Raw genomic sequence first — 57103 nt, 5'->3', positions numbered from 1 at the left:
ATCTTATGGGCAGGTTACCTACGTGTTACTCACCCGTCCGCCGCTAAGTCTCAGAGAAGCAAGCTTCTCATTGACTCCGCTCGACTTGCATGTATTAGGCACGCCGCCAGCGTTCGTCCTGAGCCAGGATCAAACTCTCCGAAAGAGAGCGATTAAGCTCATTTAGAAAAACTGACGAGAACGTAATGTTCTCTTTATTTTGCTCGGTTATCATACAGTCTGACGACTTGTACCATAACCTCGCGTTTAGAATTTCGAAGAATCGAAATTCTTTGCTCACTCGTTGTTCAGTTTTCAAAGATCAACTTCGTTGCGTTTCAACTCTCGTCTTCAGCAACTTTTATATCATATCATTTCCGGTTTAGAAATGCAAGCTTTTTTCAAAAGTTTTTTTCAACTTCTCATCGAAGCTTACTTGCCTTGTTCTTGTTTGAAACGGCTTATTTCTTGGCCGGAATTAGAATATACCATGTACATAAAATTTATGCAACACTTTTTTTGAGAAAAATTTGTTTACTATTCTCTCTTCTATTAAACTCATACCTCGACGAATACTCACTATAAACAAAAAACCTGTCTATATGACAGGCAAGCTTGTTTGTAATCTATATAGATATAGATGAATTCATCATCCTCATATACTCATCCAGATGATCTGCCGCGCTAAAGACAGGTTTGCCGTGACATACCTCCACTCGGTGCGGCTTCAACTCTTTGACTATACGGCTGCTTCGCACAGCTTCCTGCATATCCGCTGTAAACATCGGCATCGGACGGTTCAACCTGCCTTTCTTAGATGTAAATAGATCACCTGCGAGCAGAACGCCATCCTTCTCATGATAATAAACGACATGTCCTGGAGAATGTCCAGGTGTATGGTAACCTTTTAATGTGCCCACACTCTCAATCCTGCCCTCCTGATCCACTGAAAGAGGAGTTGCGAGCTGCTTAGGCAGTGAGGCGGCAGCTTTTTTTCGACGAGGGTAGGCTATATCTCCTTCCATATAGGGGATCTCAACAGGATGCACATAAACAGGGACCTGATGATGTTCTCTTATTGAAGTCACGGAGCCGACATGATCGGAATGTCCATGAGTAAGTACAATCTGCCGAATCTGTCCTGCTCCCAGCTGCTCAACGAACTTCAGTATTCCTTTGGCCATGGAACCCACTCCGGCATCCACGAGAGTCACTCCATCCTCTTCTGCTACAATCCATACGCGCACCGGAAACAGCATCCACGTCTTCAATGCCCAAATATGCTCGGAGACTCGCTCTATTTTCATTGTCTTACCTCCTTGATTTTAGCTTCTCGGTAAAACCCAGTAATATGATCTCAAATGATTCTTTAAATGTAGGCAAGAGTCTCGCTGATAATTCCTCAGCTGTCTCGCTTGATTGATGATAGGTTCCAACGATCCCATGCAGCATATAAAAATATATTCGGGAGTAGGACAACAATGTATCACTTTCTTCTTCAAGCTCATAGATGTCTCCAAGACCTCTCTTAAACAGATTGAACAGTTCATTGCGCAGTTTATTAAGCGGAAGCTCTGGCTCGATATCCACCCGCTCTGTATTGGTTCCGAAAAATATCGTATGCATGTTGCGATGACGCAAGCAGAATTCAATAAATCGCCAGCTCACCTCTATAAGCCTCTCTTTAGAACTCATATTCGTATCTTCAAGCGCCAGAAGCATATTCGACTTTAAACGTTCCAGCGGTGGTACGGATAATTCGTGAAGCAGTGCTTGTTTATCTTTGAAGTAGATGTAAATCGTTGTATGTGAGCAGCCCGCTGCTCTTGCAATCTCTCTCATAGACACCGTATCAAAGCCACGTTTCGAGAAAAGCTCAGCTGCCATGGCCAAAATGACCCGCTTGGTTTCTTCAGAACGAATCTCTTGTCTGTTTCCTGCCACTAAAACACCTCCTTTAGATAACCACTGGTTTGTAACCTCTGGTTATAATATAACCAATGGTTATCTAACAGTCAACCATTAATTTCCAAACAAAGAAAATGGAGTTTTTTTGCATCTATATAGCTAAATCAACTTCCGACTTGCAACATCAAGGTTTGTCTACCGCACTTCAAATAAAAAAAACCGAGTCAGGCTCGGCCTGCTCGGAATTCATTAAAATGCTGATATTACGCATCTATATTTCCACGTACGGTCATAGTACCTAATATAGTGTACGTCGATTTAATCGGTTCTTGGCCTTGGATAGTAACTCCTACCCTTCGGGCTTCATCTTCATATCCCCTGCTGCGCAAATATTGCTGTGCTACTACTCTTGTCTCGTACATCGCACTTAATTCTACATTTCGAATGATTGCAAGTGCTGCGGGAAGACTGCACTGGTCAAGTGAGGTTCGTACCTCTTCTTCACTCTCTGGATCTACTTGCTGTATAAGTCGCAGCTCCTCCTCAGCTAGTTCCGCCTTCTCTAATGGATTCGTTACGATATGAAGAGTGTCTTGTGTGAGGACGACAGCACTAGCAGCACGTTCAGCCTGTATTTCTTTAATATAAGCATAAGGATTCTCGATCACAGGCAGATCAAAGTCCTTCCGAAGCCTCTCATGCAGCTCCTTCCTTAGCTTCTCTTCTTCCGGTGTACAGCCATACGGTGAAGCCAAAGCTTCTTCTTCCCAAATCTTAACCTGCGTTCTGTATGCATCCTCACTCTCAAAACGATTATAGAACAGAGCACTATCCGTAAGAGCAATACTTAGAAAATCTCTGAAACTGCCAGCGATCAGTTTGTTTGTTTCTCCAAAATCCATAGGGCTGATGCAGACGATCGGTGCCTGATCCAAGCTCTCCACCTCACCGAAATCAGTCAGATAGCCGTAATGAATACCATCACAGCCATTGGAGCCAAAAACAATAACATCTGAGGGTGTACATAAGTAACGAAAGCTGCCTAGTTCAGGGATGAGCCCCATACCAAAATCCAAGCCCTGCGGATGAACCGCACGGAATTCTTCTTCTATAGAAAGAAGCAGCTGTAGATCAGCCGGGATCTCGTATTTTCCAAAGTTAAGGCGGACGGATTCAGACGAAAGATCATGCATCGTGATAATCCCCTTTTCAAATGATGTATTTTAAACTATAAATACGAGATCCCTTATGGTATTCCTCTATCCTCTCTGCAAGCTCAGCTCTTCTTCTCCTTTAAGACAACAGCCGTCAGCGGCTCCAAAATCATCGTATCTGCCGTGAGCTTCACTCCTGTCGGCTGATCCAGCCGACTGACTCCTGCACGAGTTTGGTCTACAATGACCTCACATGAAGTATAGTCCTGTTGTAGTCTGAGCTTCCTTGCCTTCTTATCCGCATTTACAAACACATGATAGCACTCACGCTCATCACTTGAGAGACAGCTGTATGCGATAACGAGATCTGTTTTTTGAATATCCGGTGTATTAATTCGTGTTACATTGCGATTAATGAGCTCCATGCTGTCTAACCGGAAGGCGTCCGAAGCTTTTCTGAGCTGTATAAGCCCTTGAAGATGCTTGCGGGTCTCGATATTTACTGGATATTGCCCTTCGTCTGTAGCTTTTGCCCACTCGAACATGTTGACGACATCCGTTGAGTCGTGAGAATCATTAATATAATAGTGGATCTTATCCCCGGTTGATGCAAACTCATGGAACTTATGCTCTGGTATACCCTCGGCCTTCCACTGCTTCGTTCTTCCATACTCCTGTCCTGCATGCAGGAACACCGTCCCCTGAGAGGTCAGCACGAGAACATGACCCAGGCGAATCCGCTGATGAATCTCCAGATCGTCCTCCGGAATCTCTGGATCTTTATCGGTTGAGATCGCAATCACATCATAGAGCGTTAAATTGTCATGCGCTTCAATATATTGGACCACATCCCCCGGACTATCTGCCGGGATATTGGAGGGCTGTGCCTTTATGTTGTTGAAAATGAGTTCAATGTCTCTTGGCCCGTCCGTTAGAAAACGGGGTTCTCCTTCATTGCCAAAACCCGACTTCAGCTCATTTCGGATCTCATCTGAGAAGACACCGACATCGTCTGTCTTATCCATCCAGTCCTGATCTGCAGCAAGCCCCTTCAAGGCCGCATCGGATTCATCTCCTGCAAAGGTACGCCATCCTTCGCCGATAAATAGGGCTTGAGGATTGATTTTAGCGGCTTCATCATATGCCTTCTGAACGGCGGGATACGTTGCATCCCCCATCATGTCCCAGCGCAGACCGTCGATTTTATACTCACTAAACCAATATTTGACCGAATCCACCATCAGCTTCTCTGCCATCTTCCGATCTGTCGCCAGATTGTTGCCGAAGCCGCCGATAAATTCTCCCTCCGCATTCTGCCAAGCATAATAACCCGGTACAATATCATTAAGGAATTCCGGGAGTGCCATGTGCGTGTATACGACATCGAGAATAACACCCATTCCGGCCTCGTGAATGGCATGGATGAGTGACTTCAGCTCCTTGATACGAAGCTCGGGGTCAGCAGGATTCTCGGAATACGCCCCGTCCGGTGAGAAATAATTGTGCGGGTCATAGCCCCAGTTATATTCATTGTCGAGGGCAGAATAGTGAAGCTCTCTCTCTCCCATCTTCAGTTCATTCCCTAAATACCAAGCCATAACAGGCAGCAGCTGAACGTGGGTTACTCCCAGCGATTGAATGTAAGCTAATTTGTCCTCAAAAGCTCTATAAGTCCCCCATCTTGCAGACAATTCCCCTTCAATCTGCGGATCAGAAGTAAAATCACGGACGTGGATTTCCCATATGATCGCGTCTTCTCTTTTGTTGTAATCTTTAATAGAAGCAAAGCTCAGATCAGCGACACGGGTACGTTCCAAATCTACGATGGCCGCCTTACCAATAAGTTCGCCGTCCTCACCCGGATCTCCCTTGGTATCCACTCGTGACGGAGCCATGGATTTAGCATAGGGATCAAGCACCTTTTTGGTGACGCCCTGATTTGTAACTTCATATTGATAGAAATAACCGTGAAGGTCATCTACAGATAGCTCATCCGGTGATAGAACCAAACTCCAAATACCGCGTTCTCCTTGAACGAGCGGGAATTGGCCAGCCAGCTTCGTATCGTCATTCGGATGGTATAGACTCACTTTAACTTTAGAGGCAAGTGGAGCCCATAGTTTCAGTGTTACAGAACCGTGATGGTAATGGGCGCCTAAGTCATCACCGCTGTATGCATACTGCTCATCGAATTGCTTCCAATCGACTGGATTGTGTGAAGCTGTGGAATGCGTAGTTTTATGTACGTTCAACTGATTTTGTTCGATCATACCTTGAGCCTCCGGTTCGTTATATAATCTTGCTGCTAAGCTGGAATTCACCAATCAACGTCCTATCTAATTACACGGGCTGCAACTGACTCCATTTTCATAACTCATTTCAACTAATAGGTATTTCCCAAACCCATTCAAAATGAAACATCTTCAATATAAATTTAATTCATCGTAAATGCAACCGTTTGCATAACTTTGCACTAACTTTTTATTTTCTTACCACTTTCAGCATTCTTCTTATTCACTTCAGGATTCTTCTTATTTATAGAAAGAAAAAACCCAGTCTTTTAAATAAAGACCAGGTTTCTCTACTGAATGTATTACATTAAGACTGACTCAATACGAGCTCCAGACGCACATTCACATCATTTTCTGTCTCCACAACGACGTTATGCGGGTTCTCCATCCCAAAATCATCGAATGTCACTTCCGTTTGTCCGGACAATAGGAGGTTTCCTTCCTGATAGCTGACTTCAGAGAAGAAGGTCACATCCTTTTCCATCCCTCTTACCGTCATGGTGCCTTCAATCGTTACTGGCACAACCTCACCTTCTGTCCACTCCTCAGGAAGTCCTGTAAAGGTGTCTGCAGTAAAAGTAGCCTCAGGGTATGCTGCTACATCAAAAAAGTCGCTCTCCTGTAAATGATCATCACGCTGAGCATTACCTGAATCGAGGGCCGACATATCCATGATGCCTTCAGCCGACATCGACTCCGGTGCTGTAAAATCAATACTCCATGCTCCCGTCACCGCATCATTCACAAAGTTTACGGTTTCTTGAGAAGTCGTAATAGACCAGTACACTTTGGATTCATCCTGCAGCGCCCAGGCTCCAGTCAACTCTTCACTGCTTACGGTCTGTGCTTCACCCGAAGGCTCTGTATTGCCAGACATAACCGATTCAATCTCTACATTGTTGCCAAGAAAATTGTTGATTCCTCCATAAGCGGCTGTGCCGCCAACAATAAGGGCCGCGGCTGCTCCTGCAATAATCCAATTTCTCTTTTTCTTATTCATTATTATTCCTCCCAGCATCTCTCATGTTTTTGATCTAATCTATGGTTTCTCTCTTGTGTTCTGGCTGCGGCATGAAAGAATCATAGCAAAGGAATGTGTCAGGAGAATGTCAAAAGAAATAGAGAAGTGTTTATGATAAAATTCATGCATATCCTTGCACAAGGACAGCCATCGAGCTACGTTCATATGAAAAGAAATCAACCTGTAAATGATTAGAGAATAAAGCTTGTACCGTTTAACTGTAACGGATAAATAGAGAATGAGACCTGTGCTGTAATCCGGGAGGAGAAAGGAGAAGGTGTCTGTTGAAAAAAATAATGATCGTGGAAGATGAACGGGCTATTTCAAAAGTACTCAGCGCTTATCTGAAAAAAGCCGGATTTGAAGTGAACGCTGTATATGATGGAGAAGAAGCCGTAAGGCAGCTAACCATTCAGGTACCGGCGCTTGTCATATTGGATATTATGCTCCCTCGCAAAAACGGCTGGGAAGTGCTGCAGCACATCCGAAAAACGAGCAGCGTTCCTGTCATCATGCTTACCGCCAAGGACGGTATAGATGATAAGCTCATCGGATTGAACAATGGGGCCGACGACTATATGTCCAAGCCTTTCATCCCCGAGGAGGTCGTTGCCCGTGTGAATGCCGTACTGCGCAGACCGCTCGGCTGGACAGACAATGAGGAGCATAGACGCAGCTATGGCTGTCTCTCTCTCGATTTTCGCTCACAGAGAGTCATGTTAAACGGAGCCGACGTCCCGCTTACTCCGCGGGATACTTCTGTACTCTTCTTTCTCGCAGAGCATCCGAATCAAACCTTTACACGGGAGCAGCTGATCGAGAACATCTGGGGACTGGATTACGAAGGCAGTGATCGGGCTGTGGATCTATCGATTAAACGGATCCGGCATTCCCTCTCCCACTGGCCTAAAGAAGAAGGAGATATCAAAACATTACGAGGAACGGGGTATCAATTTTGGATAAACCGCTGAGATCGATAAAAGTATACTGGACAAGGCGCTATTTCCTCGCCCTCTTCGCCGGGCTGGCCATTCTGAGCCTGCTGTCCTTCTGGTGGGTCAAGCATGAATCCATGGATCGTCGGCTTGAGACCACCCGAATCCTTGCCCAAGAGATCGCTGACAAAATCGTTCAAGGAGCCGGCAGCGATGAGGTTGAGTACCACAGGCAGGATTTAAATGCGCTCATCGATAAACGTAAAAATATGATCGAAAAAAGCGCGGGCATGTGTGTCATTATTACGGATCAGGAGGGTAAACCTGTGTTCTCCAACCCTCCGATGCCAGAAGAGCAGTTGAAGCAACGGATTCTATCGCCGGAAGCATCTGGCTCGAAAAAGATTACCGCCCCTATTACGCAATCAGGGACAGAAATTGGCGAGGTTATCCTGCTCCTTCCAATAAAGTCGTTCACGATCATTACGGACCAAACCTGGCTTGTTGCCGGGGCCTTTGTCTTTCTTGCCGTCCTTGGGTGGGTCACAATCCACCTGCTCACAAGAAAATTGGTCAGCCCGATCCGTGATGTCGCCGAGGCAGCACGCGAAATACGCCAGGGTAATTACGATGTAACTCTAAGCACCGACGTGAAGGAACAGGAAATTTATGAGCTGACGACCTCGTTTAAGGAGATGTCCGAGCGTCTGAAGACGTTGGAGCACTCCAGATCATACATGCTTGCAGGACTGACACATGAACTGAAGACGCCTGTCACTTCCATCAAAGGATTGCTTCATGCCGTACAGCAAGGCGTCGTTGAACAAGAGGAAGCTGGCGAATTTATGGAAGCCGCACTCAAGGAAACGAATAGGTTAGAGCATATGGTTGCTGATCTGCTGGATTATAACGCCATTGCAGCCGGAGTCATTCCGCTCAGGCCTGAGTCAATATCAGCGGTTCCCTTCTTCAGAGAAATGATCTATCAATGGTCACTTCATCAGAGCTGTGACATGCAGACGCCTGAGCTGACGTGGGAAGAATCCGTAACAGAGACTACTCTATGGGGAGATCCGCTGCGTATCCAGCAGATCATGACGAACCTGCTCAACAATAGTGTGGAATCTGCAACAGAAGATCGACAGTTTCATTTAAGCGTCCATGTAGCTTCAGCGGGGAGTCAGGACTTGTCCATCGTCGTTAAGGATAATGGCAGGGGAATACCGGCAAACGAGCAGGAGCTCATCTTCGAACGCTTCTATCGCGGGAATGACAAACAGGAACGGGTTCGTGGATTGGGGCTGGGTCTCAGCTTCAGCAGGTTGCTAGCCGCGAACATGGGCGGTCATCTGCGGCTCATTGAAACTTCTACTGCAGGAAGTACGTTCGAGCTTCAAATTCCTTTGACCTCTGGAAAGAACTGAATAAACGAAAAACAGCCGCTTGTATGAATTGTGAACTTCGTCCTGTTTTTAGATGGCGTTCTAACTATGGAGGGATCACTTCATTCAAGCGGCCGATTCATGTTTAGGCGTTATTTTTAGATGAGATGCTTACTTTCTTTTCAGTTCCAAAATGCTGTTGCTTAAGGCACGGCGCTCATTGGGTATTTCTCGCTCACGGAATCGCTCATCCAACGTGTCCAGCCCTGCACGATAACCCAGAGCGATAACCGCTTGCAGCTCAATGTAATCCGGAATGTCTAGAATTTCACGCGCTTTGTTTCGGTCATAGCCTCCCATGGCCCGAGTAGCCAGCCCCAGCAGATGTGCCTGCAGTGCGATGGAGCCCCAGGCAGCACCTGCATCAAAAGCATGTGCTCCATTAACTCCACCGTTCTCGTCTCTGCGTGTATCTGTAGCAAGCAGAATCAGAACAGGCGCATGATCTGACCATATCCGGTTACCAGGAAGTATGAATTCCTTGAACAGCTCGCGCTCTTCTTCTGTCTGAGCGATATAAAAACGCCATGGCTGCAAATTGTTGGAGGACGGCGCCCAGCGTGCGGCCTCAAGCACCGTATACAGCACATCTTGTGGAACCGGTTGATCCGCGAAGGAACGGGAAGACCAGCGCTCCACAAACAATGGATTCACCGGATAGTCCGGTGTCCGATGAGCACTCACATCCTGCAAAGATACTTCCAGCACATTCTGACGCTTTGTCTCATTATTACTCATTCTCTATCACTCCTTGTTTGGTGTTATAAAAAACAGAGGCATCGTCCCTATGCAGTAGAGCAACACCTCTGTTTGTTCACAGTCAGCTATATTTATGTCATGTCTTAGATAACTTACAAATTCGATGAGATTGGTATAGATTGAAAATAGCACCAACGAATTGGTGTGTCAATCTATATTTAGGATTATACTTAGAAGCAGGATATCCAAAGGAGGCAGCAATTCATATGGCAATTTCATCAGAACAAACCGCTGTAGGATTCATTGGTACAGGCGTAATGGGCAAAAGCATGGCAGGACATATCCAGAAGGCAGGGTACAAGCTTCATGTATACACAAGAACTGCAGAGAAGGCAGCCGAGCTCGTAGAGCAAGGGGCCGTCTGGCATGAAACTCCTGCTAGTCTGGCTGAGGCCTGTCAGGTCATCATAACCATGGTCGGCTATCCGAAAGATGTGGAGGAGATTTACCTCGGTGAGAATGGACTTATCGCAAACAGCGCTCAAGGAACTTATCTGATTGATATGACGACGTCCAGTCCTCAATTGGCAGAACGCATCCATCAAGAAGCCGCTGCAAAAGGACTTCATGCCCTGGATGCTCCCGTATCAGGTGGTGATATCGGCGCGCGAGATGCGAAGCTGTCCATTATGATCGGCGGAGACGCTGCGGATTTTGAGGAGGTCACTCCTCTGTTTAAGCTGATGGGAACCAACATCGTTCACCAAGGCGCAGCCGGTGCGGGACAGCACACCAAAATGTGTAACCAGATCGCCATTGCCTCGAACATGATCGGGGTAGCGGAAGCACTGGCTTACGCCAAGACTTCAGGACTTGATCCGGAGACGGTACTGAAAAGCATCGCGACGGGCGCCGCTGGCAGCTGGTCGCTCAGCAACCTCGGCCCTCGCATGATTGGCGGCAACTTCGAGCCTGGATTCTATGTGAAGCATTTTATCAAGGACATGCGTATTGCGCTTGAGTCGGCGAAGGAGATGGGACTGGATACACCAGGCCTCGCGCTCTCTGAATCCATCTATGAGCAGTTGTCCAAGCTGGGTTACGATGAGAAGGGAACCCAGGTCATTTACAAACATTTTATTGAATAATAGCTTACCCGAATGCTTGAAGCTCCTCTTTCGATCCTTGAAGGAGGGGCTTCATTTCTTTTAGAAAAAAATAGGTCCATTTGCTCTCTTAAAATTAAATGAATAAGATTGAAGGACAGACAAAAAAAGGGGGTCTGCAGATGCCGCGTACTATATACGAGCTGGTTGAAATTGATGATAAACTGCCTTTTGACGTGTCGCTGCATCAGGTGAACTATGTACCAAGCCACTGGCATAACAGTGTGGAGATCATTTTTGTACTCAATGGCAAGCTGGAGGTTAGAGTTGGTACAGAGACGCAGACCATCACAGAGGGCGACATCTGTCTGATCAATCAGTCGCATGTCCATGAGGTTGTCGGTCTTACTTCCAACATCATTGCCACTTTCCTAGTTCCTGTGCCTTATCTCAAAGTACATGTACAAGGCATAGATCAAATGTATTTTGATGCTTTGGCAGGTAAACCCGATATGGAAGACAATGAATCCTACCGGCGCATTCGTCACCTGCTTGCAGAATTGGTTCTGCTGAAATATAAACGAGGCAAGGTTTACGAGCTGGACATGCAGACTCGCATGCTCTCTGTCTTTGCCATTCTAATCAAGCAGTTTCGAAACGACCCGGTGCAGGGAGCAGTCAACGAGAAATATAAAGAACGTATGCTGAGCATCATCAATTACATTGACGATCATTATAAGGAGCCCATTTCACTGCAGGCCTTGGCAGAACGCGAGTACTTGTCTGTACCCTATCTGTCCAAATTCTTCAGCGAAAATATTGGTCTCAACTTCCAATCCTATTTGACAAGCATCCGGCTAAAATATGCTGTGGAGGAGCTATTACGTAATGAAGGGACCTCCGTCGCTGACATTGGATCGAATCACGGCTTTCCTAACATGAAATCATTCTATACTGCTTTTAAAAATAAGTACCATAAGACGCCAAACGAATATCGCCAGCAGTATGAACGATCCATCAGCATACCGTCTCACGCACCGGACTTCTCGACGAGCTATGCAGAATTTAGCCAGACAAGGGCGCTGGATATCATTGAGCAGTTTTTGGAATATATGAAGCAGGAAGAGAACACAGACACTTCCGTACTTATCGGACGTACGTCTACTGCAAGACAAGTGAATGTTACTCATTCCAAAAGATCCATTCAGCATACGTGGAAGAACCTGATTACGATCGGAAAAGCCAAGGAAGGTCTGCATGCAGACGTTCAGGATCAGCTCAGATACTTGCAGGCGCGCTGCCCGTTCAACTATTTACGGTTCCACGGCATTTTTGACGATGAAATGATGGTCTATGATGAGGTAGATGGAGAGCCGCGGTATCATTTTCGTCTGACGGATCAATTGTTCGATTTTTTATTGTCTATTGGTATAAGGCCGTTCATTGAGCTTGGATTTATGCCTTCCAAATTAGCACAAGATCCGGAACAAACCGTGTTTCGCAATAAAAGCTGTGTCAGTCCTCCCATTTCCATTAGGATGTGGTGCGAATTGATCGATCATTTTGTCCGCCACTGCGTGAATCGTTATGGACTCAAGGAAGTCAGCAGCTGGAGATTTGAATTCTGGAATGAACCCGAGCTCGCCTACTTTTGGCCGGGATCGCAGGACGAATACAAAGAAATGTATTTGCAGACTTACCGTACGCTCAAAAGTATATCTACAGAGCTGCAGATCGGCGCACCAGGAAGAATATTAATGATTCCATATGATTGGTTTGCAGGTCCCTTCTATCAATTCTGCAGAGAGAACAATGCGATTCCAGATTTTATTCCGGTGCATTACTATCCGAATGAGCTTGTTCCTGAGACCGAAGAAACACACAGACAATCATACCCGGATCTCATTCATAAGAAGATGAATATATTCAGCGGTATTTCAAAAGACTCCGATCGACTGAACAAGATGCTGAACCAGGAACTAACGATAATGAAAAGAGAAGGTCTTGATCATCTTCCGATTCACATCACGGAGTTCAATTCGACGACCGACCACCGGGAATTAACCAATGACACGCTTTACAAAGCAGCATATATCGCCAAGAATATTGTTGAAAACTTGGACAAGGTTGAGAGCTTCGGCTATTGGGTCCTAAGCGATAACATTGAGGAATTTACTGCATCGTGCCATCTCTATCATGGAGGTATGGGGCTCATGACACAGTATGGTATTCCAAAAGCAGCCATGCTCAGTTATGAACTACTCTCAAAGCTGGGGGATCAGCTCCTTGATCAAGGTGAAGGATTTATTGTAACCCGTAATAAGGAGGCCTATCAGATTCTCGCCTATAATTACTGTCATTATGACGAGTTGTATTTGGCAGGAGATGTATCTCTGATCCATCAGACAAGCCGATATCATCGGTTTAAGGATGAGAAAATATTAAATCTGGAAATAGCGCTGCGTGGTCTTCCTGAGTGTAATTTTCGCATAACCAGACAGAAGCTGACTCGACAGCAAGGGAGCAGTTATGATGCCTGGGTTCGGATGGGAGCCCCGGAACAGTTAAGCTTGGAAGACATCCAGTACTTAAAATCAACTGCATTGCCGGAAAGGTTTACGGAAATCAGGACGCCGAATGAAGCACAATCTTTTGGTTTTTGAGCTGGAGCCGCACGCTGTTGAGTTAATCGAAATATCGCCTCTACTATAACAACGAACAGATAGGTCAATTTTTAATGTTGGACATCTTTATTTCAAAACATCATCTGTCCAGAGATTAAAAATTGATACTAAAACAGATAAAGAAGCCGCCTGCCGAAAAGCAGACGGCTTCTTTACAATATAAATGTAAGCGTTTTATGAAACCGCTTTAATAAGTTGTTTATTTCATTTGGGAGGTTATGAATATGGGGGAAAATAGAGTGAAAGGCCAACAGTACACCCCGCTCGGCAGACTGAAAGCATCCGTTATTTTTGGATATTTCTGTATGATGATTGCTTTGATGACACCGGCTACCCTGCTCTTAACGTTTAAAATTTTAGAGATCACACCTGACGCAAGTGCATCGAACGCTGCTTTTGGTGTTGTAACAGGCGTCGGTGCCTTCTTTGCCCTCATTGGCAACCCCGTTGGCGGTGCCCTTAGCGACCGTACGAACATCAGGTTAGGCCGCCGGCGCACTTGGATTATAATTGGTCCAGTGGTTGCGTGTTCCGCGCTTGTACTTATCGGATTTGCAACCGAAGTATGGCAAGTCGTCATCCTGTGGTCTATCGTGCAGCTGTTCTTCAATTTCGGTATGGCAGCTTATACAGCGCTTGTTCCGGATCAGGTTCCCGTTGAAAAACAAGGCTCGGTCTCGGGTCTGATCGGCATTGCTATTCCGGTAGCTATCGCGCTAGGTATGGTCCTGATGAACCTTATGCCAAATGCATCTACTCCTGCAAAATGGATTACACTTGCGATCATTGGTATTGCAGGTCCAATTATAAGCACCTTCTTCATCAAAGACGGCAAAGTTGAAATTGAACGAGAAGCAAGCTCCGTTCCGCTTGGCGAAAAGCTGCGTAATATTTACCCCAATCCCCGGAAGCATCCTGCCTTTACTTGGGCGATGGCAGGTAAATTCCTGCTTATGATGGGATATTGCAGCAGTGTTTATTTAACGATGATGCTTGTGCAGCGAATGGGACTCTCCGAAACGGCTGCAACAGGTGTTGTTACGACGATTAACATTGCTTCCATGGCAGCGGCGGCCGTTATGAGTGTGCTCGGCGGCACGCTGTCCGATAAATTCGGCAAGCAGAAGCCATTCCTGTACGTATCGGGAGCCATTATGGCGATTGGCGTATTCATCTTTGCCTTCTTCCCAAGTATTCCTGTATTCATTGCAGCTTCTGCCATCATCGGTCTCGGTTATGGATGCTTCTCTGCTGTAGATACCGCGCTGGTAGCACGTATTCTGCCGAACAAGGAAAATGCCGCAAAGGATCTTGGATTTATGAATGTAGCCAATGCCCTCCCTCAATCCATCGTTCCCGCTATCGCACCGTTTCTGCTGGCTGTCGGCGGATGGGAAGGCTTCTATATCGTGCTCGGCCTATGTGCCGTGCTGGGCGTTATTGTCGTTAAGCCGCTTCCAGAGCGAAGCAGAAAAGATACATCGTTGGGTTCTAAAGAAAGCAATGTAGATGATCACATCGGCCCGACGCATACCGTTTCCTAATAAAGAATACGAAGAAAAAAACAGCTTTATCGCTGGAGGAGAAACACATGACAAAACATACTGACGAAATTAAAACTCAAGAAATCAAATATATTAAAAATGAACGAGGTCCCCTGCTGGGATACACGAGTGGATCAGGTGTTCAAATCATAGAAAAAGACGGTCTGTTCTTCAAGGATCTAAGCAAGAACGGAGCTCTCGACAAATATGAGGACTGGCGGCTGACCCCTGAAGAAAGAGCAAAGGATCTGGCTTCCAAAATGTCTGTAGAGCAGATTGCCGGACTTATGCTCTACAGCAAACATCAATCCATTCCTGCTTCAAGCCATGCCTGGATCAAGAGCACATATAACGGCAAAGCCTATGAGGAGAGCGGAGCTCATCCGTGGGACCTGACCGATGAGCAAAAGGAGTTCCTGGCAAACGATCACTTAAGACACGTACTGGTCACTACGGTAGAAGGCCCGGAAATTGCTGCGAAGTGGAATAATAACGTTCAGGCTTACGCAGAAGGCACCGGACTTGGAATCCCGGCCAATAACAGCTCCGATCCCCGCCATGGCTCGGATTCAAGCTCCGAATTTAATGCAGGCTCCGGGGGACAGATCTCCATGTGGCCGGAATCGCTGGGACTCGCGGCAACCTTTGATCCGGATGTAACAAGACGTTTCGGGGAGATTGCTTCCAAGGAATACCGGGCGCTCGGACTTACGACGGCTCTGTCCCCACAGATTGATATTGCCACAGATCCGCGCTGGTTCCGTTATAACGGCACCTTCGGTGAAGACGCTAAGCTTGCTGCGGATATGGCGAGAGCCTATGTAGATGGTTTTCAAACCTCCGATGGGGACCTCGAAATTCACGAAGGCTGGGGCTATGACAGTGTAAACGCCATGGTAAAGCACTGGCCGGGCGGTGGATCGGGGGAAGCCGGACGGGACGCCCACTATTATTGCGGACAATATGCGGTTTATCCGGGGAACAACTTTGAAGAACACTTAATCCCTTTTGTCGATGGAGCATTCAAGCTGGATGGAAAAACCGGTGAAGCCTCTGCCGTTATGCCGTACTATACCATTTCCGCAAACCAGGATATGAAGAATGGTGAAAATGTGGGGAATTCCTATAATTCTTATCTTATTACAGACTTACTGCGCGAAAAATACGGTTATGACGGTGTCGTTTGTACAGATTGGGGGATTACCGGAGATATTTGGGGTGATAAGGATTCCTTTTTGTCTGGAAAACCATGGGGTGTCGAGCATCTGTCTATAGCAGAACGCCACTACAAGCTGCTCATGGCCGGTGTGGATCAGTTTGGAGGCAATAATGAAGTCGGCCCTGTTCTGGAAGCCTATGAAATGGGTGTTAAAGAGCATGGAGAAGCGTTTATGCGTAAACGCTTTGAGCAATCTGCCATTAGACTGCTGAAGAACCTATTCCGTCTGGGTCTATTCGAGAACCCATATCTAGATCCACAGGTAAGCTCCGAAATTGTAGGAAACGCTGAATATATGCGTGAAGGCTATGAAGCGCAGCTGAAGTCGATCGTTATGCTCAAAAATAAAAATAACGTGCTGCCGCTTAAAGTGAGAAGTAAAGTATACATTCCGCAGCGCTATCTTGCTGCCAGCAAGGATTGGTTCGGCAATCCCATCCCTGAGCGCACAGAATATCCCGTGAACCTGGAGGTGGTCTCGAAGTATTTTGAAGTGACGGATCAACCGGACGAAGCCGATGTTGGACTTGTATTTATCAGCACACCGAAATCAGGCACCGGCTACAGCAAGGAGGATGAACTACAGGGCGGCAATGGATACGTGCCGATCAGTCTACAGTATGGTACGTATACAGCGGAACACGCACGTGAGCTTAGTCTCGCAAGTCATCCATCCGATATCGATGGAAACCGGTCATATAAGGGTAAGCGCGTAACACCGCAAAACACGAAGGATTTAGATGCCGTACTTGATACTAAGGCCAAAATGAACGGTAAACCAGTAATTGTCTCTATGCTGCTATCCAATCCGACCGTGGTTGAAGAGTTTGAAGCGGAAGCGGATGCCATTCTTGCCAACTTCGGCGTACAGGATCAGGCCATTATGGAGATCCTGACCGGCGAAAGGGAGCCATCCGGCCTTCTTCCCATGCAAATGCCGGCCCATATGCGTACCGTAGAGGAGCAGCTGGAGGATGTAGCTCATGATATGGAGTGTCATGTAGACAACGAGGGCAACGTGTATGATTTTGGTTTTGGCTTGAATTTCACTGGCGTCATACAAGATGAACGCACCGAGAAATATGGCAGACTATCTACTCAAGTATAATTAGGGAATAGTGGGTTTAGCATAGTAACGCTGACGCAAGAGGAGTACTCTTGCATCAGCGTTATTTTTTTTCAAAGATTCAAATGGGAATTGATCGGTTTACGAATATTTATATGCATGAATCAAAAAACCAAGATACTCATATTTCAGTCCAATAATACAAAACCTAAGAAATACTTCCTTCCCGCCTTTTGCTCACAATTCTTCCCTTTTCCTATGTCATAGAAAAATCAATCCCGCTGTGCTAAAATACTAAGGTTGCTCCTGCAATTATTCTAGGGAGGTTTATATATTCGTCATGCTCATTATTGGTATTGCCGGAGGAACCGGCTCAGGTAAAACTACGGTAGCTCGCTCTGTTATTGAACGTTTGGGGTCGAGCAAAGTGACTTTTATATCTCAAGACAACTACTATAAAGATCAGGCTCATCTCAGTCTGTCCGAACGGGAGCTCACGAATTATGATCATCCCTTCGCCTTTGACAATGAGCTGCTGATCGAGCACCTCGCAGCACTTCGTGATGGACAAACGGTCCATGCGCCGGTCTACGATTTTACGATTCATGCCAGATCCTCTTCGGACACGGTAGAGCTGCATCCGAACAACATCGTGATGATCGAAGGACTCCATGTCCTATCGGATGAGAAGCTCCGCGAGATGCTGGACATTAAAGTATTCGTCGATTCCGATCCCGATGTGCGTATTCTGCGCCGTGTCGTTCGTGATATTGAGGAACGTGGACGTACGATCCAATCCATTAACCAGCAGTACCTCGCTACAGTGAAGCCCATGCACGAAGCATTTATTGAACCATCCAAGAGATACGCCGATATCATCATTCCGGAAGGCGGGCATAACGAAGTCGGAATTCAGCTGTTGTCCATCCTCACCGAGAAGTATTTATCCGGCGACAAAAAGTGGTCCGGTACAAGATTATAATCCATATAAAAAGGAGACCCTGCAAAGCGAGCGCTGCGTGAGGATCTCCTTTTTTATTTGCCACGTAACCTTTATCCCTCCATAGGTGTCTATATGTATAAGAACGGATACAAGGGAGTGAGCCATATTCGTACAGCAGAAAAATGGGCAATGTACCCTATGCATCTGCTCATCATGTTTATGATTAACCTGTTCTTCGGTTCCATGAACTTGTTCTGGGCCGTGTATGAAAATCACAGCATTTTGTCTACAGCTATCTCCCTGCTCTACCTGGCCACCTGGATGCTCTATGCTCTATTCATGAGACGCCGCAGCGGGGATTTCATGATTCTAACCTCTATTTTTTGGCTAGGCGGTTTGGCATTGCTCGCCTTGCTTTATACGGTAGAGTGGGCAAGCATTATCCTTTTATTGTTATTCTTTAGCTCGATTCACGGTTTCACTTTTAATCTGGAAATGACAGACTTCTGGCTTGTCCTTGAGTATTGTCTCATTTCCCTAACCTGTTATATTGTCGTCATAGTGTTCAATTGGATTAGTGCCAGACGCTACAAACAAAACAAGCCTGAAGTTCCTTTTAACTAAAGGTCCTTCAGGCTTTGCACTACGATTAGGCTGTACGTTTGTATGCTTTGAACGGAACGTCCTTTTCCTTAGTTCCCGCGAACGGCGGTTTGATCGTCAGCGCTATAAGCACTGCAACAATACAAAGCACACCGATGACGATAAAGGTTGGCTTGAAGCCGCCAAGCATGGCAGCAATGAAGGAGCCGGACAGTGCCCCGATACCAAAGCCTTGGTAGACGATGCCGTAATTCTTCGTATGATTCTTCAGACCGAAGAAGTCACTCACAATGGCTGGAAATACCGTAATGTTGCCTCCGAAGCAGAAAGCAATGGCTGCCACACAGACGAAGAACAAACCGTAACTCAGCGGTACAGAACTTAGCACGAGCGCAGCGGCTGCTGTAACGGCCAGCGTACACCCTACCAGCTTGATCCGGCTCACTTTATCCGACAACGCACCTAGAATCAGTCGTCCTGCGGTGTTAAAAATAGCGATCATGGCCACCGCATTGGCTGCCGTTGCGGCATCCAAATGCGCCAGCTGCATACCGATATCCTTGACGATCCCGATCAGATAGAGTCCGCTCATACACGCTGTGAAGAACACGATAAACAATAGGTATGCTTGTTTGGTCCGCAGCATTTCACCTGTTGTATAGTCTTTCGCTCCTTGAAGCGGTCCTGCCACCTGCTTCGCTTCTCTCCCGCCACTCTCGGAGACAGGAGCAACGCTTGCTTCTCTAACAAGCAGTGAACCAGTAATGATCATCGCCATGACGATCAATCCCCAGTAGAGAAACGCCTGAGACACACCAACGGATTCAATCAAACCGCCGTTAATGTATTTAAAGACAAGGCTTCCTGTTCCGTAGGCTCCGACGGAAATACCGGAGATGAGACCTTTTCGGTTCGGGAACCATTTAATTAGGTTAGATAAAGACGTAATGTAAGCCGTTCCGTCGGCAAAGCCAACAATAACGCCTGCCAGCACATATAAGGCTGCAAGCGAGCTTGCCTGCGAGCTGAGCATAAGCCCAATACCGAGTAATATACCGGACGCGGCTGTCAGCTTTCGAAGTCCTATTTTTTCTTGAATCTTACCCGCAAACAGTGTGGCGAAGGCAAGTGCAAAGCTAGTAATGGAAAAGGTAATGGATACGGAGCTGAGCTCCCATCCGAATTTACTCACAAGCGGAGCGTTAAACAAGCTCCATGTATAGATGGTCCCAAGACCCATTTGCATAATAATGGTGCCGAGCACAATAAGAAAGCGGTTGCTATTCTTTGAGTTCATATCTCGTTCCTTCTTTCTCTCGCTGTTTAAGCGTACGATGCAGTGCCCCTTACGCTACTTCATTGTAACGCTTTCACAGAGAGTTCTAACGTGTTCAGGAACGAGATAGCACAAATTAAGAATGAACTGCATTTATATGCGCATGAGCTGCTTGAACTCCTTCGCTTTGCTGCGGCTGACGGGAATCTCCACATCCAGATCCGTTAATTTCAGCAGGTACGTATTGTTGAACCAAGGGATGATTTCACGTATTTTGGACAGATTGACCAGATATGAGCGGTGACAGCGATAGAAAGACTCCCCAGGCAGGCGGGAATGAAATTCGCTAATGCTGACATTCATTGTGTATGTCTCTGCTCTAGTAATCACTTCTGTTGTCTTCTCCTGGGCAGAGGCATAATAAATATCGTCACTATCTACCACGATAATCTTGTCATTCTTCCATAGATTAACCTTACGAATAGCCGGCTTCAACTCTTCTTGTACAGGCTGATGCCGCTGCCCATAGGCAGCTTCCAGCTTCGCCAGCATGGAGGATATCCGGGATTCGCTGTAGGGCTTCAGAATATAATCAAAGGCTTCGATTTCAAAAGCCTCGGCCGCATGCTCTTTATACGCTGTAGTGAACACGATATAGGGCTTCACCTGGAACTTGCTAATATTCTGGGCAAGCAGCACACCGTCAATCGAAGGCACGTTAATATCCAGGAACAGAACATCCACCTCATGGCTCTGTAAATATTTAAGTGCATCCAGCCCATCCTCGAATTCCTCTTCAATCTCAATGCTGCTGTGCGTTCGAATTAGATAGGCCAGCTCCTGACGGGCGAGAACCTCGTCTTCTACAATGATTGCTTTCATGCCTGCTTCTCCTTTTTTACATCAAAAAATATTTCGGTGCCTTGAGCCAACCGCCGGATATGCAAACCCTCTCCGTAAATGAGCTGAACACGCTGGTGCACGTTATACAGTCCGATGTGATGCTCAGGCATATTGCCATCCTGCACCTTCTTAATAATCTCCTCCGGAATGCCAGCTCCTGTATCCGCAATGGTAATCCGCACCCTTCCTTCGTGCTCTTTCACGGCAATCGTGACAGTACCTGGTCCTTTTATTTTCAGTATCCCATGATTAATGGCATTCTCCACCAGCGGCTGAATGATGAGACTTGGAATTCGTACCTGTACTTCATCAATGTCGTACTCCACGTTCAGGCGGTGGCCAAAGCGGGCTTTTTCAATCTCTACATACTGCTGTACCTGCTGCAGCTCGGCATGGATATCGATCATTTTATCTGTAAGCTCCAGATTATAGCGCATATATCCCGACAGATTCACGATCAGCTCTCTGGCTTTATCCGGATTGATTCGAATCGACGAGGCAATTGCATTCAGCGCATTGAACAAAAAATGAGGATTGATCTTCGTCTGCAGCGCCTTCAGCTCTGCCTTGTTCGCCATTTCTTTCATTCCCTCCACTCTGGATACTTCCATCAAGGTCGAGATCATTTGCGACAAACCGATCGCGAGGGCTTGCAGTGAATCTGTGATCTTATGTGCTTTGGCATAATAAATTTTCAGCGCCCCTGTGATCTCTCCCTTCTCTTGAAGCGGAATAATCATCAGTGACTTGATGAATGGATGGGTATGCGCCGTATCGTTATTTCGAATCGTAATTTGCCCGCTCGAGATCGTCTTCTTCGTCTCTTCACTAATAATCTCATGACGCTCCAGATAGTGCTCTTCCCCCACGCCGACATATGCCAATATCAGCTTCGTGTCCGTGATCGCCACCGCGTCCGCACCAATGTCATCCTTAATAATCCGGCAGATCGTATGCAGCGATTCCTGGTTAATGCTTCGGAAATAGGGGAGCGTCTTGTTCGCAATATCCAGCGACAGCTTGGCCTGCTTGGCCGCTACAACCTCCTTCTCCCCCTCTACGCTTTGAACCAGCAGGACAATAAGACCCACACTGACCTGGCTTAGGATCATCGGCATAGCAATTCGCGAAACGATCTCGATTCCTAATGAGGAAGGCTCGGCCATCACTAATATGAGGATCATCGTTAAAGCTTCGCATGCCATACCAGCGAGGATACCCGCTTTCCACCTCTGCTCGGCTGACTTCAGCTTGTATATGTACCCTGACACGACACCTGCGGTTATGCTTGTGATCAAACAAGGGATGGAAGTGACACCGCCGATGTCGATCAAGAAACGGTGTATGCCCGATATAACACCCGTAACGAGTCCCACCCAGGGACCGAACAATATTCCACCTGACATAATTGCAATAATTCGCACATTGACGAGTGAGCCTTCGACATTAATACCGCTGTAGGTGCCAAACAAAGCAAACCCGCTGAAGATCAGGCTGGCAATGGTGAGCTCCTTCCATGTCTTGTCTCCGTTCTGAAAAAAAGTCCTGAAACGGGGTACCCGGATCAGCACGAACAAGCACATCAGCAGCAATGCAGCCCGCTCTAATAGCTGCAGCAGCATCAGTAAAGTACTCTGCATGATATGTGACCTCCCCATCCGATAAATCGTGCTCTCATTATAGCCATGGTATTTTTATCTTGTCTAATTCCCCTCACTTTCTTCCATCCGTATTCAGGTAAAAAATAAAGCAGCTCTATTGAGCCGCTCGAGGAATGCATCGTTATTTGGTCTGATCATACGTTATAAATTTATTGATAAAACCGCGTAGGTTTTGACTTGTTTCGTTCAACTGCTCGATTGCGGTCATAAAGTTCATAACCAGCTGCGCCTGATCCTGTGAAGCATGGGCGATCTGTCCAATCTCTTCCTCCATCTGTTTAATGGACTGCTGGACACTGTCTAGGGACGATTCAATTTGATGCGTCGCCTCTTTGGTGTCAACCGACAGCTTGCGGACTTCCTTGGCAACAACACCAAATCCCGCTCCTGCTTCACCAACACGCGCTGCTTCGATCGCAGCATTAAGGCCCAGCAGGTTTGTCTGCTCAGAGATCTCACGAATAAATCCAGTGACATGGTTGACCGCTTCGGATTTTTTCACCGCTTCTTTGGAATTGTTCAAGATTTCATCCGAGGTAGCGGACAATTCTTCGGAATGCGCAGCTACTTGCTGAATACCACTTAGCAGCTGCTCGGCAATCTGCTCTGTGGCCCCCATATATTTCTCAAGCATTTCCTGGTTCTCCAGGCTGTAGTTTACGCTGAGTGCAGCCAGCATTTCTCCATTCTCGTCCTTGATAGGCAGAAACATCGCTTCAAAAGGATATTCGTAGCCGGAGTATTCCACCCGGTCCACCGTCTTCACATATCCGTTAGGGAAAAATGAGAAATTCCGATTATGCTCATCCAGCGGATACCCTGCCTCAAATCCAAACTTCAAAGATTCACTGTCAGACCAATACAATATTTTCTCACGGTCAAATATAGCAATAGCTACATCCTCACGGATGACCTCCTTAATGAACGGCATGCTCTTAATCAGCGCGTCTACAATATTCATTATATTTTCCTCCAGATCTCTGATTATCAATTCGTTGATTCGCTTAATAGATATGTCGGCATAATGTGAATAACATTACAGACATTAATTGTATATAGTGGTGCTAGATCTCTGGTTGATGGAAATTAATAAGGAGCCGCTATAAGCAGGCCCCTTAAACTCTGACACAAAAAAAGAGCGCCCGGCATCATAACCGTGCTGCTCTCTTTTTTTGTATAATAACCTCGCCTATTGAGACTGCGATTCTCCATTTGTAATGTGGAACTCCAGCATCATCTGCTGTAGTCTTGAGCCGAAGCCCTCGGCTGCTTCCATGAAATAGTTCTGCTTCACAATAAAGCTGCCGCCTTTTTCGTTGTCGAACACATAATACCTGACGATCGGGTCATTCCATTCCGAACCGCCAGTACCGCCAATGGCTCTAACTTCCCAGCCTGTGACCGGCGTCTCAATAGCTTCCGCAGCGTGTACTTTGGAGTAATCCTTCTCAAGGGTTGCCTCAATGTCGGCTGCCGCATCCTCCGGAAGCATGGCTACCTGGTAGATTTCCATCGACACCTCTGGATACGGCTCTCCTGGCGGATCAGCGAGTACAATCTTGTCCATTCCCTCCTCTTGGATCATTTTGTACATCGTGGTATCAAAATAAATGACGTACTCCTGGTCTGTCCCTTCGTGCAGTGTATCAACACTTGTGGAAGGCATGCCTTCAATCTCTGTCTCCACTGTTTTTTCCGGTGCGAACCATTCCCTTACCTGCTCGACGAGTGCTTGTACGGGCGCGGTTGGCAAGCTCATGACGATAAGAATGGAAGCAGCCGCCACTGCCGGGATAATCCATCGCTTCCGCTTCGATTTCTGCTTCCTCCTTACAGAATACAGCTCCCCTGCTGCTTCCGTATGTCGACGCTCTTCCTGAATTTGTCCCTTTATGGCTGACCATATCTTGTCCTGTTGCTGTACCGATTCATCCGTCCCTGCTCTCAGCCCGTCTTTCAGCTGGTGATCCAGCTGGTCATCTCGTTCTTCGTTATGAGCCATCCTGCTCTCCTCCTCCATTCAGCCTCAGCCAGCCTTGCAGCTTCTGCCTTGCTTTATACAATCTCGATTTGACGGTGTTTACGTTCAGATCCAGCATCTCTGCGATATCCTTTTCCGCATAATCATTTACGTACTTCAGAATGATCGGAATTCGCTGCTGATCCTCCAGTCTCTGCACCATGTCGTATATATCGCCGTGCTCATCAAAGTTGTAGCGGTCATGCTGCGCTGGCAGCACACGCTCATCCGTCAGCTCCGTCGGAACTAACCTTGAATGCTTCTCCAAATATCTGTTGCATTCATTAACCAAAATTCGATTAAACCAAGGTTCAAAGGGTTTGTTCAGATCAAAGGTATTCAAATTCCGGTATACTCTCATAAATGTTTCTTGCACAACATCCGCTGCACTTGCGGAGCTTCTCGTTATGGCCGTCGCCGTGCGTATCGCTTTGTCGGTATAAATTCTGTAGAGCTGCTCGAATAATTCATCGCTGTACTCTTGTTGGAGCTGCCTGATCAGGTCTTGTGTCAACGCGCGGCCCCCCTTTCTGTATGTCAGTCATATATAATACCCTGGGATCAGGATAAAAAGTTTTCAGTGAAATGAAAATGGATTCCGATCTGTAAAAAAAGGAAAAGAACCGCGCTGTTGGCTGCACGATTCTGGCGAGAATAAATTTTAATTATGAACAGAAGTGAGCTAAGAAATAAAGAGTGATTCATCGTTTCTTATAATATCTTGTACACTTCCTGACTAACCAATCAACACAAATAATAGCGATAAGAATTATCGACCAATAGTTCCCAATAAACCAAATGGAAAAGAAATTGATCATAATAAAGAATACAAAGAGTGCCCAAAAGAGTCCAAGTTTGTCCATGATGTTCTAATTCCTCTAGATATGTATTTAGAAACACAGGATACCATCGAATAACCTATACGGGGTAGGTACTCCTTTCTACGCTAATGAAGCTCTCCTCCAATTATCTTGATATCCTCTTCGGCATTTGCAGCTGTGATCGCAGCAATTTCAAGACCTTTTACAATGTGATCTAGACATAGGCTCGGGGCAGATGAGTTCAATGTCTGCTCAGGAAGATACGGGATATGTATGAAGCCGCCGCGAATATGTGGTGAGTAGAACTGCAAATAATGCATTAAGCCATAAAACAAATGGTTGCATACAAAAGTACCTGCCGTATTAGACACGGCCGCGGGAATACCGGCTGTTCTCATCGCTTCTACCATCTTTTTGATCGGTAATGTAGAAAAATAGGCGGTAGGCCCGTTCTGTACAATCGGCTCGTCAATCGGCTGCTGCTGTTCATTATCTGGTATACGGGCATCATCTACATTGATCGCGATACGTTCCGGCGTAATCTGTGTCCGTCCGCCAGCCTGTCCAATGCAGATGACAACATCGGGCTGCTCTTTTTCGATAGCGGAAATGACATGCTGAATGGACTTGGAGAAGACCGTCGGGATTTCATAAGCAACCAATTTCACATTGCTCGTCTTCTTGCAATTCAGCCGCTTCACAGCTTCTAGCGCAGGATTAATCTGTTCACCTCCAAAAGGGTCGAATCCAGTTAACAGTACCTTTTTAACCATCTGATAAGCCTCCATTTGCTATGATCCTTGATTTCTCTTTACTATATCCTATATTTACCTAATGAGTATATCCATGGCGTTGAAGGCTAACCGATGCAATGATGCTCCGCTAAGATTCGCCTTTTAATTTGACTTTTCTACTATATAAGTGAGTATTTTAGCGAGTTACACAGCTTATTTCCCGAGAAATAATGACAAGAATCGATGTAAAATGATAATTTTTATGTAAGTAATAACATATGCGAAATCCGAGTCTGTACCACATAATCATTCTGCCAAATAAGCTGATTGCCACTCGTTACTCCGTATGACCCCTAGTATCACTCCTTCTCATATCACCAAAAAGAATCACCAAAAGAAAAAAAGCCATTGAGATCACCTCAACAGCCTTACTTCTTCTATTTATATTCTATGTCGTATCTATTCCTCGCAAGCGATGTCGATCAGGCAACCGCCAAATTTCTGCGTATTCTGCGATCAATAATAAAAGGTCCAAAAGGTATGATGGAGGCGACGAGTGCTGCCAGCACCATCTTGATCGACCAGCGGTTTAGAATAGCTGCAATCGCAATGGCGATGATATAGAGAACAAACAAAAACCCATGTGCTCCCCCCACAATGGTTACAGCTGCTGGAATATCAAATGCATATTTCAAAGGCATGGCAATCGCAAGCAATAAAATGAAGGAAATCCCCTCGATCATTCCGACGACACTGAAAAAACGCATTGCGTTCTTGCTTGATTTGTTCATTATCCACCTGTCCTCTCCTGCTATATGCTGTGGTCAGACTGGTAAACGGCTCATCTCACTTCAGCATTCAGGGACATCTTACAACGGGTCTAATGATAAGGTCAATGGAACTCGTCCGTTTGTTGGAATTCCGTAACAGATCCTTGTGATTTAGGTGAATTATTGCATTGCAATCTTGCCACAGATTTGATTTAAACACACAAACCTGCCAGCTTAAACTTCAATTTATACATTAGAACCACCCACAAGCAAAAAAGCCACCGCAAACGCGGAGGCCTATGTGAAACCTTTTATTACACTTGCTTGAATTCAATTTGGTCAATATGCATACCTGGCTTGATATGCTCAAACGTCAATTCATACAGACCTGCTTCGAGCTCCACCTTGATCTGCTTCAGCTTCACCCACTTACCTTCCGTTCCGTTCGTTTGGACCGTAGTGACCACTTGTCCGTTCAGCATCAGGTTACAAGCACTTTGTGCAAGCTCGCCATCTGGAGACATGACATTTGCAAAAATGCGGTACACTCCCGGCGCTTCGACTTTAATCACCGCTGGACTGTCTGGCACGATCTTCACTTGACCTTCCTCTGCCACCGTCTGCACCTGTTCTGGATGCAGGGATACACTCGCCTTAAACTGCTCCACGCTCTCCTTAATAAACGTATCTCTTGAGAACACCGGAGCCTGCATCAGCCACTCACAAATATTGATGGCATTACGCTGTAATTCCCCACGCGTGAGCGTGCCGTTCTCCAGGGATTCTATCGTATTATCGCCATACGCGTTCGTTTCCGCTCCATAGTTGCTGACCACCATATAGAGATCGTTCTGAGCGCGAATCATAAAGTTCGTGTTCTTACGGTCTGCTGGACCGCTGTTCGCCGAATCGTTCATCACGGCCCACCAGTCCGTCATCACGATCCCTTTATATCCCCATTCACCGCGGAGAATCGTCGTGTTCAGATCATAATTGGAAGCAGCCCAATGGCCGTTAATCGGATTATATGAGGTCATAATGGAGTTTGCCCCACCTTGTTTTACGGCCATTTCAAAGCCCTTTAGATAAATCTCACGCAGAGCACGCTCCGATACGACCGCATCGACTTTGGTACGATACTTCTCCTGGTTATTGCAGGCAAAATGCTTCAGTGTAGCAAAAGAACCTCCCTTGCGAATTCCGCGCGTACAAGCTGCTGCAAACAAACCGGTTACCAGTGGATCTTCGGAGAAATACTCAAAGTTCCGGCCGTTCAGCGGACTGCGGCGAATATTAAGGCCCGGCCCCAGTAGAGTGTCGATTTCATTGCGGACCAGCTCTCTGCCTTCCATCACATAGAGTTCTTCGACCAGATCCACATTCCATGTCGCTGCAAGCAGTGTGCCGATTGCCACCTGTGTTGCCTGCTGCCCGCTGTCCATCCGGATGCCGGAAGGGCCATCTGCTGTACATCCAACAGGAATACCGAAGCCTAGCAGACTGTCGCTGACACCTCCAAAAGCCGAAGCCGTCCCTGGCGTAACGAGCGGGCTGCTCATACCCTCGCCCCGAACGATAGCCGCCAGATCCTGGTCGCTCAGCTGAGCAATAAATTGCTCAATGCTGACTTTACCCTCATGCACATCTTTCAGCTTGTAGCCTTGATCTCCCGTCTGTGCTAGTGTCTGTGGAAGATTCTTCTCAATTCGCTCTCCAAGAGAAATCTTCCGTGTGGGAACTTCGGCTGCCGACAGCTCATATGTGCCATCCGCCTGGCGTGCACCAGGCATCATCCGCTTGAAGCCTTCCGTTGGCGCCATCGCCTCCTGCAGCTGCTCCACGACGACAAGCGATTCAAGAATATAGCCTTCCTGCCCGTCTACCGTTACTGCTTCCAGCTGTTTAACGCTGCTGCCGACATAGAAACGATACACCCCTTCTTCCAATACGTAAGCCGATGGGTGCCCTGTTACGCCGCTGTCATCGTAGGAAGCCATAGAATCAACGGAGAAGCGGAGTGTCAGCTGCTCTGATTCACCCGGCTCAAGGAGCTTTGTTTTGGCAAAAGCGGCAAGCGCTCGGGCAGGCTGTCCCAGCTTCCCTTGCGGCGCTTCGTAATAGACTTGAACAGTCTCTTTGCCCGCATAAGCGCTGCCTGTGTTAGTTACCTTGACCTTCAATTCAATAAATTCGGCTCCACCTTCGCTCCCCTTCGTCGCACCATCATTCTCAATTGAAAAGGTCGTGTAGGACAGTCCATATCCAAATGCAAACTGCACCTTATCCGGACAGAAGGTTTCGAAATAACGATAACCTACGTAAATATCTTCCTCGTACAGATTCTTAAACTCATGACCGTAATTACGGGTCGAAGGATAATCCTCGATGGAATATGCAATCGTATCGGTCAGCTTACCGCTCGGCGTAACATCCCCTGCCAGCACATCGGCGATCGCATTTCCGCCTTCCATTCCGCCCTGCCATGAATAGATCACTGCCGAAATCGGGTAAACATGACTTGCATCGTCCAGCCAGCTCATATCAATGATGTTGGAGACATTAAGCACGACAATGGTTTGTTCAAAATACTTCGTTACCATGGTCAGCATCGCTTTTTCATCATCCGTCAGCTGATAGCTTCCCTGCTCGTTCGCATTATCCTGATCCTCACCAGCTGTACGCCCGATCACAACAATTGCCTTTGCAGATTTGCTTCTAGCCCCAGATACCAATTCATCGGTCAATGGCATTTCTTTCTGATGCCAAGGTTCGGCTGCCCATCCGCCTCCGCCGTTATCGAATGGATTTTGTTCAATCCATTTTTCATAGGTAGCTGCTAGCTCCTCATTGACCTCGATTTGAGACTTTGCGCGAAGGCCATCCAGCAGATTGGTCGTATATACCACATTGACACTGCCGCCTGATCCGGTACCGCTGCGATAGTAATTTACCTGAGTACGTCCAAAAACTGAAACGTTTTCGGAACGTTGTATAGGCAGCACTTGTCCATCGTTCTTGAGCAGTACTGCACCTTCTGCCGCGACCTTTCTACTGAATTCTGCAAATCCTTCTAATGGAACACCGATAAGTTGTGAGCTCAAATGATTCCCTCCTGAAATGTTTTTTCGAAAGTACTAAATGATTTATGAGATTGATTCATATTGCTATATAAATGAAAGAATACAAGAAAAACGAAGAGTGTAGGCGTTTACAGTTTCAGTTGTATACGTTTACCTCCCTATTCTATTCCATAGTAACAGATTTCTAAAGACATTTGAAAGATACAGATCACAAAAAGACCCATTCGTTAAAATGGGTCTCAGCAGCACTATAATTAACATCTCACAGCGAATAATCGCTTCCTGAATACAGAATGCGGGTTACTGATGATCGTGAGCACTCTTCTGTTTAACCAGACTGTAGTATTTGTTAATATCGTCATCTACTTCTCTGGATTTCGCAAGTACAATTTCAGAGTTATAACCATACCAATCGGCCAGAAGATTGAGTTCATGTCTCTTCTTCTCAATAAGTGAGTAAATTGAAATCTTCCCCAACATGAATTCCCCCTTAGTATGTTTGTACTTACACAAAATGAGTCATGCTAGTGAGTATTACTGTGGAATTTAACCCTAATTTAAGAATAGTTCGGATGGTAAATCTCAATCTCTTAATTCTCAATCATGAGTTGTCTCCATCAAACTATATATAGATAAAATATATCAAAACTAACCTATATGTACTCTTAATTAGAGCTAACAAAAATAATTCTGAAAATGATATGAATGAGAGAAAAACCTCTCTTTTCGTCTATTTTACTACTTTTTCCACATTTTGCAACTATATTTTATAAACTTTTTACACGTATGGTGTATAAATTTCCTCGTTCTTGTCTACACAATTCGTGTACATGAACACTTATTGTGTAAATAAAACTTTATTCTGTGTAACCATGCTAAACTAACTTTTTAGGAGGGATTTCATAATGTCTGTCTTGGGAGATCGTCTGAAGCAACAAAGAGAACACAGAGGATGGTCTCAGGTCTTCGTATCCAAAAAGTTAGGTCTAAAACGCAGCAGCACTTATGCAAACTGGGAGTACGGAATAAGAGAGCCTGACTTGGACATGCTGCAGAGAATCGCTGATCTATATGAGGTTTCTATCGATTGGTTGAATGGCAGAGAGCAGAAATACGAGATTAATCCTGAGCCACAAGAAGAATATATACTGAAGATTATTAGAGAAACTGAAGCCGATTACAACGTACAGCTTCGTGGTGATCCCGTTGTGGAATCTACGCTCCGAGATCTGATACAAAATATAGCAAAGCTGAAAAAAGCAGCACAAAACGAGAAGGACTGATGTCATGTGAGCGCTTGTGCTCTTAAGTGCGGTTCCTACATAAGTTGGTTATAATAAGATAAGCAGGACAGGTTACATAAGTTAGTAATAAATAAAGGCAGGAGACATATGCGTACACACGTCCACATCATTGCTCCTTATGAAGCGATGATTCCTATTATAGAAGAGTGCATTCCGCTATTTCCCCACTTAGATATTCAATATGCGATCGGTGATCTTGGCAGAGGAGCCGAACTCGCAGCTAGGGCAGAAAAAAACGGGGCAGAAGTTATTATTAGCCGCGGAGGGACGGCTCAATTCATTAAAGAAGCCGTGACGATTCCCGTCATCGACGTCCACCTTTCGGGTTACGATATGATTCGTTCGCTAACGCTAGCCAGTCAGTTTAATGGTCAAACGGCTATCGTCGGATTCTCCAATATTACATCAGGCGCACAATCGATTATTGATCTGATGGATTTGCCTCTAAAGGTGTATACCATACACAGCTCCGAGGATGTGGCAAGACTGCTGCTTGAGTTAAAGGCGGCAGGTTACCGCCAAATTGTGGGGGATGTTATTACCGTGAATACAGCTAATGCTTATGGCATGAAGGGGCTGCTGATTCAATCCGGTAAAGAATCGATATTGAGAGCGCTGGATGATGCCCAGCTTATTTATCGCTATTTGAGCAAGAACAACACCATATCGTTAATTTTGAATGAGCTCGTGATGAATGAGCATCCCAACCTCATCATATTGAATGAGCATAATGAAGTCGTATACGAACAGTTGAACGATTTTGACCATAACCCTTTGACAGAGAACCATATCTATGTGACCAACACGAATATCGATTTTCATCAATCGAAGGTTCAAAATGTTTTTATAGTTGATGACTATCAGCTCACCGTTAACGCCTATGAAACGACGATAAACCGTATCAGCTACAAGGTTTACTCCTTGGAAAAGGGACAGCCCTATGCCTTTGCTCATCTTGGCATCAAAGCCTATTATGAGACATCCGTAGAGCCCATTGTAGCTGAATCCACTGCTATGCGCACAACGTTAAGCCATATTAACATGCTCTATAAGTATCATGAGCCCATTCATTTGCTGGGTGAGGAGGATACAGGAAAGTCCTACTTGGTGAAGTATATTCATCAAACGTATGCCAATGGAGGGCTGCTGCTCCAGATCGATCTGAAGCAAGTTCCTCCAGGTGTATTAAGCGACATTCCACTGGCCAAAGTAAGAAATGTAGAATTGAATCATGTGGAGCACCGCATTGAGGATCCAGAATGGATCGCATTTATTGAGTCCTGCCTGAATCAGCAGGTTGGAATATTCATTATCAGTGAACAGGCACTGAACGAGCATTGGCCTCCACATCTTAAACTGAATACCATCATCATGCCGACCCTCTTGGAGAGACTGGATGATCTGCCATCACTGATTCAGCATTTTCTATCGGATTATTATCAGAAATATGGAACAACGGCAATCAAGATTAAGGAAGATGCATTGCAGCTGATACAGCAAAAAGCATCCCATATGTCTATAAGCCAGCTAAAGCAGCTGATTAAACAAGCAGCCATGAACGAAACGGAGTATGTACTTTCAGCAAATACAGTTTCCCGATTATTAGACGGATACTCTACTTCGAAGGCCTCGAATTCCATAGAGCTTACAGGTACATTAAAAGAAATTGAAAAAGAAATTATCTCCTATGTATTGCAAGAAGAAAATAATAATCAATCCAAGGCAGCGGAGCGATTAGGGATTAATCGAGCCACCCTATGGCGTAAACTTAAGAATGAATAAGTTTACGCTTTTTTTATTGCGTAATGTGTTGCATATTTAAACAATTTTTAAATTTAGGCACATTTACATAATTTTAATGTTGCTAAAATAAACAACATGATATAGTATTGTTCCTGCAAACGCTTTATTAAAACGATTACACAAGGAGCTAACAATATGAATATTAAAGCGACGTTAGATCGGATCCCTGGCGGCATGATGGTTGTCCCTCTTCTCATCGGGGCATGTATCAATACATTTGCTCCAAACGCTTTGCGGATTGGCGGCTTTACCGAAGCCTTATTTGTCAACAGTTCAAGCACGCTTATTGCACTATTCCTATTGATCGCCGGTACGCAAATTACGTTTAAAACAGCGGGTTCATCTGTTGCAAAGGGTGTTACGCTGCTGGTGTTTAAATGGGCCGTCGGCGCAATCATCGGATTGATTGCCATCATGTTTGCCGATTCTTCAACCGGACTATTTCTGGGTCTAGCGCCTCTCGCCATTATTGCCGCCATGACGAACTCAAACGGTGGACTCTACATTGCACTAGCTGGACAATACGGGAAAGAGGATGACAAAGCAGCTTACCCTTTCCTTGCACTCAGTGACGGACCGTTTCTTACCATGGTAGCGCTCTCGATCTTTGGCGCGATGGGCTTTGCTGACGGAATGTTCTCACCGATGTCCTTCGTAGCAGTACTGCTTCCGCTGGCTGTCGGCATAATTATTGGTAACCTGGACCGTAATATGGCAGAATGGCTGCACAAAGGCAGTGATAAGCTGGTTCCTTTCTTCGCCTTTTCTCTGGGGATGGGCATCAATTTCTCTTCCATCATCCAAGGTGGCCTTAGTGGTATCCTGCTAGGCGTACTAACCGTGCTGCTCACAGGCGGTCTCGGATTCCTGCTCTTCAGAGCCATTGGCTGGAACCCAATTGTCGGTGCATCGGAAGGATCAACAGCAGGTAATGCAGTAGGTACACCGGCTGCGATCGTCGCAGCGAATGCTTCCTTTGGACCGATTGCTGAAATCGCCACAGTACAAATTGCGGCAAGTGTCGTAACGACCGCCATCTTATTGCCGATCTTCATTGGCTTCTTATCCAAACGATTGGAGAAATCCGGCGGCGTCGAAAAATATAACAATCCAGCTGCATAGAGGTTATAATAGCCCCTCAATTTGCACTCGTTTTTCTCAAGGAGGAGGTAACTGCATGAAACTAGCCATCATTGCAGATGATTTGACTGGCGCCAATGACAGTGGAGTTCAGCTCGCACGTCATGGCCTTAGAACAAGCGTATTATTTGATATGGATGAGGATAACATTCGCAGCTACGATGCTGTCGTCTATGATACAGACAGCCGCTCCATCACCCAGGAAGAAGCTTATCAGCGGGTAAGTAAGGCCGCGGAATTCTTAATAAAGGCCGGATTCAATACCATTTTTAAAAAGATGGATTCCACCATGCGTGGAAATATCGGTGCAGAGATCGATGCATTATATGATGTCGTTAAGCCTGACTTTATGATGATTGCACCCGGCTATCCCAAAAACAATCGCACCATCTTAAACGGTGTCCACTATTTGAATGGTATCCCGCTTGGTGAAACAGAAATTGCAAATGATCCCAAGACTCCGGTTACTCTCTCTTACCTTCCAGATTTGCTTAAGCTGCAAACGAAGTATGAGGTCGGTGAAATATCCGCAAGTGATCTGGATGCCGGGAAAGATCATGTTGAAAATAAGCTGAAACACTTTATGCAGAACTCCGTTCCTTATGTGCTCGTTGACTCGACCAAGGAGCATCATTTGGAACGGATATTGCAAACAACGAAGCAGCTAAGCTATACGTTTGCATGGGCCGGTTCAGCAGGGATTGCGAACTACCTGCCCGAGCATTACGCTATATCACACGCTCACTCAGAGCTTACGATCGCTGAAAATCAAGGTCCGACTCTTACTGTCGTCGGCAGTGTAAACAAGAACTCGCGCGCACAGCTCAGACAGCTGCTTGAACAAACGGATGTGTGCCCGGTACAATTTATATCTTACAAGGCTGTGTCTGAGCCATCGGATCGCAACGCAGAAATGGAACGTGTATTTGAAGAAGTGAAGTCACTGGCCTTAGAGGGTAAGGATACTGTGATCTACTCCACAGCAGAGCAGATCGATATCGAACAAGCACGTACCACCGGCGAGTCCAGAGGACTTAACCATACCGAGGTTAGTAACGAGATTGTGCGAGCCATCGGTGAGGTTTGTGCAAGACTGCTGGAGAAGGGTTATTTTACAGGTGTCTCCATGACAGGCGGAGATACGGCGAAGCAAATCTGTATGATGTGGAATATCAGCGGCTTTGAATTGTTGGACGAGCTGGAAATTGGTGTGCCGATTTCGAAATTTATAGGCGTCAAGGATCTGTACGTGATTACAAAAGCAGGCGGATTCGGCAAGCCAGACGTATTTATCCATGCGATTCAAAAGTTAAAAGGAGGAACTATAGCATGAAACCAACCGTCGGAATTACGATGGGTGATGCAGCAGGCATCGGACCCGAAATTATTATGAAGGCATTAGCCCACCAGGAAATGTACGATAACTGCAATCCTCTTGTGATCGGGGATGCCAAAATATTAGACCGAGTTCTGCCAATCATCGGCTCAGATCTGAAGGTACGTTCGATTCAGGAGCCATCTGAGGCGAAATACGAATTTGGTACCGTGGATGTAATCGATCTGGATCTCGTCCCTGCAGATCTTGAATTTGGTGAAGTATCTGCTGTAGCAGGAGATGCAGCCTTTCAGTTTCTGGCAAGAGCGATTGACCTAGCGAAGCAGCACAAGATCCACTCCATCTGTACGGCTCCATTGAACAAGGAGGCTTTGCACCAGGGCGGACACCTGTATCCGGGACACACTGAAATTTTGGCTGATCTCACGGATACCAAAGATTTCTCCATGATGCTGACAACTCCGAACCTGCGGGTCATCCACCTGACAACCCATATGGGACTGATTGAAGCCATCCACAGCATTACTCCGGATAGAACGTATACTGTCGTTAAGCTTGCCCATGATACGCTGAAGAAAGCCGGTTTCGACAACCCGAGAGTTGCGGTCTGCGGAATCAACCCTCATGCAGGTGAGAATGGACTCTTCGGAAACGGTGAGGAAGAAGAAAAGCTACAGCCCGGCATTGAGCGTGCCCAGAAGGAAGGCATTAATGTAGTAGGTCCTCTCCCTGCTGACACTTTGTTCTTTAGAGCTGGCAGAGGCGATTTTGATATCGTTGTTGCCTGCTACCACGACCAAGGGCATGCGCCAATCAAGGTCATGGGTATTGAAGAAGGCGTGAACATTACGGTCGGACTAAAAGGCGGTATCATCCGCACCTCTGTCGACCACGGAACAGCATTTGATATTGCAGGCAAAAATATTGCTGAAGACAAGAGCATGCTGGCGGCGATCCGCTCTGCCATTGAGCTTGCTCCAAAGGATCGACTCTAATACCTAGCTTGACTGCAGCTTGCACATGAAAGACCCAGCGATCGCTGGGTCTTTTTTGATGTGTCGCTTTCATGTGTTTTCGTTTGCTGCTCTTGCGAGTGAAATTTGCAATACAGATCTGCTCCTCGCACGAATAGGTGCATATAAGCCAGCACATAATATACCTCATAAACCGATCTCAGTTAGATAAGGAGGACTCATCAATTGAGTACGAACCAACCAGACAAGAATCTTATAAATGAAGTGAAAGATCTAGAAACCACGGCTGTGAACAGCCTGGATGCACAGCAGAAGCAGCAAGCCCGCAATGACCGCCGGAAGCAATCGCAGCATGACAGCAATGGTAAATATAACGAGAGTGAATCGAATAACTATCATTAGACGCCTCTCGCATTCAGAAAAGGCTCAGCCATAAAGTCCAGAGCAGAAAAAAAGAATCGGTCCCGTGAAGCATCGTTTTAGATGCCTGCGGACCGATTCTTTCTATTATATAGATCTACTTTTTATCCATTTATTTATTCAGGAAATCGATTAACGCTTTATTGAATGGCTCAGCGTGAGTCGCATTCAAGCCGTGTGGTCCACCTTCAATGACAACAAGTTCACTGCCTTTCACGGCTTCATGCGAGAGCTGACCGCTGACTTCAAGCGGAACGACCGCATCGGAATCCCCATGAATGACGAGCAGCGGGATATCGAATTTGGCCAAGTCTTCACGGAAGTCGGTCCGGCCGAAGGCAGCAACACAATCCAGCGTTCCTTTTGGAGAAGCAGCAGAAGCAATGGCAACATTGTACAACCGGAAGGGCTCGCTGACCAGATCTGTTCGATCTCCTGCCTTAAAGAAGTTATGCGTGAAGCCATCGAGAAAAGCGATTCTGTCTTCTGTCAGGCCGGCTTGAAATTCTTGAATCGTCGCTTCGTCCAATCCCCCTTCCGGATGCTCGGCAGATTTGTAGAAGTACGGAGGAACAGCACCTGCCAGTACGGCTTTTCTAACACGACTCGTTCCATAGGTACCAATGTACCGGGCAACCTCACCGCCACCCATGGAGAAACCGACCAGTGTTACATCGCTCAGATCCAGATGTGTAATCAGCTGATCAAGATCAGCTGCAAACGTATCGTAGTCGTATCCATTATACGGCTGAGAGGATTGTCCAAATCCGCGGCGGTCATAAGTAATTACACGATAGCCTGCGTTGATAAGCGCTGGAACCTGCTTCTCCCAAGAACGTCCGCTGAGCGGCCAGCCATGAATGAGAATGACGGGTTTACCCGCACCAAGATCCTCAAAATATAGTTCAATCGGTTGTCCGTTTTCGGTTCCTACATTTAATTTAGGCATGTTTATACGTTCCTCTCGATTTAGTTTTTTAGGGTCAGCCACCACTGACCTTTTTCATCATTATCATAGCGGTTTTTTTAAGTATTGTATTTTAGCAATTTACTATACCTTCTATAGGATTTTTCTATATGTAATTACCCTTAAATTGGATGAGCATATCAAGTGAATACATCAAATTATTCTATAAATAAAAACTATATGAAATATAGTTAGCTCCATATTGATCAGAATATATACGGCTTATAAGATGGGTTTAATTACATGTAAAGGAGAATATTAATGGGGATTAAATTTGAATGGGTTCCATGCTTAACTGTATCGGTGAAACCCACCTTGGTTCGGCTCGAAACACGCACTACACATAGAAAGGGGGCAGCCATTGAGCCGTCTATCAACAGAACGCGCACCTAGCTCATCCGTTACGATTATTTTGTTCTGGTGTTCATTGATCGTTGTCTCCGCTGTCTACATAACGATTCCTTTAATCTCACTATTCGCTGAAGTATTCCAAGTATCTTCCTCTCAAGCCGCTTGGGTCGGCAGCGCATTCTCTTTTGCCTTCGCAGGCGGAGGACTCCTCTTCGGGGTTCTATCTGATCGATATGGACGTAAAAAATTGATGATTACCGGGCTGCTGCTGCTAACCTTAACAACACTATTGATCGGCACCGTCCAATCCTTCTTTTGGCTTGTTGCTTTGCGTTGTCTTCAAGGCTTGGCTGCTTCCATGTTCCCCCCATCTGTTCTAGCCTATGCCATGGAGATGTTCCCCGCGAAGAAGCGAGTAACGATGATCGGATTTATTAGTACCGCCTTCCTGATGGCCAGTATCATCGGACAAATTTACAGCAGTATCATCGTGTTCACGTTCAGCTGGTCGTACGTATTCTATTTTTTGTTCGGCATCTATCTCATATCTTTTGTGATCATTACCTTTGGAATTCCAAGCGACTCGAATGATCGGAAGCGAGGCAGCATTGCTGCTTCATTCGTCCGGATCGGTACCATTTTTCAGATCAAAGGACTTCCTTTTTGCTACATTATATCGACGATCCTGTTCACTGCACTGGTTGGATATTTTACGACGCTCGGCAGTTACTTGACGAGTCCGCCATTTCAATTAAGTCATGAGGATATTTTATGGATTCGGACAGCAGGTATTATCGGCATGCTGGTGTCTCCATTCGACGGTAAACTGGTCGCCAAGTACGGGGTGAAACGTGTGTTGTGGAGCGGATTATTATTGGCAGCTATCGGTCTCGGATTTCTCGGAGTCTGGCCTAATTTAACCTTCCTGATCCTGATGAGCATCGTATTCACAACGGGCGTTGCCATTGCACTTCCTGCCCTCATCTCGCTGATCGGTCAGCTTGCAGGAGAGGTTAGAGCCATTGCCGTTTCGTTCCACATGTTCATGCTATTTATAGGTGCGTCGCTCGGACCTATACTCTCCATTTATCTCATTGATAGGGGAGGTCATCTACTTACATTTGAAATCCTGGCTGGCCTGCTCTGTCTAAGCATGATCGTTCCACTGTTAATTCCGCTTCGAGAGCCGCCTGCTGCAACCGGCCATCAGCATCAGCCGAACCGTTCGATTTAAGTCTATGAAAAATTGAAAAAAGCATGCACCCGTGAAACCTCAGTTTTACCGGTGCATGCTTTCTTTTCATTTTATTCAAATAAGCTTATTGCTCGATCGCAAGAAAGGCAGCGACTTCAGCTAACCGGGAAGCATAGCCCCATTCATTGTCGTACCAGGCTGCAACGGATAAGAGCTCGCCCTGGACCTGTGTTAGCGGAAGATCAATAATTGAAGAATGCGGATCTGCAACGATACGGGAGGAAGCCCACTCTCCCTCCAGCACATCCAGCACGCCTTTTAACTCGCCTTCTTGGGCAGCCTTGCGGAACATATCATTGATCTCCTGCGCTGTACATGGTTTCTCCGTAATGAGATTCAATTCCGCAATACTGCCGGTTCGGGTTGGAATTCGATAGGCTTTGCCTGTGATCTGAAGATCCTTCCATATGAACTTAAGTGCTTTGGCAGCTCCCGATGAGGAAGGAATAATGTTCTCCGCCGCCGCCCAGGAGTCTCTGCGGTCTTTCATCGGCTGATCCGTCAATGATTGGGTATTGGTATAGGAATGAACGGTGGAGAATAAACCATATTTAATCCCATAATTCTCTTGGACCAATTTAACCACAGGTGCCAATGCGTTAGTCGTGCAGCTGGCCATACTAATAATTTTATGCTCTACCGGATCATAGCTGGACAAGTTAATGCCTTTTAGGAGCACCGCATCACAATCCTCCAGGCTCTTGCTTGGACCGCTTACGAGCACTCGGTTGGCTCCCCGGTGAAGATGGAGCTCTGCAACAGACCGTGTAACCGCGCGTCCTGTGCAATCAATAACCAGATCGACACCGAGCTCTCCCCAGTTCGGAATTTCCTGTGCTGCATTCAAGTAGTGGATGTGACGGTCGCCTATCGTAATTTTTCCTTCACTACCTTGAACAGGCTCATGCCAGCGCTTATAATTTGTATCTACTTCAAACAAGGCAGCCAGCGCAGCTTCATCTTTAATGTCTGAGATGGAATAAGGTACAAATAAATCGTTAAGCAGTGCTGCACGAAGCAGCTGTCTTCCAATGCGTCCGAATCCAAAAATCGCAATTTTCCCCATGATATCCTCCTATTTATCTCCTTAGGTTTATCTTTAATGTATATCTTCGCCTAACACACGAACTTCAATGGGAAGAAGATTCCCCTCTACAATGTCTCGCTGGGATTCCAACCAAGGTGGAAGCTGAAGCTTCTCCCCCAGGCTCTCCATAGGCTCATCGGTTGCAAATCCTGGAGGGTCGGTAGCGATCTCAAACAGGATTCCCCCTTGTTCGCGGAAGTATATCGCATTAAAATACTGGCGATCAATGATTGGCGTGGCTTGAAAACCGTGCTGCACAACATGCTCACGCCACATGACATGATCCTCGCTATGCTGTGCCCGCCATGCAATATGATGAACGGTGCCTGCGCCTTCACTCCCCCATCCCATGGGTTCAGCATTAACGTCGATGATGTTACCAAGATCACCATAGGAACGATATCGTACCAGTCCGCCCTCTTCGCCGACTTTGTCCAAGCCCATAACGGTTCTTAGCGTATTCTGGGTTTGTTCGGGATTCGTGCTATATAGCACTGCTCCGCCAAACCCTTTGATCGCTTTATCGGCTGGCACGCCCCCATAGGACCACTTGCTTAACGTCCCTTCTTCTCTCGCAACCACTTCCAGCTGCAGGCCGTCCTTATCATTGAATTGCAGGTAGGTCTCATTGAAACGCTGCGTGCGCTTAAATTCAACGTTCAGTTTAGCCAATCGCTCTTCCCAGAATGTCAACGCTCCGGCCGGGACCACAAACGTAGTGAGCCCAACCTGGCCTCCTCCCACTCTGCCGCGGCGGGCTCCATCGAATGGAAAGAACGTCATCGCTGTGCCGGGACTTCCCACTTCATTGCCGAAATAAAGATGATATACTTCGGGAGCATCGAAGTTGACGGTCTTTTTTACGAGCCGGAGACCTAATACCCCCGCGTAAAAATCAACGTTTCTCTGCGGATTACCCACAAACGATGTAATGTGATGAATTCCAGCTGTTTTTTTAGTCATGATAAACAACCTCCAAGTTATGCTTAGTAAGAAACGGGGAAGCTCTTGCAACCATCAACAGGCCGCCGATCAAACGGCAGCCTGTGCACAGCCTCTGCTTCGTATAGGACTATACTTCTAGAACACAAAACAATCCAAGTCGCAGAACCCCCCTCCATGGTGGTGACTGCATCTGTGATGATGGTGAAGCTGTTGATGCTGTTGATCTAACACTTGCTGGCCGTTTGTCCCTCCGGATATAGGTGTCTTATAGTACCCGCCGTAATAGTTATGCGGCGACCAGTCGGGGCTTGCTTTGGGAGCTAGAGGTGATAAATGCTGGAATTCGCCGACGCCATAGACGATCTTCCCTCCGACTACCGTCAATACCGATTCGATTTTTTTGATCTCCTCTTCAGGAACACTCAAGAAGTTAGCTGAGAGCAGCGAAAAATCCGCATAATAACCAGCTTTGATCTGCCCTTTGACATCCTCTTCCTTGGAGAACCATGCATTCCCTGCCGTATACATCCGAAGCGCTTCATGGCGCTCCACACGGTTGGATTCCGGATACAAGGAGAGTCCGCCGAGTGTTTTGCCCGTTACGAGCCAGTACAAGGCTACCCATGGATTATAGCTCGCCACACGAGTCGCGTCCGTTCCAACGCCTACGCGCAGACCAGCCGTAAGCATCTTCGCAATCGGCGGCGCATTCTCGGCTGCCTCAGCCCCATAACGGTCAACAAAATACTCTCCCTGGAATGCCATCCGATTTTGGACAGCGATCGATCCTCCTAAGGCTACGACCCGCTCTAAATCTCGCTCATGAATGGTCTCGGCATGATCCAGAATCCAGCGCAGATCCTTAAAAGGCACCTCTTTATTCACACGTTCAAATACATCCAAGAATCGGGAGATCGACTCTCCATATGTTGCATGCAGACGGAATGGCCACCGCTGCGAAACAAGATGCTGTGTAACCCCAAACAGCTCATCCTCCAGAACGGCAGGCAGCTCCGGGCGAGGCTCGACAAAATCCTCAAAATCTGCCGCACTGTATACGAGCATTTCACCCGCACCGTTATGCCGGTAATAAGCACTTCCCGTATAAGGGGTGGATGAAGCTGTCCACTTCTCGAAATCAGCCAGCTCCTTATTCGGATTCTGTGTAAAGAGATTATAGGCCGTGCGAACCGTGATCTCCTCCCGTCGGTCCAGCTCTTCAAATACTTGATAGTCATCCGGATAATTCTGAAAACCGCCGCCGGCATCGATGACACTCGTGATGCCAAAACGATTGAGCTCCCGCATAAATAGGCGAGTGGAATTCAGCTGATCCTCGTAGCCCAGCTTCGGACCTCGCGCCAAGGTTGCATATAGAATCGTTGCATTTGGTCTTGCGATCAGCATCCCTGTTGGATTCCCCTTGCTGTCCCGCTGAATCTCGCCGCCTGGTGGATTCGGTGTGTCCTTCGTATAGCCAACTACGCGAAGAGCCGCTTTATTCAAGAAGGCCTGACGGTACAAATTAAGAATGAACACCGGTGTATCCGGTGCGATGCGATTAATCTCGTCCAGGGTAGGCATTCTGCGTTCCTTGAATTGGAACTCTGTCCAACCACCCACAACTCTAACCCAATGCGGTGCGGGTGTGCGGTCAACCTGAGCCTTTAGCATACGCAAAGCATCAGCGACCGACGGCACTCCGTCCCAGCGAAGCTCTAGATTGTAGTTCAAACCACCGCGAATCAGATGAATGTGAGAATCATTCAGTCCCGGAATCAGCATCCGCTTATTGGCGTTTACCATACGGGTTGCTGCCCCTTGATACTGCATGACTTCAGCCTCTTCTCCAACGGCTATAAATCGGCCCGATTTGATGGCTGCAGCGGAAGCGATCGGATTCGCCTCGTCCATTGTAATCATGTGCGCATTATGAATAATGAGTTCTGCTTCTGTAACACGCGTTTGCTCGGACATCGTATATCCCCCTTTACATGTTATGTACTACTTACTGGATAGCCAGAGTTTGATCCATGGAATTAATCGCTGCCCCAGGAACATGCCGAATAAGCCTAGCAAGCCTAAGAATGGCGGTGCGGGAGAGGGTATACGAAGCGATTGGAACACGATGCCGATTGCAATCCCTGTGCCTAATGCCAAGATCATGGATCCCCACATGTAGAATACCTCCTTACGCTCAGAATTGATCTTACACAAGTTTTTGATAGTTTCATTCTATGGGAAGGCTTCAAAACGCATCAATAAGGCTCTCTCTATACCTGATATAGTAAAAACTTATATTCAAGGTATAATTTCTTCCTATCTTTCCTATAGAAAAAAGCCAATTGTTTAAAATGGATTATTTTTCTAGTATAAGTGGCATACAACAGCACATCGCTTAGCCGATTAAAGTCTGCTGTATCCAAAATAGAGCGAAGGTGGGACTTTTATATGTTTAAGGACAAAGAAGATTTGCTTACACCAGACAACTCCGCTATTATCCTTATCGATCATCAGCCACAGATGTTATTTGGCACGCAAAGCGCTGATCGCCAGGTCATTATTAACAACACGGTGGGATTGGCTAAGACGGCTAAAGTATTCAATGCTCCGATCATTCTGACAACGGTGGCTTCCGAATCCTTCTCAGGACCGCTTCACCCGCATATCCAGGAGGTGTTCCCTGAGCAAAAACCAATTGATCGCACCTCTATGAACTCTTGGGAAGATGAGAATTTTGTAAATGCGGTGAGAAAAACAGGCCGTAAGAAACTGATTATGGCCGCTTTGTGGACGGAGGTATGTCTGGCATTTCCGACAGTGGCCGCCATTAAGGACGGTTACGAGGTATATATCGTTACAGATGCTTCGGGTGGAACAACAACAGAGGCTCATGACATGGCCGTGCAGCGGATGATTCAGGCTGGAGCTATTCCAGTCACCTGGCTCTCTGTCCTGCTCGAATATCAGCGCGATTGGTCTCGTCAGGAAACCTATAATCCTGTGATGGATGTGGTCATTCAAAATACGGGTGCTTACGGTTCCGGCGTTTTTTATGCGAAAACGATGTTTGACGCACATGAGGGATAATAGTCGAGCTGCTAAATAACTTACGAAAAAAAGCGACATCTCTCCTCCATGATCGTGGGGAAATGTCGCTTTTTTTGCAGCAGTGCTGTGTATGTTTCTTGTTGTTATAAGTACGTTCCTACACTGACACCGGTTATACTTCCGTTTCAAACCGCCTTCGCTGGCCTCGGAATTCCAATGCTGTGATGCCTTCGGTGTCTTTGAATATTCTCGTAAAATGCTTCACATTCTCGAATCCAACCTGCGCACTGATCTCATACACCTTCAGATCAGAGTGAACCAGCAGCTCCTTGGCCTTATCCAGCCTTAGCCGGCGGACATAGTTCGAGAAGCTCTCCCCACTATACTCCTGGAAGGCATGGCTGAAATACGAGTAATTGAGCGAGAAATGATTGGAGACGACCGCCATGTTCAAATCGTCAGCATAATGCGTCTGCAAGTAGTCGAGAACTTTTTGCATCGTATTCTGTTCCGTCGGCACCTGCTCTTTGCGGTTCTGAATAAACAGATCCAGACGATGGAGAAGCTGCTCGACAGCTATGTAATAATCTTCGAATCGATCGAAGTTTCCAATGTGACCTACAGGAGCATACGTCCTCAATAATTCAAGCACCTTATCTCCGTAAATGCGGAACAGCTTATCAAACAATTCCTCGTTCAACAGCTGGCTAATTCGCTCCAGATAGCCGATCTCGCAGCTGCTAATAATGCGGACATCAAGGATTTGATCAAGAAGAAGCTTGATCTCATCTCTGCGCCCCATACCAATGAGATTCGATAATCGCTGAATCAGATCAACAGGAACGACATGCCGCTCCTCAGTGCGTTTGCTTAAGCTGGTGTAGTCCAGCACATCAAGCTCAGGAAGCAGAATACCGTATTTCAACGTTTGCTTCGCTTGACTGTAGGCCAGCCGTACCTGCTCTATTCCCTGAACAGAACCGCTAATTGCAATCCGCAGCCCCGGCTCATCTCTACTTAGTTTCCACTTCTCTGCCAATTGGTAGAACATCACCGGATCGCGGGCGATCATCATCATACCACCTTTTCCATCACGAGTGAGTGTCCAATCCATATGCTCTTGTAATCGTTCAGCGATTTGATTCCGGAGGTAAGCTGTATCCGCACTGCCAGGTCCTTCCCCACTGCGTCGCGTAAGCAAGCCCAGCGTATATCCTCCAGCTAACCAGCTTAGGCCAGCCTGCTTCAGCTTGTTCGGTGTTATGGCATTACCCACATCTACCTGATTCACATGTAAAGTAACCAGCTCGGCAGCATACAGGCTGGCATCTTCATCTGCCCTGTCTGCTCGTTCTCCTTTGATCCTTATGTCCCGTATTAACCGCGTCAGGACGGCAAACAGCTCCTCCCGAACTACAGGCTTGACAAGATAATCCTTCACACCACAGCGGATTCCTTTCTGAGCATAAGCAAAATCATTATAGCCGGACAGCAGTACAACCTCTGGGATAACCGGGTGGTCTTGCAGCTGTTCCATCAGCTCAATCCCATCCATAATGGGCATACGAATATCTGTGAGCATAATATCTGCAGATTCCTGGTCAAGCAGCTCCAGCGCCTCTTGCCCGTTCTCGGCAAATCGGAAGCTGAACAACTTAGGAAACTTTCTCTCAATTACCGACTGCAAGCCTCTCCGAATGATCTTCTCGTCATCGACGATCAGCAGGCTGATCATATAAGTCCACTCCTTCCCCCATGACTCGATAAGGCAAAGTCATCATGACGCGTGTATAGCTTCCTTCCTGACTCTCGATCTGGATACCATATTCGGCCCCGTAGCTCATCACTAAGCGTTGGTCTACATTGCGGAGTCCGATTCCATTGCTGTCCTGATCCCTGCGAACAAACAGCTTCCGGGCATCCAAGTAAGCAGACTCCTCCATCCTTAACATTCGGTTCAATAATTCAAGCCTTTCCGTCGGTATGCCGCAGCCGCTATCCGTGACCTCTATAATACATGTCTGATCCTGCCGAACAGCAGAGATCGTAATGACGAGGTTTCCGTCGCTCGAATGCATCCGGCTCATCCCATGCTTGATTGCATTCTCGACTGCGGGCTGTAGTGACATCTTGAGCGATTCCTGCTTGAGACATTCGGGTGCAATCATCAAACGGAGATCAAGTCTCCCATCATAACGAATGTTCATAACCGATACATAATGCTGAACATGCTGAATCTCATCGGTGAGCATCACATAATCCTGCTTCCATTCCATCGAATATCGCATCATGCCTCCCAGGGAGGTCATGATATCCGATATAAGGTCCTGCCCTTCAAGCTCAGCCAGCATCTTGACGTTCTCCAGCGTATTGTAGAGAAAATGAGAGTCAATCTGGTTCTTCAATGCCCGCAGCTCGGCTTCCTTACCCGCTGCCTGTCTGGCTGCCTGCTCTTGAATAAGCTCGTTAATCTTCAGAATGAGCTCTCGATAATGAAAGCCCAGTTCACCTACCTCATCCGTACCCGAAATCGGCGGCAGCTCGACCTTGAAGTTGCCGCTTCGCACCTGCTGCATAGATTCCCTTAATACCTTAAGCCTGCGCAAAATGATTGACTGCATCGAATAAGACAGCAGAACGAGAAAGGCTACAAGTAGTGATATAAGGACAATATACCGAACTCTCGACTGGTTAATACCTTCGAGTGTGTCCGCAAGACTCACCATATTGACCAGATGTAAGTCAATCGATGGGATATAGCTCTGAAATGCAACGTAGGACTGCCCTTGAACCTTGAACTGTAACTCCTCGACAGCTGCATTACGCGTCAGCTTCACATGGCTCATCAATTCCTCTGCGCTATGCTGAGCGAATACAGGTGCCTCCTTCAAGCTGAACACATCTCCGCTCCTTGCCACTACGATTAACTGAGAGTTCTTATCCTGCACACTGTCAAACGTTTGAGAGAAGAAGTTCGACAGCTTCATCGAGATCTCCAGAATTCCGTTATGTGTTGCATTGTCCGGATATTTGAATTCCTGCAGATAGGTCATGAACGGTTCATTCGGTGAAGGTTCGGTTGGCTCATTCGTGATCGCCACATTCTCCTGTATCTCCCACCAAGGCAGTCCGCTGCTCTTCATTACCTCTTCATACCAAGGCTTGGCCTGGATACGTGATTCCTGCAGGATAACGGGCCAAATCTCATTCACATACACATTGTCCGTAAACAACCGGACATTGGCAATCCGTGGATTGTTGAACAGATAATATTGAAAGCTGTTGACCACATCGTTTTTGATACGAAAAACTTGCGCTGCATCCTGGAACTGTTCAATTTGCAGATAGTTGTTCATTTCTCGATTGGATAAGGCTAGCTGACCGGTCCATCCCATCAGCTCTATGTTATTCTCAATATTTATCTTCTCAACCTCCAGCACATTCTTGCTGTTCTCCGCCAACTCTTCCAATGCACTGGCAGACTCTTCATTCAGTGTGTACCAAGAGAATAGAATTACCGGTATGAAGATGACGATGACAAATGACAGAATCAGTTTGACTTGAAGCGAAAATTTAAATGAAAAGGTTCGTATCCCCAATAACCTGCGGATGACCGCAAATTCCATCTCCTGTTTCACAGCTTGCTCCCTCTAAGAACTATGGATTATGTGTCGATCTCAGCTTCTCTACATTTCGTTCATAAGCTGCTTGGCGGCTAGCGATGATCGCTTCATACTCGGGTGCCTCGGTAATGGTGTTCATATATTCAGCGAATAGCTGATCGAATTCAGCTTCTGACTTCGCCATTAGCAGCTTCGGCAGTGTCTCGGCCCAGAGCCGCGTATTCTTGCCTTCCGCAATCCCTTCCTTCGTCGTTGGATCTGGATCCAGATTCTCAAATTCGGACATGCTGACCGTCTTGCCCCTCGTCCAATCCGAGATCTGTTTAGCAGGTTCAGCATCCATTCCTGTCATCCATTCCAAATTCTTGTTTGTGTCCATTAGCATCCAGTACATATAAGAACCGCCATATTTGCTGTCGAACGCTTGACGGTCGGTGTTAAGCAGCTGCATGACCTCGGGCAGAAACTGATCCTTACCGTCTATTCGATCGTAAGTAACGCCCTTCTCTCCGAGGAACAGATCCCGGTTCCCCTCCTCGCTGAGCAAATAACTGAGGAAGGCAATCGCCCGCTCTTTATCTTTGACGTTCTTCGAGATGAGCGTCACCGTCCAGCCAGAGACACCATTTCCTGCAAGCGTTGGGGGATCATGTGCTTCATTCGCCGGACCATCAATTGCGATATATACTTTATTCGGGTCCTTCTTATATAAGGCTTGATTAATCTCTGAAAAATCAGACCACTGATAGAGCATGGCGAAGTAGCGGCCTTGCGCTATTTTCTCATCCTTTTCCAGCCGTTTCTCATCAATATAAACATCTGTAGGGATCAGCCCATCCTCATGCGCTTGGCGGAACACCTTCAGCCATTTTAGATAGGTAGGATCACTTCTACGATCGTATAGTTTACCGTCCTTCTGCTGTGGAATAGCCAAGAAATTCTGAAGGTACTCTTCCAGCGAATAGTTGCCGGTCTCCGTAAATTCATGCAGGCCAATTGGAATAAGCGGCTGACCGTCTACCTCCGGAAACTTCTCTTTCGCAGCCTTAAGTGCGCTCAAGAAACCTTCCGGTGTGCTCATATCTGGCTTTCCAAGTGCTTCATACATGTCTTTGCGAACAACAAAGGTCTGATTAGATGTAAATAACGGTCCATACTTTTGATAATCCGCGGGGGATGAAGAGGCATTCGGGTAGGCGTAGACATTCCCATTAGACTGTCTGTACCAGCCAAGCTTCGCGGGGTCTGCGACTTTAAAAAAATACGGATCATACTGATCCGCCAGTTCATTCAACGGGAGAACCATGTCACCATTAATCAATTTCTGCACAGAATCCTCGTACCAGGCCAGTGTGATGAAGTCAGGGAGTGATCTCGCTGCCATCATCGTGTTCAGCTTCTCGCTGGCATCGCCGGCAGGCACGATAAAGTTCAGGCTGACTCCTGTCTTATTCGTTATATAATCGGATACTACGTTACCTCCCCACTTGCTGGTGAACCAATCAAAATTGATGTACCAGTCAAATGTAATAGGTGTCGTGTCCAGCTTCCAGGCTGGCTCATCCGGGGAAGACTTCATTGGAGAAGAATCTGCCTCGATGGGTTTGGGGCTTGAGTTCGATGGAACCTCAGCCGTGTCTTCACTCGAGGTGCCTGTGTTGCCGGAGCAAGCCGCTAACGTCCAGCACATCATCAGAGCTAGTAACATCTTCATTGCTGAGATACGCTTTTTAACCATTCATAGATCACCTCATATCATTGTATTTTCAATGTGAAGTATAGTGCCATTTATAGGAATTTTATGCTCAGTTTACTGCTAGTATAAATGTTATTTCACGCAAAGGACAGGGGAAAAAGGCTCACCGATTCCGGATTACCGTCCTTATAATTCTCTGTCCTTCGTGAACTCGAATAAGCGAGCATGACAAAGGCAATCCCCTTCGTTTCAGCTCGCATTTATTAGATATATAGTGCAGTTATTACATTACACAAATAGATTGTAACCGCCCTTTCTGCCCTATCATTTGGATTGCTCTAGAAGAAATTCGATACATTGCTGAACAGAAGGATTGCTGTACTGATACTTCTTATACATGAGCTTAATTTCACGAACTGGCGTGGGATCGATGAGACGAATCATTTTGATGGGCTGACCCGTATGACTCTCAATGGATGAGACAGGTAAGATCGCGACTCCCATCTGCTGCAGGACCATAGTAAGAAGGATCGAATTAGAAGTAGATTCGAACATGGACTGCAGAGAACTAGAGGACTTAGGATTGGATGCATGAAGCTGCTCGTATAAATTTAGATCGCCGGCAAATAACGGAGTATCCAACTCTCCTAACTCTCGAAAAGAAACAGAAGTCCGATCAGCCCATGGATGACCTGCATAAACGGCCAAAGCCTGCTCTTCTGTATGTAGATGCATCGTATGAATTTCTTTGTTTGGAACCGGATGGTCGGTGATCCCAATATCGATACTGTCATTCAATAGTTGCTGAGTCGTATATTCTCCACTAGTAAATTTGACTGAAATGTCGGGATACTGCTCATGAAACTTCGAAAAAAGAGGCGCTAAACTTAAAAAGTCCATCGGCGAAATGCCGATCGAAAGTTTATTGGCCCGAGCCTGAGCATGGCGCAGCTCATTGGTTTCTTTCTTCGCTTCGTCAAGGAGCCTCATCACGGAAAGGGCTTTTACGTACAGAATTTCTCCGTCAGCTGTAATCTTGATCCCTCTGCCAAATCTCTCAAACAAGGGGGTTCCTACCTCTGCCTCCAGGAAGCGGATCTGTTGACTTAAGGTCGGCTGAGAGATCATTAGAACCTCTGCAGCCTTAGTAAAGCTGCCTGCTATGCATATTTGTATGAAGCACTCTAATTGCCGGAACAAGATAGCTTCACCTCATTCTCTCTTACATAGGAATGAATCTCTTGAATAAATAGGTGTACAGACGGCCTCATCTTTACAGATTTTAGATATGCGAGGGAGATGTCCCAGCTAGGAACACGGCCTTCTAACTTTACAATACGCAGAGAATCGTCCCTTAAGCTGTCAAGTACCGACGTTGGGATTAGAGATGCTCCCAGTCCATGCCGGACCCAATGGATTAATACGGAGGTGGAGGAGGTATGCATGATGGAGTTAAGTGTGAACCCATAAGAGAAGCAGCACATATCAATTAAGGATTTGTTTTGTTCTAGGAACATCATAGAGTTGATTTGCTTCACAGCTCGGAAAGGGATCGAGGATTTGTCCGCCAAAGGATGCGCTGAGTGGATCAGCATAGCCAGCTCCTGTCTATACAAATGAGTCGTGGTGACAGAAGTATTCGCGATTGTATGTGCAGTGATTCCAATCTCTACGCGCTGGTCCAGCACTCTATTCTCCACATCCTCGGTATCGACGATTCTCAATAGAATATGAGGGTGGTTCTGGTGAAATCTCATAAAGTAAGGAGCAAGGTATTCCAGCTCAGCAGGACAGCAAGCAATTGAGATGGTTTCTACCGATTTATGTCGCCTTTCATGTATTTCATTACGTGCCTCTTCCAGAAGCTCCATAATCGCGTTGCCCTTATTCAAGAGGATCTTTCCTGCTTCCGTTATTTCTACCCCCCTGTTTACCCGATCGAACAATGGAATGTTATACTCATCTTCCAATACCCGAATTTGCTGACTCAGTGTAGGCTGGGTCACTCCCAATTCTTCTTTGGCCTTGGTGAAGCTCCCCGATTTGCAAATCTGAATAAAGTATTCAAGCTGGCGCAATTCCATGTGCATATCCCCCTTCCAAGCTGACGATTGACCATATAGACATCCCTTTATGAGTATTATAGAAAAGAACCAGGCGATTAAGATATCCGCTACATTTCAGGTGAGGGTTACTGGATTTTAGGGTCCTTCAAAGATTGAAGGCAAGCAAACAGCAAGTCCTCTTTACCATCTCTCTTTCAGCAAAATATGATCCTCTGCAATAAGCCCAAAATAGGCGACCATAGGTACAATGGGCACTCCCCCAACATAGCATATTAAAAATCAGATCAAACAAAGGAGAAGATCCTTAATGTACCCTTATCATTGTTTACCTTCTGGCTACAGCCCGAATGAGTACCGTCAGTTACTTCCATCCGGCACCTTCAACTTCCCATTTGGGCAGCAGGACCTGGGAGTCGAATGGCACGAGCAAGAGGGATCATGGAGCGGAGTATGGCGCCGGAGGGGAAACAGCAACATCTTTGATGCAAGGTGGACGATGCCTGGTACGAATGAGACACCAATCACAGCGGTTTTGACAATCTATATCTTCGGTAATTTTGTGTTTGTTCAGCGTCGAAACAGCAGCGACGGTAACAACTGCGACTACACAGGCACCCTCTCTTCAGATGGACGCAGGGTTGCTGGAACGTTTAGATGCAATCAAGGAGGAGGTACTTGGACCGCCACGATTATAAGGCGTGAAAGATCCCGTCTAGGACGAGTTTGGTACGAACAAGAAGGCGGCTGGAGCGGAGTATGGACGCGCCGAGGAAACAGCAATATTTTCGATGCAAGGTGGACGATGCAAGGTGCGCAGGATATTACAGCTGTACTGACGATCAATATATCCGGCAACAACGTGCAGGTGTTACGAAGAAACAGCAGCGATGGCAATAACTGTACCTACACCGGCACTCTTGCTGCAGACGGCAGAACCGTTACAGGAACCTATACATGTACGCAAGGCGGCGGATCTTGGAGAGCCACGATTACTTTTTGATTTGTTGAATGGACAGAGTTGGCCTGTGAATCTTCCGAGTAAAAAAACGGACCCATTATTCGCTGGGTCTTTTTTTGTATTGAGGTGTGTTGTTTAGTGATACTGTACTTGCTCTTACTCTATTTTATAGATCATTTACACTTTTGTACCATTCCGGCACATGGTCTATCTTATAAATTAATTGATTTTGTTGAATATCTGCAACAATTATGGGTTCGTATGTATTATCTATTAATATAACTTGATCTGCAATCTCAATAGCAGGCTGTAAATTCTGCAAAGATTGTCCATAGCGCCATCGGATATCTTTTTCGGAAATCCAATGACCTCCTTGCTCTACGCGTGAAGCTACGCGGTCAATATGCATCTGTACATCCTGGAGACCGATATAGTACATCGTAATCTCATAACCCTTTTGTTTAGCGAGCCGCATATGTCTCAAATAAAATGTTCCGGACAATGTGGTTTCTACTGCAAAATGGTCATTGTTTTGAATGAGAGTCTGGATTTTTTTGATCGCTTCCTTACCCGCCGACATATCCGCACTACGGGGATCTTCAGGGTTCAGTCGCATCGCGTTTTGGTCAGGATCAACAACCTCCCCAATCCACTCTCTCATTTGCCAACTAAGTGTACTTTTCCCAGCTCCATTAGTACCAGCAAACACTGTCATTACTGGCTTACTATTATTCATCATATGCTTGCTCCATCCGATCCCCATGGACATCGAAATAGATTTCATATTTATTTCCTTCCGCATCTTCGCGGATTCGTTTGTTGTCTTTAATATAATAAAGGGAAGCTCCGGATTGCTTGGCTTGCTCACGAGCACGCTGATTGGCTTTTTTGAGAATACCTTGAAGTTGTTCGCGATTCACTGCCATGACAAGAACCTCCTTTACGAATTATTGAACTATTATATCACAACAGGATTCCACACTGCCGCGCTAACTATGTAGTGCCTATCTAACCAGTAGCATTGATCACTTCCAGAATGTAGTATTAGACCTCTTTCTAAACGCCAAAAAAGAGTATTGTCCAACGATAAGCAGCGTATGGGAGTGGCGTTGGAACATTCGAAGTTTTTTAGATCTATGTGCGTATTTCCTTATTACCGTCAAACACGATACTCGAATACATGAGTGTGGACGGAATATGGTTTACCGATTCCATTCTGTGAAAGTTCAGTATAATAAACCTCATTTACATACATACTGAATGTATGTTATAGTGTTTCCATATTAAGGATAAAGGGGATGTTTACCAATGATTACTACAAGTTTCTACCCTGTTATATTGACGGAGAAGGTTGCCTTGAGTTCAGCATTTTACTCAACCTATTTTCAATTTGAAAAGGTATATGAAGCCGACTGGTACGTGAGCCTTAAATTGACTAATGGTAAAGTCCCTTATGAATTAGCTCTCTTGGACGCATCACACCCTACCATCCCCTCTGTTTACCAAAAGAGCGTCCAAGGTTTGATTCTAAATATTGAAGTAGATGATGTGGATTCAGAGTATAAGAGACTTATTATGGATGAAAAACTGCCCCTGCAGCTCGATATTCGTAATGAAGAATTTGGACAGCGACATTTCATAACCAGCGACCCTAATGGTGTATTAATTGACATCATACAAATAATCCCTCCATCTGAAACAGAGAGTGCTAAATATACAGATCAGATTTGGTTGAGTAATAACAATGGTGAAATGGAATAAGTACTACGATACAATTAAAGCATTATTTTACTGGAGAGTTGGCAATTCGTCTCCGAAACTTCTATTACGGAGAATGAAACCGAAGACGGAATGTTCAACAATGGATATCATCTAATACCTGTTGCCTGTTTCGTTGAACAGTATGGGTTATAGCACTCTTAGAGGAGATAGACAGTTTATGAGAAGAAACAAAGAAGAAACGAATGAAACCATCAACAGTTTAATAGAGGTTGCCAGAGGTTATTTTACCGAACATGGGTATGCGGATTCTGCTCTAGAGGATATTGCCAAGGAGTCAGGGCTAACGCGAGGGGCACTCTATCATCATTTTAAGAATAAAAAAGGTCTTTTTCATGTTGTACTAGAGTCAGTTCAAAAGGATGTTGCCAAACGAATTGAGGCTGAAGCAGCAAAAAGTGAAGATGTATGGGAGCAGCTGCTCCTTGGATGCATTGCCTTCGTAGATGCCGCAGTTGAGCCTCAGAACATGCGCATTATGCTCGTGGATGGACCCGCTGTATTGGGATGGGAGACTTGGCGGAGTATGGACGAACATAACTCCATGCGCCTACTCCGGGGACAACTGCAAGTTATGGATGAGCAAGGCTGCCTTAAACAAGGGTCGATCGAAGCCTTGACGCATTGTCTATCTGGAGCCTTGAATGAATCCGCACTCTGGATTGCACAAATGCCCAATTATGAACAAGCATTGGCGGATACCAAAATCATTATCTCCCATATGCTGAATGGTTTTAGGAGTTAAGTTGAATGAGCTGTAAAGCAATAGGAAGCAAAAAATCCACAACCTCATTGGGTTGTGGATTTTTTATGTATGAAGGAGAGTCGAATCCTATTTTGTAAGTCTTACCAGAACCGTTAACAGGAACAGTATGGTAGCTGGAGTATAGTTTTAGATAAACCGAATATACGGATCCGAATTATTATCTCGATCATTCTACCTTATACAACATAGATCTTAACAGTTCCCTAACCCTCTGTTCTTCCCCACTCTCGTTGGTACGGAATCTTTCTAATTTCATTCCATATTTTCTGAAAATCTCTCCTTTCTTCTTATCTCGCTTAAGTTGCTCAGGCTTGTTCTCATGAAAGGCGAATCCATCTACTTCAATTGCCAGCGCAAGCGATCTGTCCAGTTTGTGATAAACTACAAAATCAACAGAAGAACGTTGTTTCACGAATCTACGCTCTTCCTCATTTAACCGTTCCAGGTCCGTAAACAAATTCATTAGAAAAATCTGATTCGCGAGTTCAAAATCCTTAAACATAGGTTCCTTTAACATCTGGTCGAGCAGGGCGTGCATAATATTCTCGCTCCGATGCCTTGATTTATTGAAGAAACGAACACGCTCTCGAAATTCTTGGAGACTATTAGAGTATTCCTTGTACAACAAGTCAAATACAGAATGAATCTCGCTCTCTACGACGTTGTTGTCCAGCGTGCTATATTCCATATATCGCATGAGATCCCCTACTTCATTCCCATACTTGCGAAATGCCGACTGATCGGTCACAAGAATAAACCTCTTCTGTGAACGGGACACAGCAACATTGATCATACAAGGATCATTAACAAATTTCATTCCCATGCCTCCTGCCATCGTTTGGTCGAGCACTGTAGACATGATCATGACGGATTTCTCACGTCCTTGATATTTATGTATTGTGTCACTCTCTATATCGGCAGTAAATAGCTGGGTCGCTTTCTCCACCTGCTTGCGGTATGGCGTCACAAAGCCAATATCCTCATGACCTGCTGCCGTTTCGAGATACCCCAACAGAATCTCCTGTTCAATGACTTCAAGTTCCCTGACATTGAACTTGCCTTTTTGTGCATGGGTCAATTCCCTCATATGATTACCGGGTGACGTCTTGTAGATCAATAAAGGTGATTCGGATATCCCCGGATCGGTAAAAGCGATCAATTCGCCATCGTAATATTTCGTGTTGCAGAATTCAATAATTTGGGGATGGCAGCGGTAATGCTCTCGTAACATTACTTTTGGAACGGAGTCCCCGTATAAGGCCAACATGGACGACAACAAATTATGCTCGATATAACCGTAAGCTTCATCCATGCCAGGAACCGCCTGGCTCTGGATCTTCTGTTCAACCTCCTTCCCAACGATATGAGGCAATTGCTTGGTATCACCTACGATAATAGCCTGCTTGCAGCAGGACAAAGCCAGAGCTCCTGTCAACAGATCCACCTGCGAGGATTCGTCAATGATGCAATAGTCAAATAAGTAATTCTCAGGTATACAATTCCGCAAAGAAAGCGTCGTGCTAAGTACAATCGGATAGTGCTCGATAAACGTTTTAAACTTGTTGCTCTGAGTGTACGTCTTCTCATTGCAGTCCACAGCCGGACGGTTTTGGTATTTCTTATGTAATCTGTGCCGAAATAGCGTTTCGGATAACTGCTGGTGCTGACCCATTAAGGCTTGATAGTCTTGGGACTCTAATTCCTTCTCAAGCTCCTGTATACG

Annotated in this window: 47 protein-coding genes, 1 rRNA gene and 1 pseudogene (1 of these 49 running past the window's edge); 19 read left to right on the top strand and 30 right to left on the bottom strand. The window is 46.1% G+C overall.

Going from position 1 to position 57103, the window contains the following annotated elements:
* The 6 genes and pseudogenes from TCA2_RS23130 to TCA2_RS23105 all read right to left on the bottom strand — a co-directional run.
* Positions 1–145, bottom strand: a 16S ribosomal RNA gene (locus TCA2_RS23130); the annotation flags it as partial.
* A 460-nt stretch (positions 146–605) separates the two neighbouring features.
* Complete coding sequence (locus tag TCA2_RS23125) at positions 606–1286, bottom strand: MBL fold metallo-hydrolase (RefSeq protein WP_047913956.1); 681 nt, start codon at positions 1284–1286, stop codon at positions 606–608.
* A gap of 4 nt (positions 1287–1290) precedes the next feature.
* Entirely contained in the window at positions 1291–1923 is a 633-nt protein-coding gene (locus tag TCA2_RS23120; RefSeq protein ID WP_238546495.1) for a TetR/AcrR family transcriptional regulator, read from the bottom strand.
* 227 nt (positions 1924–2150) lie between these two features.
* A complete protein-coding gene (locus TCA2_RS26410) occupies positions 2151–3080 on the bottom strand; it encodes a hypothetical protein (RefSeq protein ID WP_052512278.1) in 930 nt (309 codons plus the stop codon).
* Positions 3081–3163: 83 nt separating this feature from the next.
* Positions 3164–5323, bottom strand: a pseudogene (locus TCA2_RS23110) (alpha-amylase family glycosyl hydrolase); the annotation flags it as partial.
* 316 nt (positions 5324–5639) lie between these two features.
* Positions 5640–6332 (bottom strand): YceI family protein, encoded by a 693-nt coding sequence (locus TCA2_RS23105; protein WP_047913955.1) that lies wholly within the window; start codon positions 6330–6332, stop codon positions 5640–5642.
* A gap of 305 nt (positions 6333–6637) precedes the next feature.
* On the opposite strand from TCA2_RS23105, the gene TCA2_RS23100 reads away from it, so the two are divergent.
* Together TCA2_RS23100 and TCA2_RS23095 are read left to right on the top strand one after the other, a co-directional pair.
* Positions 6638–7324 (top strand): response regulator transcription factor, encoded by a 687-nt coding sequence (locus TCA2_RS23100; RefSeq protein WP_047913954.1) that lies wholly within the window; start codon positions 6638–6640, stop codon positions 7322–7324.
* Positions 7309–8712 (top strand): HAMP domain-containing sensor histidine kinase, encoded by a 1404-nt coding sequence (locus tag TCA2_RS23095; RefSeq protein ID WP_081872778.1) that lies wholly within the window; start codon positions 7309–7311, stop codon positions 8710–8712. The genes TCA2_RS23100 and TCA2_RS23095 overlap by 16 nt, the downstream gene beginning before the upstream one ends.
* 129 nt (positions 8713–8841) lie before the next feature.
* Here the strand turns inward: TCA2_RS23095 and TCA2_RS23090 are convergent, their stop codons facing one another.
* The gene (locus TCA2_RS23090) at positions 8842–9468 is read right to left on the bottom strand and encodes a nitroreductase family protein (protein WP_047913952.1); all 627 of its coding nucleotides are present in this window, start codon (positions 9466–9468) and stop codon (positions 8842–8844) included.
* Between the two features lie 227 nt (positions 9469–9695).
* Between TCA2_RS23090 and TCA2_RS23085 the strand changes: the two genes are divergently transcribed.
* The 6 genes from TCA2_RS23085 (at position 9696) to TCA2_RS23060 (ending at position 18615) form a co-directional block, all read left to right on the top strand.
* Positions 9696–10577 (top strand): NAD(P)-dependent oxidoreductase, encoded by an 882-nt coding sequence (locus tag TCA2_RS23085; protein ID WP_047913951.1) that lies wholly within the window; start codon positions 9696–9698, stop codon positions 10575–10577.
* 140 nt (positions 10578–10717) lie between these two features.
* Positions 10718–13198, top strand: coding sequence for a helix-turn-helix domain-containing protein (locus TCA2_RS23080; protein ID WP_238546494.1), 2481 nt, complete (start codon positions 10718–10720; stop codon positions 13196–13198).
* A gap of 245 nt (positions 13199–13443) precedes the next feature.
* Positions 13444–14763 (top strand): MFS transporter, encoded by a 1320-nt coding sequence (locus tag TCA2_RS23075; RefSeq protein ID WP_047913950.1) that lies wholly within the window; start codon positions 13444–13446, stop codon positions 14761–14763.
* Positions 14764–14810: 47 nt separating this feature from the next.
* The gene (locus TCA2_RS23070) at positions 14811–17090 is read left to right on the top strand and encodes a glycoside hydrolase family 3 N-terminal domain-containing protein (protein WP_047913949.1); all 2280 of its coding nucleotides are present in this window, start codon (positions 14811–14813) and stop codon (positions 17088–17090) included.
* A 298-nt stretch (positions 17091–17388) separates the two neighbouring features.
* Positions 17389–18030 (top strand): uridine kinase, encoded by a 642-nt coding sequence (udk, locus tag TCA2_RS23065; protein WP_047913948.1) that lies wholly within the window; start codon positions 17389–17391, stop codon positions 18028–18030.
* Positions 18031–18123: 93 nt separating this feature from the next.
* Positions 18124–18615 carry a hypothetical protein gene (locus TCA2_RS23060; RefSeq protein WP_047913947.1) on the top strand — a complete coding sequence of 164 codons (492 nt, stop codon included), beginning with the start codon at positions 18124–18126 and terminating at the stop codon, positions 18613–18615.
* A gap of 25 nt (positions 18616–18640) precedes the next feature.
* Here TCA2_RS23060 and TCA2_RS23055 read toward each other — a convergent pair whose 3' ends face one another.
* The 10 genes from TCA2_RS23055 to TCA2_RS23010 all read right to left on the bottom strand — a co-directional run bounded on the left by TCA2_RS23055 (position 18641) and on the right by TCA2_RS23010 (position 30339).
* A complete protein-coding gene (locus TCA2_RS23055) occupies positions 18641–19891 on the bottom strand; it encodes an OFA family MFS transporter (RefSeq protein ID WP_047913946.1) in 1251 nt (416 codons plus the stop codon).
* A 132-nt stretch (positions 19892–20023) separates the two neighbouring features.
* Positions 20024–20752 carry a LytTR family DNA-binding domain-containing protein gene (locus TCA2_RS23050; RefSeq protein WP_047913945.1) on the bottom strand — a complete coding sequence of 243 codons (729 nt, stop codon included), beginning with the start codon at positions 20750–20752 and terminating at the stop codon, positions 20024–20026.
* Positions 20749–22413, bottom strand: coding sequence for a sensor histidine kinase (locus TCA2_RS23045; RefSeq protein ID WP_193746112.1), 1665 nt, complete (start codon positions 22411–22413; stop codon positions 20749–20751). Before TCA2_RS23045 ends, TCA2_RS23050 begins: the two co-directional genes overlap by 4 nt.
* Before the next feature lie 142 nt (positions 22414–22555).
* The gene (locus tag TCA2_RS27920) at positions 22556–23395 is read right to left on the bottom strand and encodes a methyl-accepting chemotaxis protein (RefSeq protein ID WP_047913944.1); all 840 of its coding nucleotides are present in this window, start codon (positions 23393–23395) and stop codon (positions 22556–22558) included.
* Positions 23396–23623: 228 nt separating this feature from the next.
* Complete coding sequence (locus tag TCA2_RS23035) at positions 23624–24436, bottom strand: hypothetical protein (RefSeq protein ID WP_047913943.1); 813 nt, start codon at positions 24434–24436, stop codon at positions 23624–23626.
* Entirely contained in the window at positions 24426–24968 is a 543-nt protein-coding gene (locus TCA2_RS23030) for an RNA polymerase sigma factor (RefSeq protein WP_047913942.1), read from the bottom strand. Before TCA2_RS23030 ends, TCA2_RS23035 begins: the two co-directional genes overlap by 11 nt.
* A gap of 432 nt (positions 24969–25400) precedes the next feature.
* The gene (gene pcp / locus TCA2_RS23025) at positions 25401–26048 is read right to left on the bottom strand and encodes a pyroglutamyl-peptidase I (protein ID WP_047913941.1); all 648 of its coding nucleotides are present in this window, start codon (positions 26046–26048) and stop codon (positions 25401–25403) included.
* A 443-nt stretch (positions 26049–26491) separates the two neighbouring features.
* Positions 26492–26800 carry a DUF3817 domain-containing protein gene (locus TCA2_RS23020; RefSeq protein WP_047913940.1) on the bottom strand — a complete coding sequence of 103 codons (309 nt, stop codon included), beginning with the start codon at positions 26798–26800 and terminating at the stop codon, positions 26492–26494.
* Positions 26801–27093: 293 nt separating this feature from the next.
* Positions 27094–29880: a glycoside hydrolase family 3 C-terminal domain-containing protein gene (locus tag TCA2_RS23015; RefSeq protein WP_047913939.1), complete on the bottom strand. Its 2787-nt coding sequence runs from the start codon at positions 29878–29880 to the stop codon at positions 27094–27096.
* A gap of 279 nt (positions 29881–30159) precedes the next feature.
* Positions 30160–30339, bottom strand: a complete 180-nt coding sequence (locus tag TCA2_RS23010) for an aspartyl-phosphate phosphatase Spo0E family protein (RefSeq protein ID WP_047913938.1) — start codon at positions 30337–30339, stop codon at positions 30160–30162.
* Between the two features lie 425 nt (positions 30340–30764).
* Between TCA2_RS23010 and TCA2_RS26795 the strand changes: the two genes are divergently transcribed.
* The 6 genes from TCA2_RS26795 to TCA2_RS27350 all read left to right on the top strand — a co-directional run bounded on the left by TCA2_RS26795 (position 30765) and on the right by TCA2_RS27350 (position 36818).
* A complete protein-coding gene (locus TCA2_RS26795; protein WP_047913937.1) occupies positions 30765–31142 on the top strand; it encodes a helix-turn-helix domain-containing protein in 378 nt (125 codons plus the stop codon).
* 108 nt (positions 31143–31250) lie between these two features.
* Positions 31251–32945: a PrpR N-terminal domain-containing protein gene (locus tag TCA2_RS23000; protein WP_047913936.1), complete on the top strand. Its 1695-nt coding sequence runs from the start codon at positions 31251–31253 to the stop codon at positions 32943–32945.
* Positions 32946–33101: 156 nt separating this feature from the next.
* Positions 33102–34088 carry a 2-keto-3-deoxygluconate permease gene (locus TCA2_RS22995; RefSeq protein WP_047913935.1) on the top strand — a complete coding sequence of 329 codons (987 nt, stop codon included), beginning with the start codon at positions 33102–33104 and terminating at the stop codon, positions 34086–34088.
* A 55-nt stretch (positions 34089–34143) separates the two neighbouring features.
* The gene (locus tag TCA2_RS22990; protein ID WP_047913934.1) at positions 34144–35439 is read left to right on the top strand and encodes a four-carbon acid sugar kinase family protein; all 1296 of its coding nucleotides are present in this window, start codon (positions 34144–34146) and stop codon (positions 35437–35439) included.
* On the top strand, positions 35436–36437 hold the full coding sequence (gene pdxA / locus TCA2_RS22985) for a 4-hydroxythreonine-4-phosphate dehydrogenase PdxA (protein ID WP_047913933.1): 1002 nt from the start codon (positions 35436–35438) through the stop codon (positions 36435–36437). The genes TCA2_RS22990 and pdxA overlap by 4 nt, the downstream gene beginning before the upstream one ends.
* A gap of 204 nt (positions 36438–36641) precedes the next feature.
* Positions 36642–36818 carry a hypothetical protein gene (locus TCA2_RS27350; protein ID WP_177178851.1) on the top strand — a complete coding sequence of 59 codons (177 nt, stop codon included), beginning with the start codon at positions 36642–36644 and terminating at the stop codon, positions 36816–36818.
* Between the two features lie 130 nt (positions 36819–36948).
* Here the strand turns inward: TCA2_RS27350 and TCA2_RS22980 are convergent, their stop codons facing one another.
* On the bottom strand, positions 36949–37785 hold the full coding sequence (locus TCA2_RS22980) for an alpha/beta fold hydrolase (RefSeq protein ID WP_047913932.1): 837 nt from the start codon (positions 37783–37785) through the stop codon (positions 36949–36951).
* A 379-nt stretch (positions 37786–38164) separates the two neighbouring features.
* Between TCA2_RS22980 and TCA2_RS22975 the strand changes: the two genes are divergently transcribed.
* Complete coding sequence (locus TCA2_RS22975) at positions 38165–39388, top strand: MFS transporter (RefSeq protein ID WP_047913931.1); 1224 nt, start codon at positions 38165–38167, stop codon at positions 39386–39388.
* A gap of 85 nt (positions 39389–39473) precedes the next feature.
* Here the strand turns inward: TCA2_RS22975 and TCA2_RS22970 are convergent, their stop codons facing one another.
* The 4 genes from TCA2_RS22970 to TCA2_RS26790 form a co-directional block, all read right to left on the bottom strand.
* The gene (locus tag TCA2_RS22970; RefSeq protein WP_047913930.1) at positions 39474–40475 is read right to left on the bottom strand and encodes a type I glyceraldehyde-3-phosphate dehydrogenase; all 1002 of its coding nucleotides are present in this window, start codon (positions 40473–40475) and stop codon (positions 39474–39476) included.
* 33 nt (positions 40476–40508) lie between these two features.
* Positions 40509–41459: a ring-cleaving dioxygenase gene (locus tag TCA2_RS22965; RefSeq protein WP_047913929.1), complete on the bottom strand. Its 951-nt coding sequence runs from the start codon at positions 41457–41459 to the stop codon at positions 40509–40511.
* Between the two features lie 117 nt (positions 41460–41576).
* Positions 41577–43418: an amidohydrolase gene (locus TCA2_RS22960; protein WP_047913928.1), complete on the bottom strand. Its 1842-nt coding sequence runs from the start codon at positions 43416–43418 to the stop codon at positions 41577–41579.
* A gap of 27 nt (positions 43419–43445) precedes the next feature.
* Complete coding sequence (locus TCA2_RS26790) at positions 43446–43619, bottom strand: XapX domain-containing protein (RefSeq protein WP_076315583.1); 174 nt, start codon at positions 43617–43619, stop codon at positions 43446–43448.
* A 273-nt stretch (positions 43620–43892) separates the two neighbouring features.
* Here TCA2_RS26790 and TCA2_RS22955 point away from each other — a divergent pair, with 273 nt between their 5' ends.
* Positions 43893–44531 (top strand): hydrolase, encoded by a 639-nt coding sequence (locus TCA2_RS22955; RefSeq protein WP_047913927.1) that lies wholly within the window; start codon positions 43893–43895, stop codon positions 44529–44531.
* 133 nt (positions 44532–44664) lie between these two features.
* Here TCA2_RS22955 and TCA2_RS22950 read toward each other — a convergent pair whose 3' ends face one another.
* The 5 genes from TCA2_RS22950 to TCA2_RS22930 all read right to left on the bottom strand — a co-directional run bounded on the left by TCA2_RS22950 (position 44665) and on the right by TCA2_RS22930 (position 51895).
* Positions 44665–46227 (bottom strand): response regulator, encoded by a 1563-nt coding sequence (locus tag TCA2_RS22950; protein WP_047913926.1) that lies wholly within the window; start codon positions 46225–46227, stop codon positions 44665–44667.
* Positions 46202–48130, bottom strand: a complete 1929-nt coding sequence (locus TCA2_RS22945) for a histidine kinase (protein ID WP_238546493.1) — start codon at positions 48128–48130, stop codon at positions 46202–46204. The genes TCA2_RS22950 and TCA2_RS22945 overlap by 26 nt, the downstream gene beginning before the upstream one ends.
* 19 nt (positions 48131–48149) lie before the next feature.
* A complete protein-coding gene (locus TCA2_RS22940; RefSeq protein WP_047913966.1) occupies positions 48150–49808 on the bottom strand; it encodes an extracellular solute-binding protein in 1659 nt (552 codons plus the stop codon).
* A gap of 327 nt (positions 49809–50135) precedes the next feature.
* Positions 50136–51011, bottom strand: coding sequence for a LysR family transcriptional regulator (locus tag TCA2_RS22935; protein ID WP_047913925.1), 876 nt, complete (start codon positions 51009–51011; stop codon positions 50136–50138).
* Positions 50996–51895, bottom strand: a complete 900-nt coding sequence (locus TCA2_RS22930) for a LysR family transcriptional regulator (protein WP_047913924.1) — start codon at positions 51893–51895, stop codon at positions 50996–50998. The genes TCA2_RS22935 and TCA2_RS22930 overlap by 16 nt, the downstream gene beginning before the upstream one ends.
* A 289-nt stretch (positions 51896–52184) precedes the next feature.
* Here TCA2_RS22930 and TCA2_RS22925 point away from each other — a divergent pair, with 289 nt between their 5' ends.
* Positions 52185–52877: a hypothetical protein gene (locus TCA2_RS22925; protein ID WP_202964141.1), complete on the top strand. Its 693-nt coding sequence runs from the start codon at positions 52185–52187 to the stop codon at positions 52875–52877.
* Positions 52878–53001: 124 nt separating this feature from the next.
* Here TCA2_RS22925 and TCA2_RS22920 read toward each other — a convergent pair whose 3' ends face one another.
* A complete protein-coding gene (locus TCA2_RS22920) occupies positions 53002–53574 on the bottom strand; it encodes a zeta toxin family protein (protein ID WP_238546492.1) in 573 nt (190 codons plus the stop codon).
* On the bottom strand, positions 53564–53761 hold the full coding sequence (locus TCA2_RS22915) for a hypothetical protein (protein WP_047913922.1): 198 nt from the start codon (positions 53759–53761) through the stop codon (positions 53564–53566). The genes TCA2_RS22920 and TCA2_RS22915 overlap by 11 nt, the downstream gene beginning before the upstream one ends.
* Positions 53762–54143: 382 nt before the next feature.
* On the opposite strand from TCA2_RS22915, the gene TCA2_RS22910 reads away from it, so the two are divergent.
* Positions 54144–54596: a glyoxalase gene (locus TCA2_RS22910; RefSeq protein ID WP_047913921.1), complete on the top strand. Its 453-nt coding sequence runs from the start codon at positions 54144–54146 to the stop codon at positions 54594–54596.
* A gap of 178 nt (positions 54597–54774) precedes the next feature.
* Positions 54775–55359: a TetR/AcrR family transcriptional regulator gene (locus TCA2_RS22905; protein ID WP_047913920.1), complete on the top strand. Its 585-nt coding sequence runs from the start codon at positions 54775–54777 to the stop codon at positions 55357–55359.
* 187 nt (positions 55360–55546) lie between these two features.
* Here TCA2_RS22905 and TCA2_RS22900 read toward each other — a convergent pair whose 3' ends face one another.
* A protein-coding gene (locus TCA2_RS22900; protein WP_047913919.1) for an AAA domain-containing protein crosses the window boundary here: on the bottom strand, positions 55547–57103 show its 3' portion. It continues 1230 nt past the right edge of the window; the window shows 1557 of its 2787 coding nt (coding positions 1231–2787); its start codon lies off the right edge, out of view; it ends in the stop codon at positions 55547–55549.

Origin of the sequence: Paenibacillus sp. TCA20, from assembly GCF_000732325.1 — a bacterium.
Lineage (GTDB): Bacteria > Bacillota > Bacilli > Paenibacillales > Paenibacillaceae > Paenibacillus > Paenibacillus urinalis.
The sequence above is the reverse complement of the archived record's forward strand: the minus strand, read 5'-3'. Positions and strand labels throughout refer to the sequence as shown.

Coding starts and splice junctions, on each gene's coding strand:
- TCA2_RS23125 (WP_047913956.1), bottom strand. CDS start 1,286: ATGAAAATAGAGCGAGTCTCCGAGCATATTTGGGCATTGAAGACGTGG.
- TCA2_RS26410 (WP_052512278.1), bottom strand. CDS start 3,080: ATGCATGATCTTTCGTCTGAATCCGTCCGCCTTAACTTTGGAAAATAC.
- TCA2_RS23105 (WP_047913955.1), bottom strand. CDS start 6,332: ATGAATAAGAAAAAGAGAAATTGGATTATTGCAGGAGCAGCCGCGGCC.
- TCA2_RS23090 (WP_047913952.1), bottom strand. CDS start 9,468: ATGAGTAATAATGAGACAAAGCGTCAGAATGTGCTGGAAGTATCTTTG.
- TCA2_RS23085 (WP_047913951.1), top strand. CDS start 9,696: ATGGCAATTTCATCAGAACAAACCGCTGTAGGATTCATTGGTACAGGC.
- TCA2_RS23080 (WP_238546494.1), top strand. CDS start 10,718: ATGCCGCGTACTATATACGAGCTGGTTGAAATTGATGATAAACTGCCT.
- TCA2_RS23075 (WP_047913950.1), top strand. CDS start 13,444: ATGGGGGAAAATAGAGTGAAAGGCCAACAGTACACCCCGCTCGGCAGA.
- TCA2_RS23070 (WP_047913949.1), top strand. CDS start 14,811: ATGACAAAACATACTGACGAAATTAAAACTCAAGAAATCAAATATATT.
- udk (WP_047913948.1), top strand. CDS start 17,389: ATGCTCATTATTGGTATTGCCGGAGGAACCGGCTCAGGTAAAACTACG.
- TCA2_RS23060 (WP_047913947.1), top strand. CDS start 18,124: ATGTATAAGAACGGATACAAGGGAGTGAGCCATATTCGTACAGCAGAA.
- TCA2_RS23055 (WP_047913946.1), bottom strand. CDS start 19,891: ATGAACTCAAAGAATAGCAACCGCTTTCTTATTGTGCTCGGCACCATT.
- TCA2_RS23050 (WP_047913945.1), bottom strand. CDS start 20,752: ATGAAAGCAATCATTGTAGAAGACGAGGTTCTCGCCCGTCAGGAGCTG.
- TCA2_RS23045 (WP_193746112.1), bottom strand. CDS start 22,413: ATGCAGAGTACTTTACTGATGCTGCTGCAGCTATTAGAGCGGGCTGCA.
- TCA2_RS27920 (WP_047913944.1), bottom strand. CDS start 23,395: ATGAATATTGTAGACGCGCTGATTAAGAGCATGCCGTTCATTAAGGAG.
- TCA2_RS23035 (WP_047913943.1), bottom strand. CDS start 24,436: ATGGCTCATAACGAAGAACGAGATGACCAGCTGGATCACCAGCTGAAA.
- pcp (WP_047913941.1), bottom strand. CDS start 26,048: ATGGTTAAAAAGGTACTGTTAACTGGATTCGACCCTTTTGGAGGTGAA.
- TCA2_RS23020 (WP_047913940.1), bottom strand. CDS start 26,800: ATGAACAAATCAAGCAAGAACGCAATGCGTTTTTTCAGTGTCGTCGGA.
- TCA2_RS23010 (WP_047913938.1), bottom strand. CDS start 30,339: ATGTTGGGGAAGATTTCAATTTACTCACTTATTGAGAAGAAGAGACAT.
- TCA2_RS26795 (WP_047913937.1), top strand. CDS start 30,765: ATGTCTGTCTTGGGAGATCGTCTGAAGCAACAAAGAGAACACAGAGGA.
- TCA2_RS23000 (WP_047913936.1), top strand. CDS start 31,251: ATGCGTACACACGTCCACATCATTGCTCCTTATGAAGCGATGATTCCT.
- TCA2_RS22995 (WP_047913935.1), top strand. CDS start 33,102: ATGAATATTAAAGCGACGTTAGATCGGATCCCTGGCGGCATGATGGTT.
- TCA2_RS22990 (WP_047913934.1), top strand. CDS start 34,144: ATGAAACTAGCCATCATTGCAGATGATTTGACTGGCGCCAATGACAGT.
- pdxA (WP_047913933.1), top strand. CDS start 35,436: ATGAAACCAACCGTCGGAATTACGATGGGTGATGCAGCAGGCATCGGA.
- TCA2_RS22980 (WP_047913932.1), bottom strand. CDS start 37,785: ATGCCTAAATTAAATGTAGGAACCGAAAACGGACAACCGATTGAACTA.
- TCA2_RS22970 (WP_047913930.1), bottom strand. CDS start 40,475: ATGGGGAAAATTGCGATTTTTGGATTCGGACGCATTGGAAGACAGCTG.
- TCA2_RS22965 (WP_047913929.1), bottom strand. CDS start 41,459: ATGACTAAAAAAACAGCTGGAATTCATCACATTACATCGTTTGTGGGT.
- TCA2_RS22960 (WP_047913928.1), bottom strand. CDS start 43,418: ATGTCCGAGCAAACGCGTGTTACAGAAGCAGAACTCATTATTCATAAT.
- TCA2_RS26790 (WP_076315583.1), bottom strand. CDS start 43,619: ATGTGGGGATCCATGATCTTGGCATTAGGCACAGGGATTGCAATCGGC.
- TCA2_RS22955 (WP_047913927.1), top strand. CDS start 43,893: ATGTTTAAGGACAAAGAAGATTTGCTTACACCAGACAACTCCGCTATT.
- TCA2_RS22950 (WP_047913926.1), bottom strand. CDS start 46,227: ATGATCAGCCTGCTGATCGTCGATGACGAGAAGATCATTCGGAGAGGC.
- TCA2_RS22940 (WP_047913966.1), bottom strand. CDS start 49,808: ATGATGTGCTGGACGTTAGCGGCTTGCTCCGGCAACACAGGCACCTCG.
- TCA2_RS22930 (WP_047913924.1), bottom strand. CDS start 51,895: ATGGAATTGCGCCAGCTTGAATACTTTATTCAGATTTGCAAATCGGGG.
- TCA2_RS22925 (WP_202964141.1), top strand. CDS start 52,185: ATGTACCCTTATCATTGTTTACCTTCTGGCTACAGCCCGAATGAGTAC.
- TCA2_RS22920 (WP_238546492.1), bottom strand. CDS start 53,574: ATGATGAATAATAGTAAGCCAGTAATGACAGTGTTTGCTGGTACTAAT.
- TCA2_RS22915 (WP_047913922.1), bottom strand. CDS start 53,761: ATGGCAGTGAATCGCGAACAACTTCAAGGTATTCTCAAAAAAGCCAAT.
- TCA2_RS22910 (WP_047913921.1), top strand. CDS start 54,144: ATGATTACTACAAGTTTCTACCCTGTTATATTGACGGAGAAGGTTGCC.
- TCA2_RS22905 (WP_047913920.1), top strand. CDS start 54,775: ATGAGAAGAAACAAAGAAGAAACGAATGAAACCATCAACAGTTTAATA.